The 56,310-nt window shown below is 67.4% G+C and carries 53 protein-coding genes and 3 pseudogenes (1 of these 56 running past the window's edge); 29 read left to right on the forward strand and 27 right to left on the reverse strand.

Features of this window, described 5'->3' with window-relative positions:
* Positions 1-132: 132 nt before the first annotated feature.
* Both A7G45_RS29900 and A7G45_RS29905 read right to left on the reverse strand, forming a co-directional pair.
* Positions 133-378: a hypothetical protein gene (locus A7G45_RS29900; protein ID WP_162625247.1), complete on the reverse strand. Its 246-nt coding sequence runs from the start codon at positions 376-378 to the stop codon at positions 133-135.
* Between the two features lie 190 nt (positions 379-568).
* Positions 569-814, reverse strand: a complete 246-nt coding sequence (locus A7G45_RS29905) for a hypothetical protein (protein WP_043987187.1) — start codon at positions 812-814, stop codon at positions 569-571.
* 210 nt (positions 815-1,024) lie between these two features.
* On the opposite strand from A7G45_RS29905, the gene A7G45_RS29910 reads away from it, so the two are divergent.
* The 4 genes from A7G45_RS29910 to A7G45_RS29925 are packed head-to-tail and all read left to right on the forward strand — an operon-like array spanning position 1,025 to position 6,415.
* Positions 1,025-1,999 (forward strand): oligopeptide ABC transporter permease OppB, encoded by a 975-nt coding sequence (locus tag A7G45_RS29910; protein ID WP_043987188.1) that lies wholly within the window; start codon positions 1,025-1,027, stop codon positions 1,997-1,999.
* Positions 1,996-2,898 carry an oligopeptide ABC transporter permease OppC gene (locus tag A7G45_RS29915; RefSeq protein WP_071285501.1) on the forward strand — a complete coding sequence of 301 codons (903 nt, stop codon included), beginning with the start codon at positions 1,996-1,998 and terminating at the stop codon, positions 2,896-2,898. Before A7G45_RS29910 ends, A7G45_RS29915 begins: the two co-directional genes overlap by 4 nt.
* Positions 2,895-4,730 (forward strand): oligopeptide ABC transporter ATP-binding protein OppD, encoded by a 1,836-nt coding sequence (locus A7G45_RS29920; protein ID WP_260942343.1) that lies wholly within the window; start codon positions 2,895-2,897, stop codon positions 4,728-4,730. Before A7G45_RS29915 ends, A7G45_RS29920 begins: the two co-directional genes overlap by 4 nt.
* On the forward strand, positions 4,730-6,415 hold the full coding sequence (locus tag A7G45_RS29925) for an oligopeptide ABC transporter substrate-binding protein OppA (protein ID WP_260942345.1): 1,686 nt from the start codon (positions 4,730-4,732) through the stop codon (positions 6,413-6,415). The genes A7G45_RS29920 and A7G45_RS29925 overlap by 1 nt, the downstream gene beginning before the upstream one ends.
* Here the strand turns inward: A7G45_RS29925 and A7G45_RS29930 are convergent.
* On the reverse strand, positions 6,402-7,658 hold the full coding sequence (locus A7G45_RS29930; protein WP_260942347.1) for an alpha/beta fold hydrolase: 1,257 nt from the start codon (positions 7,656-7,658) through the stop codon (positions 6,402-6,404). The genes A7G45_RS29925 and A7G45_RS29930 overlap by 14 nt on opposite strands.
* 78 nt (positions 7,659-7,736) lie before the next feature.
* Here A7G45_RS29930 and A7G45_RS29935 point away from each other — a divergent pair, with 78 nt between their 5' ends.
* Positions 7,737-8,939, forward strand: a complete 1,203-nt coding sequence (locus A7G45_RS29935) for an acyl-CoA dehydrogenase family protein (protein WP_260942349.1) — start codon at positions 7,737-7,739, stop codon at positions 8,937-8,939.
* Here A7G45_RS29935 and A7G45_RS29940 read toward each other — a convergent pair.
* The 3 genes from A7G45_RS29940 to A7G45_RS29950 are packed head-to-tail and all read right to left on the reverse strand — an operon-like array spanning position 8,930 to position 14,239.
* On the reverse strand, positions 8,930-10,441 hold the full coding sequence (locus tag A7G45_RS29940) for a GMC family oxidoreductase (RefSeq protein WP_260942351.1): 1,512 nt from the start codon (positions 10,439-10,441) through the stop codon (positions 8,930-8,932). The genes A7G45_RS29935 and A7G45_RS29940 overlap by 10 nt on opposite strands.
* 37 nt (positions 10,442-10,478) lie before the next feature.
* Entirely contained in the window at positions 10,479-13,103 is a 2,625-nt protein-coding gene (locus tag A7G45_RS29945; protein ID WP_260942353.1) for an AAA family ATPase, read from the reverse strand.
* Entirely contained in the window at positions 13,100-14,239 is a 1,140-nt protein-coding gene (locus A7G45_RS29950; protein WP_260943324.1) for a metallophosphoesterase family protein, read from the reverse strand. The genes A7G45_RS29945 and A7G45_RS29950 overlap by 4 nt, the downstream gene beginning before the upstream one ends.
* 89 nt (positions 14,240-14,328) lie before the next feature.
* Between A7G45_RS29950 and A7G45_RS29955 the strand changes: the two genes are divergently transcribed.
* Positions 14,329-14,829, forward strand: a complete 501-nt coding sequence (locus tag A7G45_RS29955) for a SixA phosphatase family protein (RefSeq protein WP_260942355.1) — start codon at positions 14,329-14,331, stop codon at positions 14,827-14,829.
* Here the strand turns inward: A7G45_RS29955 and A7G45_RS29960 are convergent.
* Together A7G45_RS29960 and A7G45_RS29965 are read right to left on the reverse strand one after the other, a co-directional pair.
* Positions 14,826-15,365: a DUF3558 domain-containing protein gene (locus A7G45_RS29960; protein WP_043396906.1), complete on the reverse strand. Its 540-nt coding sequence runs from the start codon at positions 15,363-15,365 to the stop codon at positions 14,826-14,828. The two genes, A7G45_RS29955 and A7G45_RS29960, sit on opposite strands and share 4 nt — an antisense overlap.
* Positions 15,362-15,874: a DUF3558 domain-containing protein gene (locus A7G45_RS29965; RefSeq protein ID WP_043397147.1), complete on the reverse strand. Its 513-nt coding sequence runs from the start codon at positions 15,872-15,874 to the stop codon at positions 15,362-15,364. The genes A7G45_RS29960 and A7G45_RS29965 overlap by 4 nt, the downstream gene beginning before the upstream one ends.
* 147 nt (positions 15,875-16,021) lie before the next feature.
* Between A7G45_RS29965 and A7G45_RS29970 the strand changes: the two genes are divergently transcribed.
* Together A7G45_RS29970 and A7G45_RS29975 are read left to right on the forward strand one after the other, a co-directional pair.
* Positions 16,022-17,755: an ABC transporter ATP-binding protein gene (locus tag A7G45_RS29970; protein ID WP_071285485.1), complete on the forward strand. Its 1,734-nt coding sequence runs from the start codon at positions 16,022-16,024 to the stop codon at positions 17,753-17,755.
* Between the two features lie 20 nt (positions 17,756-17,775).
* Positions 17,776-19,689, forward strand: a complete 1,914-nt coding sequence (locus tag A7G45_RS29975) for an ABC transporter ATP-binding protein (protein WP_260943326.1) — start codon at positions 17,776-17,778, stop codon at positions 19,687-19,689.
* Positions 19,690-19,847: 158 nt separating this feature from the next.
* On the opposite strand, the gene A7G45_RS29980 is transcribed toward A7G45_RS29975, so the two are convergent.
* Entirely contained in the window at positions 19,848-21,086 is a 1,239-nt protein-coding gene (locus tag A7G45_RS29980) for an HNH endonuclease (protein ID WP_260942357.1), read from the reverse strand.
* Between the two features lie 265 nt (positions 21,087-21,351).
* On the opposite strand from A7G45_RS29980, the gene A7G45_RS29985 reads away from it, so the two are divergent.
* Positions 21,352-22,005 (forward strand): VOC family protein, encoded by a 654-nt coding sequence (locus A7G45_RS29985; RefSeq protein WP_260942359.1) that lies wholly within the window; start codon positions 21,352-21,354, stop codon positions 22,003-22,005.
* Here the strand turns inward: A7G45_RS29985 and A7G45_RS29990 are convergent.
* The 4 genes from A7G45_RS29990 to A7G45_RS30005 form a co-directional block, all read right to left on the reverse strand.
* Complete coding sequence (locus A7G45_RS29990; RefSeq protein ID WP_260942361.1) at positions 21,980-22,438, reverse strand: methyltransferase family protein; 459 nt, start codon at positions 22,436-22,438, stop codon at positions 21,980-21,982. The two genes, A7G45_RS29985 and A7G45_RS29990, sit on opposite strands and share 26 nt — an antisense overlap.
* Before the next feature lie 66 nt (positions 22,439-22,504).
* Positions 22,505-22,978 carry a hypothetical protein gene (locus tag A7G45_RS29995; RefSeq protein ID WP_260942363.1) on the reverse strand — a complete coding sequence of 158 codons (474 nt, stop codon included), beginning with the start codon at positions 22,976-22,978 and terminating at the stop codon, positions 22,505-22,507.
* A 62-nt stretch (positions 22,979-23,040) separates the two neighbouring features.
* The gene (locus A7G45_RS30000) at positions 23,041-23,592 is read right to left on the reverse strand and encodes an ATP-binding transcription factor AbmR (protein WP_260942365.1); all 552 of its coding nucleotides are present in this window, start codon (positions 23,590-23,592) and stop codon (positions 23,041-23,043) included.
* 78 nt (positions 23,593-23,670) lie between these two features.
* A complete protein-coding gene (locus A7G45_RS30005) occupies positions 23,671-23,883 on the reverse strand; it encodes a hypothetical protein (RefSeq protein WP_260942367.1) in 213 nt (70 codons plus the stop codon).
* 97 nt (positions 23,884-23,980) lie between these two features.
* Here A7G45_RS30005 and A7G45_RS30010 point away from each other — a divergent pair, with 97 nt between their 5' ends.
* Together A7G45_RS30010 and A7G45_RS30015 are read left to right on the forward strand one after the other, a co-directional pair.
* Positions 23,981-24,184 (forward strand): cation transporter, encoded by a 204-nt coding sequence (locus tag A7G45_RS30010; RefSeq protein ID WP_043395390.1) that lies wholly within the window; start codon positions 23,981-23,983, stop codon positions 24,182-24,184.
* Positions 24,181-26,292 (forward strand): heavy metal translocating P-type ATPase, encoded by a 2,112-nt coding sequence (locus A7G45_RS30015; protein ID WP_260942369.1) that lies wholly within the window; start codon positions 24,181-24,183, stop codon positions 26,290-26,292. The genes A7G45_RS30010 and A7G45_RS30015 overlap by 4 nt, the downstream gene beginning before the upstream one ends.
* Here the strand turns inward: A7G45_RS30015 and A7G45_RS30020 are convergent, their stop codons facing one another.
* Positions 26,293-27,093: a glycoside hydrolase family 16 protein gene (locus tag A7G45_RS30020; RefSeq protein ID WP_260942371.1), complete on the reverse strand. Its 801-nt coding sequence runs from the start codon at positions 27,091-27,093 to the stop codon at positions 26,293-26,295.
* A gap of 57 nt (positions 27,094-27,150) precedes the next feature.
* Positions 27,151-28,230: an adenylate/guanylate cyclase domain-containing protein gene (locus A7G45_RS32605; RefSeq protein ID WP_260942373.1), complete on the reverse strand. Its 1,080-nt coding sequence runs from the start codon at positions 28,228-28,230 to the stop codon at positions 27,151-27,153.
* A 42-nt stretch (positions 28,231-28,272) separates the two neighbouring features.
* Between A7G45_RS32605 and A7G45_RS30030 the strand changes: the two genes are divergently transcribed.
* Both A7G45_RS30030 and A7G45_RS30035 read left to right on the forward strand, forming a co-directional pair.
* Positions 28,273-28,767, forward strand: coding sequence for a DNA-deoxyinosine glycosylase (locus tag A7G45_RS30030; protein ID WP_260942376.1), 495 nt, complete (start codon positions 28,273-28,275; stop codon positions 28,765-28,767).
* Between the two features lie 50 nt (positions 28,768-28,817).
* On the forward strand, positions 28,818-29,759 hold the full coding sequence (locus A7G45_RS30035; RefSeq protein ID WP_260942378.1) for an alpha/beta hydrolase: 942 nt from the start codon (positions 28,818-28,820) through the stop codon (positions 29,757-29,759).
* On the opposite strand, the gene A7G45_RS30040 is transcribed toward A7G45_RS30035, so the two are convergent.
* Entirely contained in the window at positions 29,756-31,132 is a 1,377-nt protein-coding gene (locus A7G45_RS30040) for an amidase (protein WP_260942381.1), read from the reverse strand. The two genes, A7G45_RS30035 and A7G45_RS30040, sit on opposite strands and share 4 nt — an antisense overlap.
* Positions 31,133-31,150: 18 nt before the next feature.
* Positions 31,151-31,978 carry an AraC family transcriptional regulator gene (locus tag A7G45_RS30045; protein ID WP_260942384.1) on the reverse strand — a complete coding sequence of 276 codons (828 nt, stop codon included), beginning with the start codon at positions 31,976-31,978 and terminating at the stop codon, positions 31,151-31,153.
* Positions 31,979-32,004: 26 nt separating this feature from the next.
* Between A7G45_RS30045 and A7G45_RS30050 the strand changes: the two genes are divergently transcribed.
* Genes A7G45_RS30050 through A7G45_RS30060 form a run of 3 tightly spaced genes read left to right on the forward strand, consistent with a single transcriptional unit; the run spans position 32,005 to position 33,385 of the window.
* Positions 32,005-32,472 carry a VOC family protein gene (locus A7G45_RS30050; RefSeq protein ID WP_043395402.1) on the forward strand — a complete coding sequence of 156 codons (468 nt, stop codon included), beginning with the start codon at positions 32,005-32,007 and terminating at the stop codon, positions 32,470-32,472.
* A 23-nt stretch (positions 32,473-32,495) separates the two neighbouring features.
* Positions 32,496-32,942, forward strand: a complete 447-nt coding sequence (locus A7G45_RS30055; protein WP_071285567.1) for an HIT family protein — start codon at positions 32,496-32,498, stop codon at positions 32,940-32,942.
* Entirely contained in the window at positions 32,939-33,385 is a 447-nt protein-coding gene (locus A7G45_RS30060; RefSeq protein WP_110789239.1) for a nitroreductase family deazaflavin-dependent oxidoreductase, read from the forward strand. Before A7G45_RS30055 ends, A7G45_RS30060 begins: the two co-directional genes overlap by 4 nt.
* Here A7G45_RS30060 and A7G45_RS30065 read toward each other — a convergent pair.
* Genes A7G45_RS30065 through A7G45_RS30075 form a run of 3 tightly spaced genes read right to left on the reverse strand, consistent with a single transcriptional unit; the run spans position 33,382 to position 36,254 of the window.
* Positions 33,382-34,434 (reverse strand): LLM class flavin-dependent oxidoreductase, encoded by a 1,053-nt coding sequence (locus tag A7G45_RS30065; protein ID WP_260942392.1) that lies wholly within the window; start codon positions 34,432-34,434, stop codon positions 33,382-33,384. The two genes, A7G45_RS30060 and A7G45_RS30065, sit on opposite strands and share 4 nt — an antisense overlap.
* A gap of 19 nt (positions 34,435-34,453) precedes the next feature.
* Positions 34,454-35,278, reverse strand: a complete 825-nt coding sequence (locus A7G45_RS30070; RefSeq protein ID WP_204354706.1) for a uracil-DNA glycosylase — start codon at positions 35,276-35,278, stop codon at positions 34,454-34,456.
* Between the two features lie 28 nt (positions 35,279-35,306).
* On the reverse strand, positions 35,307-36,254 hold the full coding sequence (locus A7G45_RS30075; protein ID WP_071285464.1) for an oxygenase MpaB family protein: 948 nt from the start codon (positions 36,252-36,254) through the stop codon (positions 35,307-35,309).
* A gap of 107 nt (positions 36,255-36,361) precedes the next feature.
* Here A7G45_RS30075 and A7G45_RS30080 point away from each other — a divergent pair, with 107 nt between their 5' ends.
* The gene (locus A7G45_RS30080; RefSeq protein ID WP_234711551.1) at positions 36,362-36,973 is read left to right on the forward strand and encodes a TetR/AcrR family transcriptional regulator; all 612 of its coding nucleotides are present in this window, start codon (positions 36,362-36,364) and stop codon (positions 36,971-36,973) included.
* Here the strand turns inward: A7G45_RS30080 and A7G45_RS30085 are convergent.
* Positions 36,960-37,307, reverse strand: a complete 348-nt coding sequence (locus A7G45_RS30085) for a hypothetical protein (RefSeq protein ID WP_110789240.1) — start codon at positions 37,305-37,307, stop codon at positions 36,960-36,962. The two genes, A7G45_RS30080 and A7G45_RS30085, sit on opposite strands and share 14 nt — an antisense overlap.
* Before the next feature lie 101 nt (positions 37,308-37,408).
* Here A7G45_RS30085 and A7G45_RS30090 point away from each other — a divergent pair, with 101 nt between their 5' ends.
* The 3 genes from A7G45_RS30090 to A7G45_RS30100 are packed head-to-tail and all read left to right on the forward strand — an operon-like array spanning position 37,409 to position 40,649.
* Entirely contained in the window at positions 37,409-38,773 is a 1,365-nt protein-coding gene (locus tag A7G45_RS30090; RefSeq protein ID WP_260942399.1) for an FAD-binding oxidoreductase, read from the forward strand.
* Between the two features lie 44 nt (positions 38,774-38,817).
* Positions 38,818-40,065 (forward strand): cytochrome P450, encoded by a 1,248-nt coding sequence (locus A7G45_RS30095; protein WP_260942401.1) that lies wholly within the window; start codon positions 38,818-38,820, stop codon positions 40,063-40,065.
* The gene (locus A7G45_RS30100) at positions 40,065-40,649 is read left to right on the forward strand and encodes a TetR/AcrR family transcriptional regulator (protein WP_260942404.1); all 585 of its coding nucleotides are present in this window, start codon (positions 40,065-40,067) and stop codon (positions 40,647-40,649) included. The genes A7G45_RS30095 and A7G45_RS30100 overlap by 1 nt, the downstream gene beginning before the upstream one ends.
* Here the strand turns inward: A7G45_RS30100 and A7G45_RS30105 are convergent.
* Complete coding sequence (locus tag A7G45_RS30105) at positions 40,634-41,359, reverse strand: siderophore-interacting protein (protein WP_071285456.1); 726 nt, start codon at positions 41,357-41,359, stop codon at positions 40,634-40,636. The two genes, A7G45_RS30100 and A7G45_RS30105, sit on opposite strands and share 16 nt — an antisense overlap.
* Positions 41,360-41,456: 97 nt before the next feature.
* Between A7G45_RS30105 and A7G45_RS30110 the strand changes: the two genes are divergently transcribed.
* The gene (locus tag A7G45_RS30110) at positions 41,457-42,539 is read left to right on the forward strand and encodes a DUF5685 family protein (RefSeq protein WP_071285454.1); all 1,083 of its coding nucleotides are present in this window, start codon (positions 41,457-41,459) and stop codon (positions 42,537-42,539) included.
* On the opposite strand, the gene A7G45_RS30115 is transcribed toward A7G45_RS30110, so the two are convergent.
* A complete protein-coding gene (locus A7G45_RS30115; protein ID WP_071285452.1) occupies positions 42,536-43,636 on the reverse strand; it encodes an acyltransferase family protein in 1,101 nt (366 codons plus the stop codon). The two genes, A7G45_RS30110 and A7G45_RS30115, sit on opposite strands and share 4 nt — an antisense overlap.
* The gene (locus tag A7G45_RS30120; protein WP_071285450.1) at positions 43,633-45,555 is read right to left on the reverse strand and encodes a DEAD/DEAH box helicase; all 1,923 of its coding nucleotides are present in this window, start codon (positions 45,553-45,555) and stop codon (positions 43,633-43,635) included. Before A7G45_RS30120 ends, A7G45_RS30115 begins: the two co-directional genes overlap by 4 nt.
* Positions 45,556-45,666: 111 nt before the next feature.
* Between A7G45_RS30120 and A7G45_RS30125 the strand changes: the two genes are divergently transcribed.
* Entirely contained in the window at positions 45,667-46,206 is a 540-nt protein-coding gene (locus tag A7G45_RS30125) for an LppP/LprE family lipoprotein (protein WP_043988132.1), read from the forward strand.
* Here A7G45_RS30125 and A7G45_RS30130 read toward each other — a convergent pair.
* Positions 46,203-46,544 (reverse strand): DUF2200 domain-containing protein, encoded by a 342-nt coding sequence (locus A7G45_RS30130; protein ID WP_043988325.1) that lies wholly within the window; start codon positions 46,542-46,544, stop codon positions 46,203-46,205. The two genes, A7G45_RS30125 and A7G45_RS30130, sit on opposite strands and share 4 nt — an antisense overlap.
* A 50-nt stretch (positions 46,545-46,594) precedes the next feature.
* On the opposite strand from A7G45_RS30130, the pseudogene A7G45_RS32815 reads away from it, so the two are divergent.
* From A7G45_RS32815 to A7G45_RS30170, 7 genes and pseudogenes are all read left to right on the forward strand, one after another.
* Positions 46,595-46,810, forward strand: a pseudogene (locus tag A7G45_RS32815) (hypothetical protein); the annotation flags it as partial.
* A gap of 289 nt (positions 46,811-47,099) precedes the next feature.
* Positions 47,100-47,663: pseudogene (locus A7G45_RS30145) on the forward strand (fatty-acid--CoA ligase); the annotation flags it as partial.
* A gap of 23 nt (positions 47,664-47,686) precedes the next feature.
* On the forward strand, positions 47,687-47,812 hold the full coding sequence (locus A7G45_RS30150) for a hypothetical protein (RefSeq protein ID WP_260943377.1): 126 nt from the start codon (positions 47,687-47,689) through the stop codon (positions 47,810-47,812).
* Positions 47,764-50,910, forward strand: a pseudogene (locus A7G45_RS30155) (TM0106 family RecB-like putative nuclease); the annotation flags it as partial. The gene A7G45_RS30150 and the pseudogene A7G45_RS30155, both read left to right, overlap by 49 nt.
* Positions 50,907-51,422 (forward strand): YcxB family protein, encoded by a 516-nt coding sequence (locus A7G45_RS30160; protein WP_260942420.1) that lies wholly within the window; start codon positions 50,907-50,909, stop codon positions 51,420-51,422. The pseudogene A7G45_RS30155 and the gene A7G45_RS30160, both read left to right, overlap by 4 nt.
* Positions 51,419-52,777, forward strand: coding sequence for an FAD-binding oxidoreductase (locus A7G45_RS30165; RefSeq protein WP_260942423.1), 1,359 nt, complete (start codon positions 51,419-51,421; stop codon positions 52,775-52,777). The genes A7G45_RS30160 and A7G45_RS30165 overlap by 4 nt, the downstream gene beginning before the upstream one ends.
* Positions 52,778-52,810: 33 nt before the next feature.
* Entirely contained in the window at positions 52,811-53,422 is a 612-nt protein-coding gene (locus tag A7G45_RS30170) for a hypothetical protein (RefSeq protein ID WP_260942427.1), read from the forward strand.
* Position 53,423: 1 nt separating this feature from the next.
* Here the strand turns inward: A7G45_RS30170 and A7G45_RS30175 are convergent, their stop codons facing one another.
* Positions 53,424-55,079: an MFS transporter gene (locus tag A7G45_RS30175; protein ID WP_260943330.1), complete on the reverse strand. Its 1,656-nt coding sequence runs from the start codon at positions 55,077-55,079 to the stop codon at positions 53,424-53,426.
* Positions 55,080-55,282: 203 nt separating this feature from the next.
* On the reverse strand, positions 55,283-56,310 hold the 3' portion of the coding sequence (locus A7G45_RS30180) for a Bcr/CflA family efflux MFS transporter (protein ID WP_377041967.1). It continues 259 nt past the right edge of the window; the window shows 1,028 of its 1,287 coding nt (coding positions 260-1,287); its start codon lies off the right edge, out of view; it ends in the stop codon at positions 55,283-55,285.

The raw sequence follows: 56,310 nt of genomic DNA on the forward strand, positions 1-56,310 counted from the left end.
TGGGCTTCACTGTCACGGGCGGTGCTGCTGGGACCTGTCACAGCTCCATTATTCGCGCCGGCGTGGGCCAGTACTGTGACAACTCTATGTGCGAGCTGTGAATCTCGATCCGCCGAAACGCGAGATTAGCCGCTAGCCCTGGGGGTTGGTGTCGGGCGACTGTCCGACGAACAGCGGCGCCTTACCCGTGATCGAGGGCGCCGCGAAGGTGACCGGTGCGGTCGTGGTGGTGGAAATCAACGTGGTGTTGGCGTTCATCGTCTCCGATGGGCCGGCCACCATGCCGGCACACACCGCCGCCGCACCCATCACTGCGCTACCACCGATGAGGGCGATTGCCCACTTCATGCTGATGCCGGAAGTCTCTGTTCGACTCATGGCTTGCCTCCCGTGTATTTGGGACCACTGCGCTGCGCCGCGTCGTCGGGACGCGCGGCCGGTCATATGCCTCAAGTCAAGCGCGCCAATCTGGCAACGCACTGAATCGCTTCTGGCAGTTCGCCCTTCATAACCCGGTGATTCGAGTCTGGGCCGCAGCGGAGGCATCTGCGCCACGGCCCAGACTTCATCAGCCCGGGTCCTGCCCCGGGTACAGCGGAGCGGGCCCGGTGATCGCCGGCGCGGCGCTGATGATCGGCCCAACCGTCGTGGCGCTGACAACGGAACTGACTGAGGTGCCGTTGGCCGATGTCGATTGCAGGGACTGTGCCTGCGCTCCAACAAACACAAGAGTCGTGACACCGAAGATCATGCTCCCGGCGATAACGCCGATGGCCCACTTGTTGTTTGCTTCAGAATTCTTGGTTTGACTCATCGCGGGTCTCCCACCTAGACGCGATCTGCCACGATTTCGCCACACCATTGGGGCACGCAGCCGGCCATGTATTTTCAAGTCGCCCCGACCGTCAGGTATTCCACCGAATCAGAACTGGTCGGGTCACCAGCTCAGGAACAGGGCGCCAATCCCGCGCTAGTGCGCCGGGATCTCTTAACCTGTCCAGATGCGGTTTCCAGCGAGCGGCCCATGACGCGGTTCCTGATCCGCCGATTGTTCAATTACGCGATCCTGTTGACGCTGGCGACGTTCCTGACCTTCGCGCTGACGTCGGTGACCTTCCACCCGCTGGACAACCTGCTGCAGCGCAACCCCCGCCCGCCGCAATCGGTCATCGACGCCAAGGCACACGACCTCGGCCTCGACAAGTCGCTCTTGCCGCGCTACGCCCACTGGGTATCCGGCGCGGTCCACGGGGACTTCGGAAAAACCGTTACCGGGCAACCGGTTTCCGAAGAGCTGGGACGACGGGTGTGGACCAGCCTGCGGCTGGTGGCCATCGGGTCGATCCTCGGGTCCATCATCGGCGTGATCATCGGAGCATGGGGCGCCATCCGGCAGTACCGCCTGTCCGATCGGACCGTCACCGTGCTGGCCCTGCTGATTCTCAGCGCACCAACGTTCGTCATCGCCAACCTGCTGATTCTGGGCGCACTCGGCGTCAACGAGGTATTGGGCTTCCAACTGTTCCAGTACACCGGCGAAACCTCGCCCTACGCGGCGGGCGGCTGGCACGGGTTCGTCGACCGGCTACAGCACCTGGTGCTGCCGACCACCACTCTCGCGCTCGGCGCCATCGCCGGGTACAGCCGCTACCAGCGCAACGCGATGCTCGACGTACTCGGGCAGGATTTCATCCGGACCGCCCGCGCCAAGGGCCTGACCCGGCGCCAGGCGCTCTTCAAACACGGCCTGCGCACCGCGTTGATCCCGATGGCCACGCTGTTCGCCTACGGGGTCGCGGGCCTGGTCACCGGTGCGGTGTTCGTCGAGAAGATCTTCGGTTGGCATGGCATGGGCGAATGGATGGTGCAGGGCATCAACGGCCAGGACGCCAACATCGTCGCCGCGTTCACCTTGTTCTCCGGGACGACGATCCTGATCGGCGGGCTGCTGTCCGACGTCGTCTACGCCGCCCTCGACCCCCGGGTGCGGGTCTCATGAGCGTCCAGTTCGGAATTCCCCGCGCCCGATTCGCCTCCCGGCGCACTCTGGTCGCACGGCGGTTCGTCCGCAACCGTCCCGCGGTCGTCTCGCTCGTGCTGCTGGTGGCTCTCTTCGTCGGCTGCTACGCCCTGCCGCCGCTGCTCCCCTACGCGTACACCGACATGGACTTCAACGCCCTGCTGCAACCGCCGGACGGCCGGCACCTGTTCGGCACCAACGCCCTCGGGCAGGACATCCTCGCGCAGACGCTGCGCGGCATGCAGAAGTCGATGCTGATCGGCGTCTGCGTGGCGGTGATCTCGACGGTCATCGCCGCGACGGTCGGCTCGGTCGCGGGCTACTTCGGTGGCTGGCGAGACCGGGTGCTGATGTGGATCGTCGACCTGCTGCTGGTGATCCCCGGCTTCATCCTGATCGCGGTCGTGACGCCCCGAATCCGGCACGAGAGCACGGTGCTGTGGCTGGTGATCCTGCTGGCTGCGTTCTCGTGGATGATCAGCTCGCGCATGGTGCGTGGCCTGACCATGAGCCTGCGGGAACGCGAGTTCGTCACGGCCGCACGGTATATGGGCGTCAGCAATGCCCGGATCATCGCCCGGCACATCGTGCCGAACGTGGCGTCCATTCTGATCATCGACACGACCCTCAACGTCGGTTTGGCGATCCTGGCCGAAACCGGTTTGAGTTACCTGGGTTTCGGGGTGCAGCCACCCGATGTGTCGCTTGGCACGTTGATCGCCGACGGCACCCCGTCGGTCACCACATTCCCCTGGGTGTTCCTGTTCCCGGCCGGGGTGCTGGTACTGATCGTGCTGTGCGCCAACCTGATCGGCGACGGATTGCGTGACGCGCTCGATCCCTCGGCACGGCCGCGGCGACGGGTGGTGAAGCGATGAGCGCACCATTGCTCGAGGTCCGCGACCTGACCGTCAACTTCCAGACCTCCGACGAGGACGTCTCGGCGGTGCGGGGCATGAACTTTCACATCGCCCCCGGCGAGGTGCTGGCTTTGGTCGGCGAATCCGGTGCGGGCAAATCGGCGACGGCCATGGCGGTGGTGGGGCTGCTGCCCGAACACGCCCAGGTGACGGGTTCGGTGAAACTTCAGGGCAAGCAGCTCGTCGGGCTCGATGACGACGCCATGTCCGAGGTACGTGGCCGCGTGATCGGCACGGTGTTCCAGGATCCCATGTCAGCGCTCACCCCGGTGTATACCGTCGGCGACCAGATCGCCGAAGCCCTTCGCGTGCATGACCGTTCGGTGGACCGGCGTTCCGCACGCAAGCGGGCGGTCGAGTTGCTGGAGCTGGTCGGCATCAAGCAGCCCGCGGCCCGCGCTCGGGCGTTCCCGCACGAGCTGTCGGGTGGCGAGCGGCAGCGCGTCGTCATCGCCACCGCGATCGCCAACGACCCCGACCTCATCATCTGCGACGAACCCACCACGGCCCTCGACGTCACCGTGCAGGCGCAGATTCTCGACGTGCTGCGCACCGCCCGCGACGTCACCGGTGCCGGGGTGCTGATGATCACGCACGATCTGGGTGTGGTCGCCGAATTCGCCGACCGCGCCATGGTGATGTACGCCGGCCGGGCGGTGGAGAAGGCGCCGGTGTCGAACCTGTACCGCGACCGGGTGATGCCGTACACCGTCGGCCTACTGGGATCCGTGCCTCGACTCGACGCACAGCAGGGCTCGCGGCTGGTGCCGATCCCCGGCTCCCCGCCGTCGATGGCCAGTCTGGCGCCGGGCTGCCCGTTCGCGCCGCGCTGCCCGCTCGCCGACGACGACTGCCGGGCGGCTGAGCCTGCGTTGCTCGACATCGCTCCCGGGCACGCTGCCGCGTGCATCCACACCGACCAGGTGACGGGCCGCACTGCAGCCGAAATCTACGGGGTGGCAACCGAACCCGAGGTCGTTGCCGAGGACGACGTCGACCGGCCGGTGGTACTCGCGGTCAGCGACCTGGTCAAGACCTTCAAGCTCAGTGGCGGGATGCTGCGGCGCAAGACCGGCGAGCTGCGTGCCGTCGACGGTGTCAGCCTGCAGCTGCAGCAGGGCCGCACCCTGGGCATCGTCGGCGAATCGGGCTCCGGCAAGACCACCACGCTGCATCAGATTCTGAATCTGACCGCGCCGCAATCGGGTTCGATCACGGTGCTCGGTCACGATGTGGCCGGCCTGAATCGCGACACGCGGCGGGAGCTGCGCGGCGACCTGCAGGTGGTGTTCCAGGACCCGGTTGCGGCGCTGGACCCGCGGCTGCCGGTGTTCGACGTCCTGGCTGAACCGTTGCGGGTCGGCGGGTTCGACAAGAACCGCGTCGAGGACCGCGTCACCGAACTGCTCGGCATCGTCGGCCTGCGGCACGAGGACGCCGCTCGCTATCCCGCCGAGTTCTCCGGGGGCCAGAAACAACGCATCGGCATCGCCCGGGCACTCGCGCGTCAGCCCAAGATTCTGGCGCTCGATGAACCGGTGTCGGCGCTCGACGTGTCGATCCAGGCCGGCATCATCAACCTGTTGCTCGACCTGCAGCAGCGCTTCGACCTCTCGTATCTGTTTGTCTCGCATGATCTTTCGGTGGTCCGCCATCTGGCCCACACCGTGGCCGTGATGTACAAGGGCGCCGTCGTCGAACAGGGCGACGCCGCACAGGTTTTCGGTGATCCGCAGGATCCCTACACCCAGCGGTTGCTCAATGCCGTGCCGCAACCGGGAGGAGAGTGATGGGTTCCCGTCGCAGTCGGTTGCTCGTCGTGCTGGTGTCCATCGTCGCGCTGGTCGCCGTGCTGGGCGGCTGCTCGAGTGAATACAGCGGATCCAGTGCCGGCGCACCCAAACTCGGCGCGGCGAACGACCTCAACCCGCGAGACCCCGCCACCCTGAAGGACGGCGGGAATCTGCGGTTGGCGTTGACGGCGTTTCCGGACAACTTCAACACGCTGAACATCGACGGCAACACCGTCGACACCGCCTCGATCCTCAGACCGACCCTGCCGCGGGCATTCATCGTCGGCCCCGACGGTTCGACAACCGTCAACCACAACTACTTCACCGACATCCAGCTGACCAGCACCAATCCGCAGGTGGTCACCTACACCATCAACCCCAAGGCGGTGTGGAGCGACGGCACCCCACTCACCTGGGAAGACATCGCCGCCCAGGTCACCGCGACAACGGGCAAGGACCCGAGGTTCCAGATCGCCAGCCCCAACGGCAGTGAGCGGGTGGCCTCGGTGACCCGCGGTGTGGACGACCGCCAAGCGGTCATGACGTTCGCCCGGCCCTACGCCGACTGGCGCGGCATGTTCGCGGGCAACGGCATGCTGCTGCCGAAGGTGTCCACGACCGATCCCGAGGTGTTCAACAAGGGGCAACTGACCAAGCCGGGACCGTCGGCGGGTCCGTTCGTCATCTCGAACGTCGACCGCGGTGCGCAGCGAATCACGTTGACCCGCAACCCCCGATGGTGGGGCGCCCGGCCGCTGCTGGACAGCATCACGTTCCTCGTGCTCGACGATTCGGCACGCATCCCGGCGCTGCAGAACAACGCCATCGATGCCACCGGGCTGGGGTCACTCGACGACATGGTGCGCGCCCGGCGCACCAAAGGTGTCGACATCCGCACCGCGCCGGGCCCCACCTGGTCGCACCTGACCTTCAATGGCGCGCCCGGCTCGATCCTGCACGACCCGGCGCTGCGCCACGCGATTGCGATGGGCATCGACCGCAAGACCATCGTCACCGTCCTTCAGCACGGCCTGGTCGACAACCCGGTACCGCTGAACAACCACATCTACGTCGCAGGCCAAGCCGGCTACCAGAACAACAGCGGCGGGACACCTTTCGACCCGGTGGCGGCACGGAGCGAGCTCGACTCGTTGGGCTGGAAGCTGCCGGCAGGCCGCTCGGTACGGGAGAAAGACGGCCGGCCGTTGACCGTGCGACTCGTCTTCTATGACGCCTCCGGGGGGCGGCAGATCGGGCAGATCGCCCAGAAGACGCTCGCCGACATCGGTGTCCGGCTCGATTTGGTGGTGTCCTCGGGCGCAGACCTGTTCAGCCAGTACATCATTCCCGGCAACTTCGACATCGCCGCCTTCGCCTGGCAAGGCGACGCCTTTCCCTTGAGCGGCCTGACCCAGATCTATGCCTCCGGCGGCGAGAGCAACTTCGGCAAGGTCGGCACACCCGAGATCGACACCCAGATCGAACAGACCCTCGACGAATTGGAGCCCGCCAAGGCGCAGGCGCTGGCCAATCAACTGGACCGCAAGCTGTGGGCCGAGACGTTCAGCCTGCCGCTCGCACAGTCCCCCGGAAACGCAGCGGTCCGAAGCACTTTGGCCAACTACGGCCCAGCGGGCCTGGGTGACCTGAACTACATGACGATCGGATTCACCAAGTCCTGAGCTGCCGGATGGCCCGTGGCAGCCCGGCCGGCACCAACGACTCGGCGGCCGCGGCCGTCGCGATGCCCCGAATCATCAGGCGCACTGGGAAATCCAACGGCGCGTTGTCCAATTCTGTTGCCCGGTCGGGTAATTCGGCATAGTCGCCGGCATATACCGCGGCGGCGATGGTCAGTGCCGAGCCCTCCCGCATGTCGAGCACACTGTGGCCCGCACTGGGCAGTTCCAGCAGTACGGCGCCCGGGATCAGTTCGGCGACCCGCTGCGCCACGGCCGGTGGCGTGATCAGATCCCGGCCGCCGGAGATCACCACGGTGGGCCAGTCGAATGCCGGCATCGCGGCCACCAGGTCGAACGGTTCGGCGACGAATTCCGGGTCGCCGGTGGCGGATTCGCGGTACGCCAGCGCCGGGTCGATCGGCAGACCGTCGGGCTCGGGGGCATAGTTGAGCTCCTGGTAGCCGATGTGCTCGACCAGGTCAGGTTCATGCCGGTATGGCGTCTTGCTCTCGAACAGCAGCTTGGTGCTGTGCCCGATGGCATGCCACAGCAGGCCCCGCCCGGTGAGCAGCAATTCGAGCTGCTGCTCCAGTACGTCGGGCCCGACCAGGCCGTACAACCCGGTCGCCAGTTGCACCACCCAGGGCGTCAGTTGCCCGTCCGCGGCCAGACCACGCACCCGGTTCGCCAGGCCCTCGGTCGACGGGGCGGTGCCGTCCCACAACACGGCCCGGGTCGCGTCGCGCACCGCGTCGATGTCGTCGGCACAGAGCAGTGGTGAGTCGAGCACCATCGCGTGCACGTGATCGGGGTGACGCACACCGACACCCGCCGCCAGGTAGCTGCCGTAGGACGTGCCGTAGACCACCGCGGACTCGACGCCGGCGTCGTCCAGAACCGCCGCGATGTCGTCGACCGCGGCCTCGATAGTCAGCGCCTCCGCGGGCAGGTCGGCGCCGGCGTCGTCGTGCCGGGACATCCCGATGCCACGGTGCTCGACCATGATGACGTCCAGACCGGCAGCCGTCGCCCGCCGGCGCAGGTTCCGGTAATGCCCGATCGACGCCGCACCCGGCCCGCCCGGAATGATCACCAGCGGATGTTCGGCCGGCGGCCCGGTCCGCACATAGAACAGGTCGAATTCCTCTGCACCACTTGACTGGACCGGTCGCCGCACCGACCGCACCCCGGGCAGCGCCGCGAGCTTGTCGTGCGCGCGGCGGCGTTTGGCGTTCATGGTCATCAGCACCCATTGTGCCGCCTTAGGTTCGGCGCGAGCGTAAGCAGTGCCTGTGACTGTGCTGGTACGTAGAACTGGGATATGACGACCCTCGACCACCCCCGCACCACTGCCTGGGCCGACCTGCTGGCCGATATCGGCGCAGGCGCAAAAGACCGTGACCTGGAAGACGTGAATCCCTTTGACCAGGTGGTCGCACTGAAGCGAGCCGGATTCGGCACCCTGCGGCTGCCTGCTGAACTAGGCGGATCCGGACTCACTGTGCCGCAACTATTTTCCGCCGTGATCGACGTGGCGCGCGCCGATCCGGTGGTGGCCCACATCTTCCGCACCCACTTCTGGTTCGTCGAGGAGCGGCTGCGCACCCTGGACCAGCCGGGTTCTCGGGCCTGGCTGGAAAAGGTCGCCGAAGGCAAGATATTCGGCAACGCTTTCAGCGAGAAAGGCTCCAACGCGGTCGGCAGCCTGGTGTTCAACACGCGCTTGACCCCCGCCCGCGACGGCGGATACACCTTGACCGGCGAGAAGTTCTACAGCACCGGAACCCTGTTCTCGGATTACCTGACCGTGACAGCGACCACCGATCACGACTCGGTGGCGATCGTCATCGTCCCCGCCAATCGGGCGGGTGTGGAGATCGTCGACGACTGGGACGGTTTCGGGCAGCGCCGCACCGGCACCGGCACCACCCGGTTCCAGACCGTGACGGTGCTACCCGAAGAGGTGCTCTCGGACACGCCGTATGGCGCCGAGCCCGTGCCATCGGTGCAGTACACCCTGCTGCAGCTGTACATCCACGCGGTGGTGGCCGGAATCTTGGAGAACATCGTCGACGACGGAATTGCGCTCCTGCGGTCCCGGGAGCGCAGTTTCAGCCATGCCTCCGCGGCGTCGCCGACCGATGACCCGCTGTTGCAGCGCCAGCTCGGCGAACTGTCCAGTTCCGCCTACATTGCCCGGGCCGCGGTGCTCGATGCGGCGGCGGCGATCGGGGCGGCCATTGACTCGACCGGCCCGGACGGCGTGCCCGACGCAGAACTGGTCGTCGAGGCCCAACTGCAGGCAGCCAAGGTGAAGGTGCACCTGGATGACATCGCGCCACGAGCCGCCACCAAGCTGCTGGAGCTCGGCGGTGCCAGCGCGGCCAGCCGGCAACGCAACCTCGACCGGCACTGGCGCAACATCCGCACCATCACGTTGCACAACCCCGTCGGCTACAAGGCGCGCGTTGTCGGACAGAACCTGCTGCACGGCACCGCGATTCCGGCGAACGCCTACTTCTGACCGGTGATGAGGTCGGCGGCCTTCTCACCGATCAGCACGCTCGGCGCGTGAGTGTGGCCGCGGATGATCGTCGGCATCACCGAGGCGTCGGCGACCCGCAGCCCCTCGACACCGCGTACGCGGAGCTGCGGGTCGACCACGCTGGCCTCGTCGCTGCCCATCCGGCACGTGGTGGTCGGGTGATACAGCGTGTGCGACGTGGTGGTCAGTGCCAGCTCCAGCGTCCTGTCGTCTAGGTCGCGCGCGCCCACCGGCCGGGCGATGTCGCCGAGCAGTCCCTGTAGCGCGGGCGCCTGCGCGATGTCCGCCAGCATCCGAAAGCCCGCCAGCATCGCCTTGCGGTCGGCGCCCTCGGGATCGGACAGGTAGCGCGGGTCGATGATCGGCTTGGCCAACGGATCGGACGACGCGAGGCGGATGGTGCCGGTGCTCTTGGGCTTCACCAGGATGGGTCCCATCGCCACCGCCTCGCGCGGGTACGGCTCACCGATGCCCTCGTCGTAGAAGGGCGCCGGGGCGAAGATCAGCTCGATGTCGGGCTCGGCGAGATCTGGATCGCTGCGGACAAAGCCATACGCCTCACCGACATTCGAGGTCAGCATGCCGCGGCGGCGGGTCAGGTAGTTGAGCAGCTGCAGCGGCTTTTCTGCGCCGGTCAGCGTCACGCAGTCGGCATCGAAACCGAGCAGCGCCACGAGATGGTCCAACAGGTTCGAGCCGACGCCGGGTGCGTCGTAGACGATGTCGATGTCGTGCTCGGCCAGGTGCTCACGCGGACCGATCCCGGACAGCATCAGCAGCTGCGGGCTGTTGATCGCGCCGCCGCACAGGATCACCTCGCGACGCGCCCGGACGATCTGGCGACGGCCCTCCGCCTCGTACTCGACGCCGACCGCGCGGCCGTCCTCGAACAGCACCCGGGTCGCGGTGGCACCCGTGCGCAGATGCAGGTTGGACCGCTTCAGGGCCGGACGCAGGTAGGCGTCGGCCGTGCTCCACCGGGCGCCGCGGCGCTGGCAGACCCTGGTCTCGACGAATCCCTCGTGGCCGGCCTGCTTGGCGGCCTCCAGCCACGCGGCGGTGATGCTGCGCGGGCTGCGCTGCGGGCTGAGCACCAGCGGCCCGGCCTCGATCCGGTCGAAGTACTTCTCGACGGCCGCGTAGGACCACTCTTCGCCGGCGAGCTCGCCCCACTCGTCGTAATCGGCGGGCATGCCGCGGACCCACATCATGGCGTTCATCGACGACGAACCGCCGAGGGTCTTGCCGCGCGGCCAGTAGATGCGGCGGTCGGCGAGCTCCGGTTGCGGTTCGGTCGAGTAATCCCAATCGAATTCGCTGCGGAACAGCTTCGCGAAGGCCGCCGGGATATGGATGAACTGGTTCTTGTCGGGAGCCCCGGCCTCCAGGACCACCACCTGCGAGGCGCCGTCGGCGCTCAGACGATCAGCCAGCACCGCACCGGCAGAACCGGTTCCCACGACGACGAAATCAGCGATCACCGCCGAAGTCTGTCACGAACCGACCTGGTCTAGGGGGTTAAGCGGTGAGCTCGATTCGCGTCGCGTCGCCGACGCTCGCATAACGCTCGGGGCTGCAGGTCAACACGATCACCTGGCCGTCGCCGCCGACCGCATCGAACACCTCGCCCATGCGGGCCAATCGGCCGGCATCGGTGAAACCCAGTGCGTCGTCGATGATCACCGGGACGGTGTCCTCTTTGGCCACCAACGCCGCTCCGGCCAGCCGAGCCACGATCCCCAGTTGTTCCTTGGCCCCACCGGACAGGCTTTCGTACGGCACGGTGGTGCCCGCGACGGTGCGACTGCAAATCCGCAGATCACTGTCGACCTCGACGGCGAAGCTGTCCCCGAACACGATGCGCCCCAACCGTTCCACCTCGGTGCGGAACGGTGCCACGTACCGCTGGCGGGCCTGCTCGCGGTGCCGGCCCATCACCGTGCGCAGCAGTTCAGCCGCTCGGGCGCGACGGCCCACCGCGGCATGCTCGGACTCCGCGTGCCGCAACGCCACCTCGGCGACATCCAGCTGGCTCTGCCGGCCCTGAGTCCCGTACACCTTCAATTGCGCTGCCACATCCCGCAACTGGTCATCGAGTTCGCTGCGCCGGGCACCGATGCGGGTCGAATCCGCGGTGGCAGCCGCTAGTTCCGCGTCCACGATGTCGGGTGTGGTGGCAGCCAGCGCGGCCGCGAGTTCCTGTTCGCGTGCGGTGGCGGCGGCAGCCTGCTCCCCCAGCGTGGCGACGCGCTGGGTCAACGCGGCGTCGTCTTCGAGCTCGCTCTGCCGAGTCAGTCGCGCGGTCGACTCGGTGAGCGCCGTCGTCGCGGCCGTCACCTTCTCGCGCGCGACCGTGGCCGCAGTCAGTGCGGCAGCCGCCGCGGCCGCCGCAGCAGTGGCCGTGTCGCGGCACTGCTCGTAATCGGTTGCCGCACGCCGCTGTTCGGCGTCGGCGGCCTCCAGCTCGGCCCGGGCAGCGCCGACATCGATGGGTTCGGTGTCGCCGAGCTGCTCCCGCAGCCCCGCCAGCCGAGCCGCCAGCGCCTCGACCGTATCGGCGCCGAGCAGGGTCTGCCGTGTGACCGTCAGCCGATCACGCTCGGCCTCGAGTTCGCGTCGCCGGGTGTCCAGCGCACGCGCGGCCTCCACGTCGGCTACGCCGTGCGGCCGGAGTGCAGCGGCCAGCGCATCACGCGCGGCGCCGAGAACGGCGCTGGTGTCCGCGGCCGGGGTACCGGGCAGCACCCGCACCGTCAGCAGACCGGGGAGCTCGACATCGGTCCGGCTGCCCGCGCTGGTGGCCCACTCGGCCCCGGCGGACAGCGTCACGTCCTGATCGCCGACCCGCAGCTCAACGTCGCCCTGCGCGACCAATTCGATTCGCGCCGAGGCGAGTTCCGCCGCGGCTGCGGCGCGGTCCACTGCTGCCGTGGCGGTCTCGACGGCACGCATGGCGGCGCTGGTCAGCGTGATCTTGGCCAGCTGCTCGGCGACCACCGCCAGTTCGGTCGCGGCAGACTGCACCCGCTCCAGCTGTCCGGCCAACCGGGCGGCTTCGGCACGCTGCGAGAGTTGATCCACCACCTGCCGCGCCGCGTCCAGCCGGGCGCGGCCGGCGTCCACCACAGAACGTGCCACGGCCACGGCGTTGTCTGCGGCCTGCTGGAGCTGCACCGCAACCGCCTGCTGCTGTCCGGCCTGCTCGGCCGCTGCAGTCAGCTCGCCGATGCCGGCGGTCCGCTGTGCGACGTCGGCGTGCAGCCGCTGCCGCTCGTCCAGTGCGCTGCGCGCTGCCGTCGCCGAGGCCACCGCAGCCTGCGCCTGTACCCGTGCCTGCGTCAGGTCGTCGCGGATTCGCGCCACCGCCCCAGCCGCCTCACGGGCCCCAGCCAGGCGCACCTCAGCCGCTGTCAATTGCTCAGCGGCCGTGGCCAATTCCGCGGTCAGCTCGCCGTGCCGCCGGACCGCGTCGTCGACCTCGGCCACCGCTGCGGTACACGTCGCCACCTCGGCCTGCGCGGCCTTCAGACCTTTGACGGCCTCGGCCCAGACACCGGTGGCGCGACCGGTTTGGGTGAAGTACTTCAAGAATTCGGCGTCGATCCGGTCGACCAGTAGCGGCTCGTTACCCGACAACGCCCCCTCGAGCGCACCGGCCTGACCCGCCGCGACATCGAGTGCCCGGGCCAGCGCGTCGCATCCGGCCAGATCGACCGGCACCATGGCGGCCGACTGCAGGATGCGTTGGGCCCGCCAGAGTTCGGTGTCGACGGTCTCGTCAAGCATGGCCCGCACCCGATCATGCGCCTCGTCGCCGGTGAGCTGCTCGCGGCGCGGCGCGAGGATCTTCAGCCGGGTCTCGGCCTTCTTGTGGAAGCGCTTGTAATACTCGAACCGGTAAGGGCCGGTGGAGATTTCAGCCGTCACCTCGGCTCCCACATCGGCGTGGGTCGGCTTGACCTGCTTGACCTCTTTCTTGGTCGAGCGGTCCTTGGCATCCAACAGCAGATCGAGCGCCTCGATCATGGAGGACTTGCCGATCTCGTTGGCGCCGGCGACCACCACCACGCCGCGATCTGGAAAGTCGATCTCGCGGTGGGTGATTCCGCGGTAATTGGTCAGGACCAGGCGGTGCAGCTTCATGCCGCTGTTCCCCGATCGACCAGGCGCAGCAGCAGCGCGAGCGCCGCGCGGGCGTCGTCGGCGCCGTCGCCCGACGCACTTGCGGTGCCGACCAGTTCGTCGACCGCCGCCGCGGCGAATCCGCCGATGCCCAGGTCCGAGAATTCGCCGTCCGCCGGGACCACGACGAGGTCGGTGTGCCGCTCCCATGTGGTCAGCGCGGCGAACAGCCGCGCGTAGCGATCCAGGCACGCGTCGAGCACGGCCTTGTCGGAGATCGTCAGCGAGCCCGTGAGCGCCAACCGGACCACGGTGCGTTCCTTGTCCGACAGCCCGTCGAGATTCAGGTCCAGATCGGCGATGTCGCGATCGGTGTCGACGATGCGGCGCAGCGTGACGAACCGCCACTGGCCCACACGTCGGGCGTCGACCTTCACCGTCTGATCCGCTTCATCGACGTCGACCACCAGGACGTGACCCGAATCCGCTTCGATGTCATCGTAATTCGTGACTTCCGGTGCGCCGGAGTACCAAATCCGGCCGGTGCTGCCCACTTCAGTGCGAGAGTGCTTGTCCCCCAGCGCCACATAATGCACAGCGCCGCGTTGCACCGCAGCTTCCACCGCGTCCAGCCGGATCAGCGACGGTTTGGTGGGATCAGGGTCCAGCACGTCAACCCCGCCGTGGCCCACCACAATTCGGGTGACGCCGTCGGCCGGAAGATCGGCCACCGCGTCGCCCGTCAGGTCCGTGGTGGGCGCCTTGGAGCGCCACGGCGCACCGATGATCTGCACACCGGGGCGCAGCTCGTGCACGCCGTCGAGCACTGTGACGTTCGGTGGGCATTCGGCCAGGAACAACGTGCTCGTGTACACCGACGCCGGATCCAGCGGATCGTGGTTGCCGGGCAACAGGAATACCGGGATCTTGATGGCCCGCATGGCCTCCAGCGACAGGCTGACCTCACGCGGGTCGAGCTGGTTGTGCTCGAAGACGTCCCCCGCCACGACGACGAACTCCGCACCGACCTCGGTGCACAGCGCACCGAGGCGGGCCACCGCGTCACGACGTGCCGCCGAGTAACGCGGTTGCGCCTCACCGCCCAGGAAATGCCGGGTCATGCCGAGCTGCCAGTCGGCGGTGTGCACGAAACGCATCTCGGCGTCCCCTTTCTTGCGCTGTTCGAAATCTCCTGCGGCGAGTGTAAATCCGGGCACCGACAACTCTGGGGATCTACGGTGGGCGGGTGGCCACCCGAACATTGATCCTGCTGCGGCACGCGAAATCCGACTACCCCGACGGGGTCGCCGACCATGAGCGGCCGCTGGCAAAGCGCGGCATTCGCGAAGCCGCGCTGGCCGGAGACTGGATTCGGGAACACCTGCCGTCCGTCGACGCCGTCCTGTGCTCGACGGCCACCCGAACCCGGCAGACCCTGGCCCGCACCGGCATCACCGCGCCCGTGACGTACGTCGAACGCCTCTACGACGCCACGGCAGGCATCGCCATCGACGTCATCAACGGCGCGCCGGAGGCGGCGAACACCGTGCTGGTGATCGGCCACGAACCGGTCATGTCGTCGCTCGCGCTGAGTTTGGCGTCGCCCGACACCAGCGATCGCGATGCCGCCGGCCAGATCGCGATGAAGTACCCGACGTCAGCGATCGCGGTCCTGCAGACCGACCGGCCGTGGTCGCAGCTGGAACTGCGCAGCGCCACGCTGGCGCAGTTCCACGTCCCCCGTTAGGAGTTGGTGGCGAGCGTCAGCTCCATCAGCTTGGTGGCCATGCCGCAGGTGTCCGCGCCCGGACCCTGCGGGTTGACCCACCAGCCCACGACACCGGCGGCGTCGCTGGCCACACCGCACGAACCGTTGGGGTCGTTCGGGTGCATGATGATCGACTTCACGCCGGCGATCGACTTGTTCTCGTACTTGTAGTTCAGGTGCTGGGCGACCTTGGTTTCCTCGTCGAGGCTGCCCTGCTCGTACCAGAACCGGGTGATGTCGATGAGGCCCGCCGTCTGGTTCAGCGCCTGCCACCGGCACACCGCGCCGACGAAGGTGCTCTGGATGTCCAGCGGGTCCGCGCCGACCGTCTTGGCCAGCACGTCGTTGGTCAGCACGTCGCATTCTTTGAGCAGGTTGGGGTACGAGTCCGCCGAGTGCTCGCTACCGCCGCCTGCGCCTTCCTTCAGCGCGGTGCCCTCGACCGACCGCGCACAGCCCACCAGCGCCAACGCCGACATCACGACGACCGCTCCAGCCAGTTTCCGCTGTGTCATTTCGCGTTCGCAATCGATTGCCGGGCCAGTTCCTTCGCGATGTCGCACGGGTCGGGGAACGGCTTCTGGGAGAAGCTGATGGACCATTCGATGAAGTCGTCATCGAACTGGATGCCGACCTCGCACAGGCTCTTGCCGATCATCGGGTCCTCACCGAGTGCGACGAAACCGGAGTGGCCCTGGATGTTGATGTCGTTGACGTCCGCGCGCGTCCGTTCCTCGGTCTTGCGCTCGCGGCCGATTGGGCTGCCCCGGTACCAGGTGAACGAGAAGTGCGGACCGAGGATGCCGCCGTTGACCAGCCACTGGCACCCGACGGAGTTCTTCGCGGTGTTGACGAGGCCGGCGACCTGGGTCAGCTGGCCGACGGTCTGATCACTGACGCCACCACACACCGGGAACATCGGGCCATGCTTGGCGGGACCGGATGCGGACGGGCCCGACTGGCCGCCCGCGACAGCGCCGCCGCCGTTGCCATCGTCCGAGCAGGCCGACATCGCCGGAATCATCGCCGCGGCAAGCACGGTCGCGGCGGCGGTCTTCACCTGTCTGCGGGTCACGCCATGCACTGTAGCGGCAGGTTCGGAGGTCAACCACCGACATGCCGACTGACCTGGTCTTTCTGCAAGCATTCTCGGGTGTGCCACAGTAACCGCATGCTCTGGGCACTGCTGCGGCAGTACACGAGGCCGTATCGGCGGCAGCTGACGGTGGTGGCGACGCTGCAACTGATCAGCACGCTGGCTTCGCTGTATCTGCCGACGCTGAACGCCCGGATCATCGACCACGGCGTCGCACGCGGCGATACGGCCGTCATCGGGCGGCTCGGCGCCATCATGCTCGGCGTCAGCGCGCTGCAGGTGCTGTGCGCGATCGGCGCGGTCTATTTCGGCTCCCGCGCCGGCATGGGTTTCGGCCGCGACCTGCGCTGGACGGTGTTCCGTCAGGTGCTCGGTTGGTCCAATGCCGAAGCCGTGCGGTTCGGGGCGCCCACGCTGATGACCCGCACCACCAACGACGTCCAGCAGATCCAGGTCCTGGTGCAGATGACCTGCACCATGCTGATCACCGCGCCGATCATGAGCATCGGCGGCATCGCGATGGCCGTGCACCAGAACGCCGGCCTGTCCTGGCTGCTGCTGGTCAGCGTGCCGGTGATGGCGGTGTGCAATTACCTCATCATCTCGCGGCTGCTGCCGCTGTTCCGCCGCATGCAACGGTTGATCGACAGCATCAACCGGGTGCTGCGCGAACAACTCACCGGTATCCGTGTGGTTCGGGCCTTCTTGCGGGAGGACGCCGAACGCGACCGGTTCGCCGACGCCAATCACGCCCTGACCGACACCACCATGACGGTCGGCCGGTGGCAGGCCCTGATGCTGCCCGCGACCACCCTCGTGGTGAATCTGTCGAGCGTCGCGGTGATCTGGTTCGGCGGTATCCGCATCGACCACGGCCAGATGGAAGTCGGCTCGCTGATCGCCTTCCTGTCCTACTTCATGCAGATCCTGATGGCCGTGTTGATGGTGACGATCGTGCTGGTGATCCTGCCGCGCGCGTCGGTGTGCGCCGAACGGATCACCGATGTGCTCGCCACCGAGCCGACGATCGTGTCCCCCGATACGCCTGTGGTGCCGGGGATTCGGCGCGGGGAAATCAGGGTGGAGGCAGCCACCTTCGGGTACCCCGGGGCCGACGATCCTGTGCTGCACGGGGTTTCGCTGACCGCCCGGCCGGGCGCGGTGACGGCGATCGTCGGGTCGACTGGCTCGGGGAAGTCGACGCTGATGGCACTGCTGTGCCGGATGTACGACGTCACCTCAGGTTCCGTGTCCGTCGACGGCGTCGACGTGCGGGACTACGACCCGGAACAGTTGTGGTCGATGATCGGCGTGGTACCGCAGCGCGGGCACATGTTCTCCGGCACCGTCGCCGACAACCTGCGGTTCGGCAAGGCCGACGCCACCGAAGACGAGATGTGGGCCGCGCTGGGTGTCGCGTCGGCTGATTTCGTGGCGGATCATCCCGAGGGACTCGGCATGCCCGTCGCCCAGGGCGGCACGAATTTCTCCGGCGGGCAGCGCCAGCGCCTGGCCATCGCCCGTGCGGTGATCCGGCGGCCGGCGGTGTATCTGTTCGACGACGCGTTCTCGGCGTTGGACGTCCACACCGACGCCCGGGTGCGGGCCGCGCTGTCCGCGGTGGCGGCCGAGGCCACGGTGGTCATTGTTGCCCAACGCCTTTCGACGGTCGCCGCCGCCGATCAGATCGTCGTGCTGGACAACGGCCAGGTGGTGGGTGCCGGCACGCATGCCGAGCTGAGCGGGTCGTGCCCGGTGTACCGCGAGTTCGCCGATTCACAGGCGATCGTGGCCGGAGGCGTGGCGTGACCCGGCCGCCGTCAGCCGCGATGCTGGCGTCCGGTTCGCGGTCCGAGGACTTCCGCGGCACGGCAGTGCGACTGGTGAAGCAGCTGGCGCCGGAACGTGGCCGGGTTGCCGTGGTGATGCTGTTGGGGATCGCGGGGATTGCCGTCGGCGTAATCGGACCGCGCATTCTGGGCCACGCCACCGATCTGTTGTTCAACGGCGTGCTCGGGCGTGGCTTGCCGGCCGGGATGAGTCGCGAGCAGGCGGTGGCAGCGGCCCGAGCCCGCGGCGACAACACTTTTGCCGATCTGCTCGCCGGTTCCAATGTCATTCCGGGACAAGGCGTCGACTTCAGTGCCATCGGTCATGTGCTGACTCTTGCGCTGCTGTTGTATCTGGTTTCGGCGGTGATGGTGTGGGTCGAGGCACGACTGCTCAACACCATCGTGCAGCGCACCATGTTCGCGCTGCGGGCCCGCGTCGAGGACAAGATTCACCGACTGCCGTTGTCCTACTTCGATTCCCGTCCGCGCGGTGAGATTCTCAGCCGCGTCACCAACGACATCGACAACGTCCAGACGTCGCTCACCATCACCGTCAGTCAGCTGCTGACGTCGGCGCTCACAGTGGTGGCGGTACTGGCGGCAATGATCTGGATTTCGCCGCTGCTGGCGTTGATCACCGTGCTGACGGTGCCGTTCACCTTGCTGGCGACGCGGATCATCACCAAACGGTCGCGGCAACATTTCATGGCGCAGTGGCGCAACATGGGCCGGCTGAACGCCCACATCGAAGAGACCTACAGCGGCTTCACCGTGGTCAAGACCTTCGGGCACCGGGCACTGGCCGAGGAGAAGTTCCGCGAACTGAATGACGATCTGTACCAGTCGAGTTTCGGTGCGCAGTCGCTGTCCGGGCTGGTCTCCCCGATCACGACGTTCATCGGCAACATCAGTTACGTCGGGGTCGCGGTGGTCGGTGGCATCCAGGTGGCGACCGGGCAGATCAGCCTCGGCAGCATCCAGGCTTTCATCCAGTACGTGCGGCAGTTCAATCAGCCGCTGACCCAGATCGCGTCGATGTACAACACCATGCAGTCCGGGATGGCCAGCGCGGAGCGGGTTTTCGAGTTCCTGGACGCGGAGGAAGAGACCACGGGGGCGGCGGGGGCGGCTCCAGGTCCAGGTCCAGGTCCAGGTGCGGCTGGGGGTCCGGGTGCGGGCCCGGTGTCGGACGCACCGGACCGGGTGGAGTTCGAGCGCGTCAACTTCTCCTACCGCCCTGGCACTCCCGTCATCGAGGACCTGTCACTCGTCGCCGAACCGGGCACCACGGTGGCCATCGTCGGGCCGACCGGCGCCGGCAAGACCACGCTGGTGAATCTGCTGATGCGGTTCTATGAGCCCGACTCCGGTCGAATCCTGGTGGGCGGCCGCGATATCGCGACAATGAGCCGCGCGGAGCTGCGGTCGCGCATCGGCATGGTGCTGCAGGACACCTGGCTGATCGGCGGCACCATCTACGAGAACATCGCCTACGGGCGTCCCGACGCCACCGAGGCCGAGGTCATCGACGCCGCCCGCACCGCTCGCGTCGACCATTTCGTCCACACACTGCCGAACGGATATCAGACGCGGCTCAACGAGAACGGCGTGAACATCAGCGCCGGCGAGAAGCAGCTGATCACCATCGCCCGCGCGCTGCTGCGGCAACCCCAGCTGCTGATCCTCGACGAGGCCACCAGTTCCGTCGACAGCCGCACCGAGCTGCTGATCGCCCAGGCCACCGCAGAGCTGCGCCGCAACCGGACGAGTTTCATTATCGCGCACCGGCTTTCCACGATTCGCGATGCCGACGTGATCCTCGTCGTCCAGGCCGGGCGGATCGTCGAACGCGGGTCGCACGACGAGCTGCTCCAGCATCGCGGGGCGTACTGGGAGATGACGCAGGCCTGACGTTCGCGCGCGACGCACGTCCACAACTGAACCGAACTTCACGACGTGGCAGTTTCATTGCATTCGGCCGGCCCGCAGGTCTGTTGCTTCGGCCCGCCGCCGAAGCAGCAGACCTGCGATGCGTCGTCACTATTGAGTTATCAAGGTGCACAACGTATTTAGGCAGCGGCGTCCAGTCGCATGGTGCGCCGGTTGTAGGCGGGAATCGCTCGCCGGTGTGGGTCGACGGTGGCCGGTGGGATGAGCCAGGGGTGTTTGTCCAGGCCCATGACGACGTCCCAGCCGTCGTGGTGGATGTTGGCGTGGCAGGCCGGGCACAGTAGGCAGCCGTTGCTCAGGCTCGTTTCGCCGTGGTGGGTCCAGTGCACAATGTGGTGGGCATGGGTGCGTCCCGGTGGTGCGCCGCATTTGATGCAGCACTGATCACGCAGATACAGGGCCTTGCGTAAATGCGCCGGGAACAGGCGTTTCTCCCGCCCCATATCGAGGGGCACGTGCTCGCCGTCCACCAGCACCGTGGTGACCGTGGTGTCGCAGGTCAGCCGATCCAGGGTCAAGGCGCTGATCGGCCCCATGAACTCCAACTCGGCCAAGTCCGGGGTGTCTGCGGGCACCGTCAGCAACAACTGCGTGCGCGGCGCGCTGGCGACGTCACCACCGCGGGCCGCGATATCCAGCACCGCCTCCAACGCATCAGCACGCCGCCGCCCCGCCGACCGCACATCCGGGCTGCCGTCGGGTTCGGGTCGCGGCGCGGACAACTCCTCCATCGCCGCGACATATTTGGCGCCGACCTCGGCATCCAGGTCCGCGCGGATTTGTAGCCGGCCGTCACTGGTCACCCGATGGTCGACGGTGTTGATCGAGCGGTCCTCCGCCGCGGGCACGCCACCCTCGGCGGCGGCCACCCGGTTCCCCAGCCTGCGGGCCCGGTCACCGATCGCCGCCGGAGTCGCCCCCGAGAAGAACTGCCCCAACAAATCGGTGACCTGGTCAAACCGGGCCGCCTCATCAACAGGACCAGGCGACCGTGCCCGAATGTGATTGATGCCCTTGACGATCGCATCGACGTGCTCGGCGGATATCGCCCCGTCGCCGGCATGCGCAGCCAGGGTGGGCAGTGCGGGTAGCGCCGCGGCAACACGCACCAGCCGCTCTGCCACACTCGGTGCGCACCCCAGACTGATCAGCAGCTCACGCGTCGTCCGCCCCTGCCCCGCTGCCACACCCAATCGGTCCAGCGCACCGGTCATCGTCGCCGCCAGATGATCGACCACACCCCGCAGGGCCAGCAGCACACGCAATGCATCGTGCGCGTCGGTCTCGGTGATGTCGTTTTGGATGAGCAGCTCACGCGCCCGGTCCAGAAGGGCGGCGAAACCGGATGAGGCGTCCATACTTCATTTTATCGAACATTTGTTCGAAGCGCAAGAATTCTGAGGCCCCTGAACCGCAACACACGAGGTTCGTGTTACCTACTGTGACCAGCGCAAACAAAGTGACCAAAGTTTTTTGGACGGCGGCAAGAACGAGTGCAGTGGTGCGGCAAAGGATAGACATGTCGCTGCCGCCGTTTTACGCTGGCGCCGATGCGGTAGGAAGCATCGGCCGAACGCCGAAGGGCAATGCCCACCTACGTTCCGTTCCGAAAACCGATGCACCATGCCAAACATCGAGAACCTCCGCAAGCAAGCAAAACTGTATGTGCGCTGGCATCGCTCCGGCTACTACCCGGTGGCCGCGCAGATCAGAGCCATGCTGCCGCGTTACGGCCACCTCACCGATGACCAGGTGTTGCAGGCGCCGTTCAAGCTGAGCGACGCCTTGGAAGTCGTTGCACGCCAAAGCGGATTCGATAGCTGGCAGGCGCTCAAGACAGGAGTGCAGAAATTGACCGGCACCGCCAAAGACCCCGCATCGTCAGTCACCCTTCAGATGAGCGAACCTCAGCTGTTCGTCACGGATGTCGCCGCGTCGTGCGCGTTCTTCACGTCGAAACTGGGATTCACCGTGGAGTTCAGCTACGGCGAGCCCCCGTTCTACGGCCAAGTCAAACGCGACAACGCCATCCTCAACCTTCGCCACGTAGACGAGCCGGTGTTCGTCGGCGATATCCGCGAACGGGAACAGCTGCTGTCGGCATCAATCACTCTCAACAGCGCCCAAGAACTACGTGAGCTTTTCCTCGAGTATCAAAACGCCGGCGTGAGTTTCCACCAGACACTCAAATTAGAACCGTGGGGCGCACGAACATTCATCGTCCGAGATCCGGACGGAAACCTCCTGCTGTTCAGCGCACCGGCCGATACGGCGTGACCCGTGGCAGCCACGCAGGTACCGATTCGCAGTAGCGCCGGTACTCGTCGCCGAATTGTTTCAGCAGGGTGGGCTGCTCGTAGACGTACACGAACGCGGCGGTAGCCAGCACGAAAATGCCTACGTACCAAAGCAGTACGGGTTGCCCGAGCACCAACGCCTGGCCGACGATCGTGGTCGCCACGGCGAGGTACATCGGATTGCGGACGTACCGGTGCGGCCCCGTCACCACCAGGCTCTGGGTCGGCGCCGCAGGCAACGGCGTACCCAAACCGTCACTCGCGAATTTGTAGATGGCCGCGAGCAGCACCGGGAGCCCGAGAGCGATCAGGATGACGCCGGCGATCCACCCGCCAGGCAAGCCGAACAAGTCACCGATCCGCCGCCATCCGGTGAGCAGGTACGGAATCAGCCCGGCCATCGTGCCGGGCACGACGATAGTGAAAACCGCACTGCGCACGAGGCTTTGGCGCCGGAGGGACGCCAAAGAGCCCATGCCTCAGGCCGCGAACGCCGGCGTCAGCTGGACGCGAATGACCGGATCGGACTCGAGTTGATGCCGGAGCGCACTCTCGAACTGCCAGATGGACGCGAGGTCATGGTCGAGGCGGCAGTCGATCGCAATCGGCGTACCGGCCGGCGGCGGACTGTCTGCGATGTGGTCAGCAATGGGTTCCAGCAGGGACCGCGGGACTGCCAGGTAGAAACCGGGGTTCGGGCCGCCAACTTCGGCCGCATACAGCAGGCCGTGCTCGGTAACGATGATGTGGGTGTCCGTCACCGGCACCGACCGATGGCGTTCCTCGGTACCCCATTCCGCTGCGGCCAGGTGCCCACTGACGACGTGCAACCGCACATCGTCGGTCAGGAACTTCGCGAAATCGCCCGCGCCGATCACGCGGGCGGAAGCGAGGTCGACATCCAGGCAACCGCGCAGCATCTCGCCGACGTAGTTGAACAACCGATCGCTCATCGCGCGCTCCCATCGGGCCGGTCCCTTGAGACTGCACCCGCGCGGTGGCGTAGGTCAATGGCTCAAAGCTGTGGACCCTCGGCGCGCAGATCGTCGACCGCGGTCATGGCGTCACGCAGCTTCGCGAGCCACTCCTCGGCATGCTCGCCGACGAGCCGGACCGACCAGGCGAGCGCATCAGAACGGGATCGCGCCACCCCGGCGTCGACCAGGGTGTCGAGCACCTGACGCTCCGGCTGCTTGAGTCGGGTCATCACTGGAACGGCCAAGTGGGTGAACAGGATTCGCTCCGACTCTCCCACCGCCACACCCCAGGCCACCTTGCGGCCGTAGCGGGCTTCCGCCTCGTCGGCGATGTGCATGCGCTCGGACCGGGTTTCCTCCCGGAACCGCGCAACCCGCCCCGAAGCCCGAGCGGCGGTTTCCGGGTTCTCCGGCTCGGGCAGTCGCCCGATGACGACGATCTCCTCGCGGTCCACGGTGACGCTCGGGTCGCCGGCGAACCACCCTTCTGGGAGCCGACCGGCGAACCAGTCGGCGGCGTCGCCCGCATCGGGCTGCTGCGCTTGTTGCCAGCCGCCGCGGCGGTCCTGGCCTGAATGATGTTGCCTCATGTTTACATGATTACACCGTTACAGCTGCAACGGAACGGCCTTTCGCCCGAGGCGAACGAGGTAGGGAAAAGGGCTCTCTCAGCGCTTGCGCAACAGCGCGGAACCGCCGAACACGACCAGCCCAAGCACCGCCAGCGCCAGGAACACCGCCCAGCCCGTGCCCACGAAAACACCGACCAGCACGATGGCGGCGATCACCGGCGACGCCACGAACAGCAGCATGCCCGGGTGTTCCTTCGCTACCGCGAGGGCACTCTTCGCCCGGATCGGGTCAATTTCTTTGCGCGCCATGGAACCAGGATGCCACCCGAGCCGACTAAAGGAAGAGATTCGACCGAGACCCACATCACAGCACTACCTATACCCCCTATGGGTATATACTTCGGTCATGAGTCAGGTACTTGAAGTTCAGGGAATGTCGTGCGGACACTGCGTCGCGTCCATCACCTCAGCTGTCGAGCCGCTGCCCGGCGTGACCGGTGTCGAGGTGGACCTGGCGGCCGGAACCGTACGAGTGGACGGCGAGCCTGACCGGGCCGCCGTTGCCGCCGCGATCGAAGACGCCGGATACGACGTCGTCCAACCAGCATGACCACGTCGGTCACGCTGTCCGTGGGCGGTATGACGTGTTCGTCGTGCGCCGCCCGAATCGAGAAGCGGCTCAACCGGATTGACGGTGTTCATGCCAGCGTGAACTTCGCGACCGAGCAGGCGGCCATCACCTACCCGGACAGTGTGACCACCGACGACCTCGTTTCGGCCGTAGAGGCCACCGGTTACACCGCGAGCATCGACAAGGCCGATGCCCCAACCGAAACGACATACCTGCCACGGCTGTTGGTGTCACTGACCCTCACGATCCCCGTCCTCGCCCTGTCGATGATTCCGGTCCTGCAGTTCCCGCACTGGCCGCTGTGGGCATTGGCGCTCACCACCCCGGTGGTGCTCTGGGGCGCCTGGCCGCTGCACCACGCCGCGTGGACCAACCTGCGGCACGGCGCGGCCACCATGGACACCTTGGTCTCGCTCGGTGTTCTCACCTCTTACCTGTGGTCGGCATGGATGCTGGCCATGGGCAGCGATCACCTGTACCTGGAAGTCGCGGCCACCGTCACGACGCTGATCCTGGCAGGCAAGTTCTTTGAGACCCGCGCCAAGCGGCAGTCCGGCGCGGCACTGCGCGCGCTGCTCGATCTCGGCGCCAAGGACGTTGCGGTGCTGCGCGACGGCCGCGAAATCCGGGTGCCCATCGACGAATTGGCGGTCGATGACACCTTCGTGGTCCGCCCCGGCGAGAAGATCGCCACCGACGGTGTGGTGATCACCGGGACATCCGCGGTCGACGCGTCGATGTTGACCGGCGAATCAGTACCTGTCGAGGTCGGCCCAGGCGACCACCTCGCCGGCGCGACAGTCAACGCCGGTGGGCGCCTCGAGGTTCGGGCCACGCGCGTCGGCGCCGACACCCAGCTGGCTCAGATGGCGCGCCTGGTGGCCGATGCCCAGAGCGGCAAGGCCGAGGTACAGCGCCTCGCTGATCGGGTGTCCGCGGTGTTCGTGCCGGTGGTCATCGGGCTGGCGCTGCTGACGCTGATCGGCTGGCTGGTTGCCGGCGGTTCGGTCAGCGCCGCGCTGACCGCTGCCGTGTCGGTGCTGATCATCGCCTGCCCCTGCGCCTTGGGACTGGCCACGCCGACGGCGCTGCTGGTCGGCACCGGCCGCGGCGCACAGCTGGGCATCCTGATCAAGGGCCCGCAGGTGCTCGAATCGACTCGCAAGGTCGATACCGTCGTGCTGGACAAGACCGGCACGGTGACCACCGGAAAAATGACGGTCGTCGCGGTACATGCCGAGTCCGACAACGTATTACGGCTCGCGGGTGCACTGGAGCACGCGTCCGAACACCCCATCGCCCAGGCCGTGGCGGCCCGTGCCGCCGAGGATGGCCCGCTGCCGCCCGTCACCGACTTCGTCAACCACGACGGTCGCGGCGTCACCGGCGTGGTCGACGGTCACGAGGTCGCCGTCGGACGGTACGGCTGGCTGGCCACGGAGGCCACCCCCGAATTGCAGACCATCGCGCACACCGCTGAATCCGAAGGCCGTACCCCGGTGTGGGTGGCGATCGGCGGCGTCATCGCAGGCGTCATCGTGGTCTCCGACAAGGTGAAAGACACTGCCGCCGAAGCCATTGCCGATCTCAAGAAACTGGGGCTGACGCCCGTCCTGCTGTCCGGGGACAACGCCCGCGCAGCCGGCGCGGTGGCTGCCGAAGTCGGCATCGAGACGGTGATCGCCGAGGTGCTGCCCGCCGACAAGGTCGACGAGATCAAGCGGCTGCAGGATCAGGGCCGCGTCGTGGCAATGGTCGGCGACGGCGTGAATGATGCTGCCGCCCTTGCCCAAGCCGACCTGGGACTGGCGATGGGCACCGGTACCGATGTCGCGATCGAGGCCTCGGACCTGACCCTGGTCAGTGGCGACCTGCGGGCCGCAGGAGACGCGATCCGGTTGTCCCGAGCGACGCTCAAGACCATCAAGGGCAACCTGTTCTGGGCGTTCGCCTACAACGTCGCGGCCATTCCGCTGGCGGCAGCGGGCATGCTGAATCCGATGATCGCCAGCGCGGCAATGGCTTTCAGCTCACTGTTCGTGGTGAGCAACAGCCTGCGGCTGCGTAGTTTCAAGCCCAGCAGGTAATCACCAGATCTTCACCCAGTCGACGAGCATCTCGGCCGGGTAGGTTCCCCCTGCGGGGTCGCCACCGCCGGAACCGGCGACAGCGAGGCCGAGAATCGGGAACAGGGTGTAGCCGGGATCATTGAAGTGCCAGTTGGGCAACGACTTTGCCGGGACGTTGAAGTACGGCTGCGCGCCGTCGGTGTAGTCCAGCCAGAACCGGATCCCGGCGTCGTCCCACTGGCAGCGCCAGGTGTGCCAGGCACTGTCCGGCGTGATGTTGTGCGAAACATGTTCGCCGCCATTGAGATTGACGTGCACCGTGGTACCGGGGGCCCAACTGCCGTTGCCGTACCACTCCATGATGTCGACCTCGCCACCGATCCCCGGGGTGTTGTTGGCCAGATACCAGGCCGGCCAGCAGCCCGGGGTCAGGCAATTGAGCTTGATCCGGGCCTCGAAGGTGTGGCCGATACCGGCGCGGAACGTCCCGAAAATCTTGCCGCTGTAATAGGTGTTCCCGTCCTTGGCGGCACGGATCACCAGGTTGGACTTGCCGTCCAGGAACAGGTTCTTGCGGTCGTTGCGGTACTGGCCGACGTGTTCGGGCAGCTCCCAATACGTAGGGTTCTCCATCGACTCGCGGGCCGTTGCGATCTCCCATTTGGAGGTGTCGGGCGACGAACCGGCCGGCCCGTCGAAGTTGTCCACGAAGATGGGCTTACCAGGCGTATCTGCACTGGCCTCGGCGATCGGAAGCGCGGCGGCCAACAGGCCCAGCCCCGCCATGGACATCATGCTGCGACGATCAATGTCTGGCATGTCTACCCATGTAAGCCGCGTCCCGGCCAAGGTGCAAGTCGGGGTGCCGCGCCGCAGCTAGTCCTCGTCGCGGCGGGCCCGGAACAGTTTCACCTCGTCACGGATGCCTTTCAGCCGTCGCGAACCGGCGAAAGACCAGTCGAAACCAGGTGCGTCACCGACCGCGTCGCGCGCTGAATCAGCGAGCAGGACGGCCCCGGGCCGGGCCACGCCCGTCACCCGGCTGGCTTTGTTGACGGCACCGCCGAACCAGTCCCCGGCCCGACTCACGGCCATCCCCGTCGCCATGCCGGCCTTGAGCCGCGGCAGGGCCTCATCGGCTTCAGCCGCGTCGACAAGGTCCAGGATCATGTTCAGCAGGGGTACCGGTTCCGGGCTGACGAGCATGACCTCGTCTCCGATGGTCTTGATGAACCGGACGGGCGGCTGGGCCAGGGTGCGCGCCAGATCGGCCAACCGCTGCGAGAGCCGCTCCAATCCTTCCGGCGGCAGTTCCTCGCCGAGGCTGGTGAAACCGACCAGATCGGCGAAGGCTATCGACACGAGCCCGGCGCCCGGCAGCGCCGGACCCGTCACCCGCTCGGTGGCAGCGACTTCCTGCTGCAGCAGCGCATGGAGCATCTGCGTACGGAGCATGTCCTGGGCCATCGGACCCAGAAGTGGCGCAACGTATCCGGTCAGCGCAGCGACAGCCTTGGCGTTCTCCAACTCGGTCGCGTCGGCCTGGAGGATCGCCGACAGCGCCGCAAACTGCATGACCTCGACCGTTTTCGCGAGACCGTCCGTCATCACCTGAACCACCGCGACGACCTGCTCGATCGGCAGTCCCATGCCCAGACATTGCTGCGCGTAGCCGACCAGCTGACTGTCCACCGTCAAGTACAGCGCGGCCGTCGGGTCATCGGACCGGGGGCGACCCGCCGCGTGCAGAATTCGTTGCAGCAGATCAATATCGATGTCCCACCTGGCCGCGATGTCCCCGGCCGACAGCCGAACACCGTCGTCGCCGAGAGCTCGCCGGGCCGGCAACAACGTCGGCGCAAAGGACTCGTCGATCTCCTGTGCGCTGAAGCCTTCGGACAGCAACCAGTCGGTCAGCTCTTCGCGGTCGGCCGGCTCGGCAGCTTGTTCGCTCACCCGGCCAACCTATCGTGCCTGACAGCCCCGCAGAATGGGCACATGACCGAGCCACAGATGCCGCTACGTACCGGACTGCCAGCGGTTGTCGGCGCCAACCCGCGGGTGTTGATCCTGGGCTCGTTTCCCAGCGAGAAGTCGTTGGACACCGGCGAGTACTACGCGAACACCCGAAACCAGTTCTGGCGGCTGCTGGGCTCGCTCGCCGGATTCGACGCCGAGCTGCCTTACCCCGAACGCATCGATGCCGTCACCGGTGCCGGTGTGGCGCTGTGGGACGTCGTGCACAGCTGCCGGCGGGTCGGCAGCCTGGACGCGAACATCGACCGGAAGACGTTGGTGCTCAATGATTTCAACGCATTCCTCGCCGAGCACCCGACGATCGAGCGGGGATTCGTCAACGGACTGACCGCGTTCACCCTGTTCCAGCAAGCCGATATCGCGCTGCCCGCCGCCCGGCTGCCGTCGAGCAGCGGAGCGTTGACCATGTCATTCGCCGACAAGCTCGCGGCGTGGCAGGCGATCGCCTTGGGCTAGACCTGCCGCCCCAACAGGCGTAGATCTGAATCTGGACCCAGGGGGCAGACATGCCACGGACCTGTAGAACACTGGGTGCGGCGCTGGCGTCGCTCATAGTCGTCGGCCTCACCAACGTCCCGACCGCCGCCGCGTACTCCCGGCCGGGCCTACCGGTCGAGTACCTGAGCGTGCCGTCGGCAGCCATGGGCCGCAACATCAGAGTCGAGTCCCAGGGCGGCGGTCCGCACGCCCTGTTCCTGCTGGACGGCTTACGCGCACAGGACGACGCCAACGGCTGGGACATCAACACCGAAGCCTTCGAATGGTTCTACCAGTCGGGCCTCTCGGTGGTCATGCCCGTCGGCGGGATGTCGAGCTTCTACGCCGATTGGTACCAGCCCGCCGTCGGGAACGGCACCACCCAGACGTACAAGTGGGAAACCTTCCTGACGAGCGAGCTGCCGGCTTGGCTCGCCGCGAACAAGCAACTCTCGCAAGGCGGTAACGCTGTCGTCGGGCTGTCCATGAGCGGCTCCACCGCCCTGATCTACGCCGCCAACTACCCGCACCGATTCCGCTACGCCGGCTCGCTGTCCGGGTTCCTGAATCTGTCCGACCCATTCTGGCCGCCGATGGTGAAGCTCGCGATGAACGATTCCGGCGGCTTCAATCCGGACGACATGTGGGGTCCACCGGGTGACCCGGCATGGGCTCGCAACGATCCGACGGTCAACGTCGGTCAGCTGGTCGGCACCGGCGCGCGCATCTGGATCTATTGCGGCACCGGCACACCCGACGATCTGGCCGGTGCGACGGCCGGCCTGCCGCAACAGTTCCTGGAGAACTTCACCCTCGCGTCGAACCTCAAATTCCAGGCCGCGTACCTCGCCGCCGGTGGCCACAACGCGACGTTCAGCTTCCCGCCGACCGGCACCCACAGCTGGGCCTACTGGGGCCAGGCGCTGCGTCAGATGAAGCCGGACATCCAGAACGCGCTCGGCTCGCACTAACCGACCGGAGGCCGCCGGCCGGCCCAGGGGCGCGCGCCCTCGATCTGCGCACCCAGCGACAGCAACGTCGCCTCGTCAAATGGCCTGCCCACCAACTGAATCGAGGTCGGAATTCCGGCGTCGTCCAACCCCCAGGGCACTACCGCTGCCGGTTGACCGGTGACGTTGAACATCGCCTGGAACGGCACCCGCGCGGCGACCGCCGCCAGGGTCGAGACGGCGCCGCGACGCTGATACTGCCCGACCCGAGACGGTCCGGACGCCGCCCCCGGGGTGATCACCACGTCGACGCTGTCGAACACGGACTGCACCCGCGCCGTCAACGCAGGCTCCGTGGCGCGGATCGCATCGATCCGCCGCTGGGAGATCAACCCACCGATCCTGGCGAACGCCCGGGTCCGACGGTCCAGCCGCTCCGGGTGCGGCAGCGCCGACACGTCGTCATAGACCCCGCGGAAGTAGCGCGGCAGGGCGTGGCCGTACACCGCCGACCGCGGGTAGTCAGGGTCTCGATGGACGACGTCGTGGCCCAGTTCGCGCAGCAACTCCCCCGCCTGCTCCACCGCGGCGCGTTGCTTCGCTCCCACCCGCGCGGTCACCAGCGGTGGCACCTTGGTACTCAATGCGATCCGCAGCCGGCCGGGCGCGCGCCGAGCGGCGTCCACGAAGCCGCCGTCGGTGGTGGCGTCCAGGAACAGCGCCGCGTCTTCGACGGTGCGGGCCAGTGGCCCGTAGTGCACCAGTCCGCACCACGAGTCATCGTGTGGGCTCACCGGCACCCGGTCCCGCTGCGGCTTGATGCCGAACAATCCGCACCAGGTGGACGGCACCCGGATCGACCCCATGCCATCCGAACCGAGCGCCAATGCGGCCAGGCCGGCCGCGACCGCGGCGCCACTGCCGCCGCTGCTGCCACCCGGCGCATAGCCCGTATTCCAGGGGTTTCGCGTCGCACCGTAGGTCAATGTCTCGGTGAAAGGCCAGATCATCATCTCGGGCACCGTGGTCTTGCCGAGGATCACCGCACCCGCGGCGCGCAGTCGACGTACCACCTCGGCATCGGCAGTGGCCGCCGCTCCATGGGCACTGCTGCCGTAGGTGGTCAGTTCGCCCGCCACATCGGTGTCGTCCTTGATGGCGATCGGCACGCCGAGCAGAGGCAGCCGCTCCCCCGCGTCCAGCCGGGCCTGCGCGGCCCGCGCCTGCGCTCTGGCGCTCTCGGCCAGAACGATGCGGTAACAACGCAATTCGGGATCGATGCGCCCGATGCGGTCCAGATACAGCTCCACGAGTTCAGGCGCGCTCACCGCACCGGCAGCGAGCAGCCGAGCCTGTTCGGCGGCGCCGGCGAACGCCAGCTCACTAGGGTCCATGCGGCGACAGATTACCCATCATCGACGGTGTTTGGTGGCGTACTCCCCCGGCGTGCAGCCGAGCATGGCCCGGAAGTCGTTGATGAAATGCGCCTGGTCGTACCAGCCCAAACGCACTGCCAGGTCAGCAAAGTCGAGATCGGGAACCGTCTCGATCTGCAGCGCCGCGTGCTGCAGGCGGTAACGGCACAGCACCCATTTCACCGGCACCCCGACGTAGCGGCGGAACACTCGCTGGGTGGTGCGCTCACTCCAAGGCGACAGCGCCATCACCTGTTCGACTCGGTGCAGCTGCGAATCGGCGCTGACCCGGTCCAGCAGCGTCGACAGGTCGCGAAACGTGGTGTCCGGATCGGTGTGACTGCCGATCGCGTCGTCGAGCGCGGCTGCCGTCTGTTCGATGTCGTCAGCGAAAGACACGGGCGTGCTGAACAATTCGTCGTCAATAAGTAACACCCGGCCCGTCAGCGCACCGGCATCCCGGCCGAACCGGGCCGCGAACCCACCTGGCCGGAACCGGGCTCCCACCACGGAACCCGACGCCGACAGCCTCGTGGTGAACACCCGCTCGACCACGCCGTGCACCAGCGTCGCGGGCAACGGCTGACCGTGCCGAACGTCGTCGGTACCCCATTCGTGCGTCAGGTGCACCGCGGGAAACGTGATGACGGTGCTGTCGAACGGCTCTGCGTCCCGCAAATCCCAGCTGACCGACCAGAAATTCTCGATCCAGACCGCCGCTGCGGCCGACGGCGGCCACTGCTGCAGGTCGAAGACCGAGCCCGTGTTGGCGCGGCCGACCACACCCAGCCGCGGGGTCGCTGTCGGGTTTTTCCAAGCCGCCACGCTCAGACCCTACGAAACTGGATGCCATGAGCGTGCAACCAATTCCCCAGGGCTACACCAGCCTCACCCCGTTCCTGGTGATCGACGGGGCTGCCGCCGCCATCGACTTCTACGTCGAGGTCTTCGGCGCTCAGGTGATCGAGAAGATGGACGCGAGCGACGGCACCGTGGCACATGCCGAACTGGACTTCGGTACCGGCCGGCTGCAGTTGTCTGATCCCAACGCCGACTACGAATTGGTGGCGCCGCCACGCAGCGGTCCGGTCACGCACTCTGTGGTGTTGTACTGCCCCGACGTCGACGCGGTGGTCGACCGGGCCGAGCGCGCCGGCGCGACAATCCGGGAAGCGACACAGACTTTCGTCACCGGCGACCGCTTCGCGTCGATCATCGATCCGTTCGGTCAGCGCTGGGCGGTGATGACGCGGGTCGAAGACGTCGACGCCGCCGAACGCGACCGCCGGTTGTCGGAGTGGGCGGCCGCCAACGTCTGACCCAGCTGGCCTACGGTGAACCGATGTCCTGTGTGTTCTGCGACATCATCGCCGGGAAGGCGCCCGCGATCCGGGTCTACGAGGACGCCGATTACGTGGCGTTCCTCGATATCCGGCCGTTCTCCCGCGGCCACACCCTGGTGGTGCCCAAACAGCACTACGAGAACCTGGTCGACACCCCGCCGGAGGTAGTGGCGGGCATGGCCAAACTCGGTCAGCGCATCGCCCAGGCGTCGCGCGAGTCCGGCCTGCACGCCGACGGCAACAACATCGCGATCAATGATGGCAAAGCCGCATTTCAGACGGTGTTTCACATCCATCTGCACGTCGTCCCGCGCAAGTCCGGCGACAAACTGGCGTTCGCCAAGGGCATGCTGCTGCGCCGCGACCCAGACCGGGAAGCCAGTGGAAAGATCCTACTGGAGGCGGTGGCGAGGCTCTCCGATCCGCAGGCAGACTTGAAGCCATGAGTATGCCCCTGTGGGAGAAGTATCTCGGCCTCCCGTTGCTGAAGATGCACGACCGGATCTACCAGAAGACGGAAGGCCGGATCGGCCACCAGTTCCCCGGTGTCCCGCCCAGCCTGTTGCTGCACACCGTCGGCGCCAAGACCGGGCTGGCGCGCACCACGTCACTGACCTACGCAAAGGATGGCGACGCCTACCTGGTGGTCGCATCCAAGGGTGGCGAGCCGACAGCGCCCGGCTGGTACTTCAACCTGAAAGCCAAGCCCGAGATCGAAATCAACGTCGGGCCAAAGCGATTGCCGGTCACGGCCCGCGTCGTCGGCAAGGACGACCCGGACTACGCGCGGCTGTGGCAGGTCGTGAACAAGAACAACGCCAACCGGTACGCGGGCTATCAGAAGCGCACCACCCGGCCGATCCCGGTCGTGGCGCTGACGCCGCGTTAGAGCAGCTGCTCGGCGAGCAGCCGTAGCGTCGTCTCGCGAGCCGGGGCGGTGGCTGGATCGCAGCCCCGGCGTGCGGCGGCGACGGGGCTGACCATCACCTCGTCGACGTCGAAGTGCGATGCCAGATACCGGATTTGCTGGGCGGCCTCGCCTGGTGAGCCGACGATGGCCCGCTCCATTCCGGCGGCCACGATGGCCTGCTGCGTAGCGGTGAGCTGGTTGTGCTCCGAGTCCTCTACCAGATCGAGCGCACGCAGGGGCTCGCCGGTACGCAGCCACGCCATCATCTGCAGGTTGGGGCGGATCAGCTGCTCGGCCTCGTCGCGGGTGTCCGCCACGCAGGCATTGACGGTCATGAATGTCGTTGGAGCGTCGGCGAATTCACTGGGCCGGAATTCCTCACGATAGGTGGCCAGCGCCTCTTCGGTGCCCTGCCCGGAAAAGTGGTGGGCGAAGACATACGGCAGCCCTTTGGCTGCGGCTAGGTGTGCCGAATACATCGACGAGCCGAGCAGCCACAGTTTCGGCGGGCTCACGGCGGCCGGGGTGGCCTTCAGGATGTAGTTCTTGTCCAACAGATTTCGCCCCTCGAGCGACACCTTGACCCCACCGGGGCTCATCAGCGCGACGACGTCGTCGAGGTACTCGGGAAAGCGATGGATGTCCTCGTCGGTACGCCCAGCTGGCCCACGCAACGCGATCGAGGTGACAGGGTCCGTTCCCGGCGCCCGCCCGATACCCAGGTCGATCCGGCCCGGCGCGGCCGCCTCCAGCAGCGCGAACTGTTCGGCGACCGCCAGCGGGGCGTGGTTGGGCAGCATCACGCCGCCGGAGCCGAGGCGGATGCGGTGGGTCGTTGCAGCCAGATAGCTCAACAAGACAGGTGGGCTGGTGGCGGCGACCGCCGGCATGTTGTGGTGCTCGGCCACCCAGTAGCGGGTGTAGCCCAGCTCGTCGGCAGCCTTGGCGAGGTGCACGGTGGCGGCGAAGGCATCGGCGGTGGACTGGTCGCTACGGACCGGGACGAGATTAAGGACAGACAACTGCACGATCTAATCCAACTCTTTCTCACCCGTTGGGATTCCCAGCCAACGATACGGCCACGGTGAACACGGCATCGAGCATGTCCGGGGTGAGCCGGCCGGTGAACGTGTTCTGCTGGCTCGGGTGGTAGCAGCCGAGGAGCTGCCTCCCGTCGGGAAGTGCGGCAAGCGCGCCGTGGCCGAACTTCGGATACGGCCGCCGGGCCCCGGTCAGGTCCAGCGCGGCCTTCCAGGCGAAGCCGCCGAGCGCGACGACGACCCGGACGTCCTGGCCCGTCAGCCGCCATTCCGCACTCAGCCACGGTTCGCACGTGTCACGTTCCGCCGGCGTCGGTGCGTTGTCCGGCGGGGCACATCGGACGGCGGCGACCACGCGAATGTCGTTGAGAGTCAGTCCATCTGCTGCATCGACGCTCTCGGCGCTGCTGGCCAGGCCGACGCGGTGTAGGGCCGCGAAGAGAAAGTCGCCAGACCGGTCGCCCGTGAACACCCGGCCGGTGCGGTTGGCACCATGGGCGGCGGGCGCCAAGCCCAGCACCCAGATGCGCGGCCGGGCCGGGCCGAGACCCGGCACCGGCCGGCCCCAGTACGGCTCGGCCGCATAGGCCTTGCGCTTGGCCACCAGCCGGGTGGCGACGTCCTCACGCCAGGTGACCAGGCGGCGGCAGCCACGGCACACCGATACCTGGGCATCGAGGTCGGCCACGTCGGAGCAGCGACGGGCCCTGGACCGGACCTGCGCCGCGGTGCGGGCGACGGCAGTATCGGCATCGGCGGGGTCCCCGGGCCAACCCGAGCCGGGCGGCACCGGGGACGAGAACAACACTCCGGTTCGGGGATGCGGCAGCACCCCCAGATTCTGCGCCCCGTCTGCGCCGCTACGCGGCGAAGCTGTCCAATTGGACGCTGTGGTACACCGACCGCAGCCGTTCGTAGCAGTAGCGGTTGTAGGCCAACGGCTCCAGGACGACCACTCGTGGCAGATACCGCCAGGCCAACCGCGCTGCACTGAGATAGAGGGCATACTCCAGCCGGCTCAAGGCTGTCGATCGAACATCGAGCAATTCACGCATCTTCGGGTGGGCGTGGCGCTCCCCCACTACCTTCGGGACACGCAACACGATGGGGGTCACTGCATTCCACAACGGAGCGATAAGGCGACGCAGCCGCTCAGGAACCAGCGCGGGCACGGGGAGAGTGCCGAAGCTGTCCTTGGCGTACTGCAGAAATAGATTGTCCGCCAGGTGTTCTGCGGCAACGGCGTCGTAGTACGTCAACATGTCGGCCAAGGTCTCGGGCAGCTTGGCCCGGGCACTGGGCAACTCCAGATAGCTAAGCATCCACCGCGCGGTCTGGTAGACGACTTCCCGCTCGCCCTCATCGAGATCGCGACTGCAAACCGCCACGTAACTCCGATAGTGGATATTCAACGCGCTCACCGCGATCCATTTCCACAGGTCCGGATCGAGCGCGCTGAACCTGGTGTCTGCGAACTCACCGTTGCCGGTCCCCTTCACCGCGGAATGCAGCCGCTTGAGTTCTTCTGTGTCGAAGCGCCGGTCTGATTCTTCGCCGAACAGCATCAGCATGGCATACGCGCCCGACCGGATGCCGCGATCGGTGAAGTTCTCCCGGAAGCGGCCGGAGTGGTCCACCGCCGCTGCGACAGGGCGGTACGCCACCTGGTCGAGCGCCAGGCGCCCGAACATCCCAAGGCCGAGCGGCGAGCCCGCCCACCATCGGACGTCGGCAGCCAGCTCCGCATGCGGCTGACCGGGACGCCATGGCTCGACTGCGGCCTCGACAGGTGCTGCCGTGCTCGTCATGCGCGAATCCAATCTGTCATCAAGCGTTGATAGATGAGATCAGGCAACCATCTGTCCACGCGTGTGTCAAGATTGTTTTCGTGAGTGGGTCAAGGCAGTACGGCGGCTTGAGCAGCGCCGACCGCATCGCTGAGCGGCGACGCCGTTTCGTCGCGGCGGGCCTGGACCTGATGGGCACCAAGGGCATCCCCGCAACGACGCTGCGCGGCGTCGCAGAACGGTCCGGGCTCGCGGCGCGCTACTTCGCCGAATCGTTTCCGACGATCGAGGACCTGCACATCGCGGTGTTCGACGAGATCGTGGCCGAGCTGGAAGAGCGGGGACTTGCCGCGATCGCCGAAGCCGATGGCAGCCCGAGGATTCGCGCGCGGGCGGCGCTGGGGGCGCTGGTCGACCTCTTACTGGCGGATCAGCGCAAGGGCCGCGTCATCTTGATCGAGTCCGCCGCCTCGCCTGCGCTCGGCTCGCGCCGGCTCGCCGAGGCTCAGCGGTTCGCCGGCATCGTCGCCGGACTGAACGGATCGGCCGCCGACGTGCAGCCACTCGACCTGCGCCTCGCCGCGCAGTTCGTCATCGGCGGGGTTGGCGAGACGCTCACCGCGGTCCTCGTCGGGGCGATCACCGTCGACCGAGAGCACCTCATCGACATGCTGAACGACCTGTTGTTTGCTTCGCTGCGCGCCGTCCGCGCGACAGCCGGTGCAGTCAGAACGGGATGACCGACTCGCTGTTGAGATTCAGCCACACCCTGCGCACCCACCGCCGAACCGGACCGGCGGACAGGTGGGCGATCAGGTCGCGGTCGTCGATCAGATAGCCCCCGGGCACCCGCTGCCAGAGGCTGGCAGTCCAAAGCTCCAGTGCCGCAACGGTTGTCACAGAACCCGGCGCGATGGCATCGAGGGCCGCATCGGCCACGAAAGCCGGGCGGCGCGTGCGCACAGTGCGACTCACGACGCGCACGTGGAGCTCGATCGCGGTCGCAGACACGTGCGCCCCGCGACGGCTGTCGCGCAGCGCGCCCATCTCGGCCAACATGGCCTTGCTGTACACATTGCCGAGAATACCGGTAACACGGACGTTACACAGGATTAATGCGCACGGCACATGACGCGAGTCTTAGCTGGTCGGCACGCGGCTCCTAGACTTGCCCCGTGCACACCGCGCTGCCGAGCCTCATCGCCGACCTGCCCACCGACGCCGTCGTCACCGATCCGGATATCGTCGCGTCCTACAGACAGGACCGCGCGCTCGATCCGGACGCCGGCACCCCCATCGCGGTGGTGCGGCCACGCACCACCGAAGAGGTGCAGACGATCCTGCGGTGGGCCAGTGCGCACAAGATCCCGGTGGTGCCGCGCGGCGCCGGCACCAGCCTGTCCGGCGGGGCGACCGCCGTCGACGGCGGCATCGTGCTGACCACCGAACGGATGCGCGACATCGTCGTCGACACGGCAACCCGCACCGCCGTGGTGCAGCCCGGCCTACTCAATGCCGAGGTGAAGAAAGCCGTTGCGGCCCACGGGCTCTGGTACCCACCCGACCCGTCGTCGTTCGAAATCTGCAGCATCGGCGGCAATGTCGCCACCAACGCCGGCGGCCTGTGCTGCGTGAAATACGGCGTCACCACCGACTACATCCTCGGCCTGCAGGTGGTCCTGGCCGACGGCACCGCGGTACGGCTGGGCGGGCCGCGACTGAAAGACGTTGCGGGACTGAGCCTCACCAAGCTGTTCGTGGGCAGCGAGGGCACGCTCGGTGTCGTCACCGAGGCGACGCTGCGGCTACTGCCGCCGCAGCACCGCGGGTGCACCGTGGTCGCGAGCTTCGACTCGGTGCGCGCGGCAGCCGGTGCCGTTGTGACCATCACCGGCCGGATTCGCCCGTCGATGCTGGAGTTCATGGACGACGTTGCGATCAACGCCGTCGAGGACAAGCTCAAGATGGGCCTGGACCGAAAGGCCAAGGCCATGATGGTGGCGGCCTCCGATGACCGCGGTGCCGCAGGCGTCGAGGACGCCGAGCTCATGGCCCGCGTGTTCACCGAAGCCGGTGCCACAGAAGTATTTTCGACCGATGACCCCGACGAGGGCGAGGCCTTCGTGGCCGCCCGCCGGTTCGCCATCCCGGCCGTGGAAGCCAAAGGACCGCTGCTCCTGGAAGACGTCGGTGTGCCGTTGCCCGCACTGGCCGACCTGGTCGACGGGGTGGCTGAGATCGCCCGCAGACACGACCTGCTGATCTCGGTGATCGCACATGCCGGGGACGGCAACACCCACCCGCTGATCGTCCACGACCCGAACGACGCCGAGAACACGCGACGGGCCAACATCGCGTTCGGCGAGATCATGGACCTGGCCGTGGCGCTGGGCGGCACCATCACCGGCGAGCACGGCGTCGGCCGGCTCAAGCGGCCCTGGCTGGCCGGCCAACTCGGGCCCGAGGTCATGGAACTGAACCGCCGGATCAAGACGGCCCTGGACCCCGACAACATCCTGAATCCGGGCGCGGGGATCTAATTCGGGCATTGACACATCCGGGGCAATCGCCGTACACATAAGACATGACGGCGATTTTGTCTCACGAGACATCCGACTCCCCCGTGGCGTTCCAGCTTGCCGATTCGGCCGGGTGGGTCGATCCCTTTTCGATGTACCGGTCACTGCGCGACCACGATCCGGTGCACCACGTGGTGCCCGCCGACAACCCCGCGGCCGACTACTACGTGCTGTCCCGGCACGCCGACATCTGGACCGCCGCCCGCGATCACCAGACGTTCTCCTCGGCGGAGGGCCTGACCGTCAACTACGGCGAGCTGGAACTCATCGGCCTGCAGGACAACCCGCCGATGGTGATGACCGATCCGCCCGTGCACACCGAATTCCGCAAGCTGGTGTCGCGCGGCTTCACGCCACGCCAGGTCGAGGCCGTCGAGCCCAAGGTTCGTGAGTTCGTCGTGCAGCGACTGGAGAAGCTGAAGGCCGCCGGCGGCGGTGACATCGTGGCCGAGCTGTTCAAGCCGCTGCCGTCGATGGTCGTCGCGCACTACCTCGGCGTTCCCGAGGCCGACCGCGACCAGTTCGACGGCTGGACCGAGGCCATCGTCGCGGCCAACACCGCCGAGGGCGGACTGGGCAGCGCGCTCGAGACACTGGGCAGCGCGCTCGGCGACATGATGGGGTACTTCACCGCGCTGATCGAGCGCCGCCGCAAAGAGCCCGAGGACGACACGGTTTCGCACCTGGTCGCCGCGGGCATCGGCGCCGACGGTGACATCAGCGGCGTGCTGTCGATCCTCGCGTTCACCTTCACCATGGTCACGGGTGGCAACGACACCACCACCGGGATGCTGGGCGGCAGCGTGCAGCTCCTGCACCGGCACCCCGACCAGCGCCGGCTCCTCGTCGAAAACCCCGACCTGATCACGGAATCCGTTGACGAACTCCTTCGACTCACCTCGCCGGTCCAGGGCCTGGCCCGCACCACCACGCGCGACGTGACCATCGGCGACACCACCATTCCCGCCGGCCGCAAGACCTTACTGCTCTACGGTTCGGGCAACCGCGACGAACGCCAATACGGTCCGAACGCAGGCGAATTGGACGTGACGCGCGCGCCGCGCAACATCCTGACCTTCAGCCACGGTGCGCATCACTGCCTGGGCGCGGCGGCCGCGCGGATGCAGTCCCGCGTCGCCCTGACCGAACTGCTCTCGCGGATACCGGAATTCACCGTCGATGAGGCCAACATCGAGTGGGCCGGCGGCAGCTATGTGCGACGTCCACTATCGGTGCCGTTTACCATTTGCTGATGGCAACCGACTGGCTGGCCGGCCGACGCACCGAGGTCGCGGCCGAGGCCATCCTGGACGCCGCCGACCGCTTGTTCGCCGAGCAGGACGCCGCGACCGTCGGAATGCTCGAAATCGCCAGGGCGGCAGGCTGTTCCCGCGCCACGCTGTACCGGTACTACGAGAACCGTGACGTGCTGCACCTGGCCTACGTGCACCGCGAGGCGTTTCGGGTGTTCGCTCACGTCGGCGAGCAGATCGCGGATATCAGTGACCCGCGCACCCGACTGCTCGACGGTGTGGCGATCGCGCTGCGCAACGTGCGGGAAAGTCCCGCACTGTCATCGTGGTTTGTCGCCACCCAGCGACCCATCGGTGGCGAGGTCGCCGCGCAGTCCGACGTCATCACCGGGCTGGTGGCGGCGTTCCTGTCCGCGTCGTGGCCAGAGCTGGAGACCGAGGCCGCGCATCGCCGGGCCAACTGGCTGGTCCGGATGTTGGTGTCGCTGTTGATGTTCCCCGGCGCCGACGAAGACGACGAACGCCAGATGCTCGACGAATTCGTTGTGGCCCAGTTGGTTCCGAAGGATCAGGCTTCCCAGTAGGCCCGGGCCTTGATGGCCTTCTTCGGAATCTGGTAGTCCTCGCGCAGCACCTTGACCACCGAACGGGTGGTCCGGTTGTCGCACGCCACCCAGCCGAAGTGATCGGACGCGTCGAACGCCGAGGCCCGCACGGTCTCGACCAGCGCCTCGCCGTTGTTCTTGCGGTCGACCCAGGTGACGGTCAATCCGGGGGCGCCGACGCCCACCTGAAGATCGCGGTCGTCGTCGTGACCGGCCTCGAGGTACACCTGGATGGGCGCCGCACCGATGGCCTGCAGCAGCGTATTGATCGCCGGCAGCGATGCGGCGTCACCGACCAGGACGTATCCGGCCGGCGCGGGCTCGGGCAGCTCGAAGCTGCTGCCGAGCAACGTCACCTCGAGGGTGTCGCCGGGCTTGGCGTCCTGGGCCCAGCGGGTGGCCAGGCCGTCGTGGAGCGCGAAGTCGATGTCGGTGGTCCCCGCGGCCGGATCGGGGTTGACCAGCGTGTAGCCGCGCTGGTGCGCCTTGTCCCCGTCCGGGAACCAGCCCCGGACCCACATGGTCGGATGCACGGGCCGCTCGGCCAGCAGGTTTCCGGTGGTGAAATGCAGCCGCAGGTAGTTCGGGGTGATCTGGGTGCGGCCGGTGACCGTCAGCTCGTAGTCGCCACCCCGCCACAGCTTGACCAACGCGCCCTGGATTCCACGCGACGGCTTCGGCTCGGTCATGTTGCACCCTCCAATTGGACTATTAGGGCAGCATAACCTAATTGAGTTCCTGGGTTGATTGCCTGCGATCTGCGCTGGCCGGCGCTATCTTCAAGCCGTGTTCGGCATCCTCCGGCCCTGCCGGCATCGACTCGGTAAGGAACTCGCCGCCGTCTGGACGGCCCAGTTGTGCGGGCTGTGCCTCGCGCTTCGCGATGACTACGGACAGGGCGGACGCGTCGCCACCAACTACGACGGGCTGGTGGTGTCGGCGTTGGTGGAAGCGCAATCCACCGCGGCACCCGGACGGCGCGAAGCCGGCCGGTGCCCACTGCGGGGCATGCGCAAGGCCGACGTCGCCATAGGTGAATCCGTCCGGCTCGCGGCCGTGGTCTCCCTGGTGCTCGCCGCCGCCCGGGTGCGCGATCACGTCGACGACGGCGACGGCGTGCTCGCCGCGGCAGGCGTGCGGCCCGCTGCCCGACGGATCGCCGACCGGTGGGAGCGCCAAGGTACGGGCGTCGGCACAGCCCTGGGCTTCGACACCGCCGTGCTGATGGACGCGATCAGTCGGCAGGCGGCGCTGGAAGCCGCTGCAACGCCGGGTAGCTCGTTGCTCGCGGTCACCGAACCCACCGAAACCTCGGTCGCCGCGGCATTCGCGCACACCGCGGTGCTGGCCGGGCGGCCGGGGAACGTGGCGCCGCTGCGGGAGGTCGGCCAGTTGTTCGGGCGGGTCGCGCACCTGCTCGACGCGATCGAGGATCTGCACGACGATCGGGTGCACGGGAAGTGGAATCCGGTGGCCGCCACTGCAGCTCCGATCGGCGACGTCCGCACGGCGTGCGACGACGCGGTACTCGGCATCGAGCTCGCCCTGGCCGACGTGGAATTCACCGACGGGCGGCTGGTGCACCGTCTGCTGACCCGCGAGTTGCGACGGGCCGTGACCCGGACCTTCAGCGGTGCGGGGTTCGAGGCGACGGATGTGCCGCCCGACGCCGGCCCACCAATCGCGTCATCGGGCGAGCTGCCGTTGGACATAGTCGGGATCGAAACTGGCGAAGAAGACCCCGAGAAGAAGGCCGAGCGCAAGGCCGGCTGGTTCGACGGCTGCTTCGCCTGCGACTGCGACGGCTGCTGTTGCGATTGCGATGGCTGCTGTGACTGCGACGGCTGCTGTTGTGACTGCGACTGCTAGTTCCGGACCCGGGTGAACCGGTGCAATAGCCACGACACCGGAATGGTGAACAGCATCGTCAGGGTGAACAACGCGAAGGTCGAACCCGTCCAGATGTGCTGATGCATCACCTCGACCATGACCAGTTCCATGATGACCAGATGCACCAGGAAGATCTCGTAGGAGATCTCGCCGAGGAAGACCATCGGCCGGCTCCCCAGCAGTCGCGCGTACCAGCCCCGGTTCCCCAAACCCAGCGGCGCGACGACCAGAGTGGCGATCCCCGCGTAGAGCACCGACTTCCACAGGCTCTCCCCCAGTGTGGCGGGTGAGGTGGTCGGGGCGCCGGCGAGGGGCGTCGACGCGATGAGGTAGCAGACCAATGCCAGTGGGATGCACAGGAATCCGTAGGCCCGCACACCCATCGCCGCCAGCACCGAAAGCAGCATGCCGCCGACGAACCAGATCAGATAAGTCGGCAACCACAGCCGGGCACCGTCGGGCAGGAAATGCGTGGTGTGCACCAACGTCAGCCACGCCAGGCTCAGTGCGGCCAACATCGCCAGCGCGCCGAGCAGCAGGGCCGGCCGCCACCGCCGCCGGCACAGCACCACCATCAGCAGGTAGGCCAGCGCCGGAAGGGCAACGTAGAAGGCAACTTCCACCGCCAGGCTCCACATCTGGGTGAGGCCCTGATGCAGCCAGGAGAACAGGTAGTTGTCGGTGTAGATCTGGGTCAGCGTCAGGTTCCGGAGCAGCCCCAGCCAGCTGTGACCGGGGTTCGGGCCGGCCGTTCGGAAGTGATACAGCGCGTAGGCCGCCAGCACCGTCACCACGTAGGCGGGCATGATCCGTCGCACGCGGTGCCAGGCGTAGCGCTGCACCGACGGTGCCTCGTAAGGCTTTTCGGCGTCGGCCCGGGCCAGCGCCTTGACCCACGGGCTGAACAACAGGAAACCCGACAGCACGAAGAAGATCGGCACACCGATCTCGGCGCGCGCATACATCAGCCCGACGTAGGTCTGGGTGTACTTACCTGTCGTGAACGCTGCGTGGGTCAGTACAACGAGCAGTGCGGCGACCGCACGGACCCCGGTGAGTGAATCAACCCGGGTCACTTGTACTTGCGCTTGCCCTCGCCTCGACCTTCGCTGTGGCCACCACGACGATCGTCGTCACGGCCGGGTCGAGACCCGCGGTCCGGGCGTGGCCCACGGTCCTGACGGCCACCGCGGTCGGAGTACGAGCCCCGGTCCGGGCGTCCGCCACGATCCTGATAGCCGCCGGAATTCCCACCCTTGTCCAGCTCCAGGTGGATCAACTGGCCCGAAATACGGGTGCTCTCAAGCTTTTTGAGCGTGTCCTTGCTCAGCTTGGCGGGCAGCTCGACCAGCGAGTGGTCCACGCGGATGCTGATGTGCCCGAAGTCGCTGCGGTTCAGGCCGCCCTCGTTGGCGATGGCGCCGACGATGGCACCCGGAATCACCTTGTGCCGCTTGCCCACGGCGATGCGGTAGGTCGCCAGATCTTCGCGCGTCGACCGAGGCTTGCGCTCGCGGTCGCCACGGTCGCCGCGGTCGTCACGATCCGGACGCTCGCGCCGCTTCTCCGGCGGGGGCTCCTTCATCAGGAACTCTTCGCCACCCTGGGTCTGCACCGCCAGCGCCGCCGCGATGTCCGCCAGCGGCACGTTGTTGTCGCGCTCGTAGTCCTCGATCAGCCGGCGGAACAGCTCGATGCCCGGGGCGTTGAGCGAACCGGTGATCGAATCGCCGAACTTGGCCACCCGCTGCGCGTTGACGTCATCGACCGACGGCAGCTGCGACTCGATGAGTTTCTTTCGCGTGACGCGCTCGATCGAGTTGAGCAGGTGCCGTTCGCGCGGCGTGACGAACAGCAGCGCGGTACCCGAGCGGCCGGCCCGGCCGGTGCGCCCGATGCGGTGCACGTAGGACTCGGGGTCGTGCGGGATGTCGTAGTTCAGCACATGCGAGATGCGTTCGACGTCCAGACCACGGGCCGCCACGTCGGTCGCGATCAGGATGTCGATCGAGCCGTCCTTGAGCCCGTTGATCGTGCGCTCGCGGACCGCCTGGGCGATGTCACCGTTGATCGCGGCCGCGGAAAACCCACGGGCCCTGAGCTTTTCGGCGACTTCCTCGGTGGCCTGCTTGGTCCGGACGAAGACGATCATCGCCTCGAACGGCTCGACCTCGAGCAGCCGGGTGATGGCATCCATCTTGCGCGCGCCGGCCACCTGGATGTAGCGCTGGGTGATGTTCTCGGCGGTCTGCGCCTTGGCCTTGATGGTCACCTCGACCGGGTCGTGCAGGTACTTCGAGGTGATCTTCTTGATGGCCGGCGGCATGGTCGCCGAGAACAGCGCGACCTGCTTGTATTCGGGGGTGTCCGCCAGGATGCGCTCGACATCCTCGGCGAAGCCCATCTGCAGCATCTCGTCGGCCTCGTCGAGCACCAGGTAGTCCAGGTGCGAGAGGTTCAGGCTGCCCTTCGACAGGTGATCGATGACCCGGCCCGGGGTGCCCACCACGACCTGGGCGCCACGCTTGAGCCCGGCCAGCTGCGGCGTGTAGGACGACCCTCCGTAGATCGCCAGCACGTTGACGTTCAGGTGCGCGCCGTACTTGCCGAATGCCTCGGCCACCTGCAAGGCGAGCTCGCGGGTCGGCGCCAGCACCAGACACTGGGTGTTACGGCTGGTGGGGTCGATCTTGGACAGCACCGGAACCGCGAATGCGGCGGTCTTGCCGGTGCCGGTCTGGGCGAGACCGACGACGTCGGATCCGCTCAGCATCGCGGGGATGGTCGCGGCCTGGATGGGCGAAGGTGACTCGTATCCGACGTCGGTCAGCGCGCGCAGCACCTCCGGGCGGATGTTCAGGTCGGCGAAGGTGACCTCGTCGCTGGACTCAGCGGAGGTTTCAGCAGTGACCTCGGCGCTGGACTCAACGGAGGTTTCAGAAGTGGTGTTGCTGCCGCCCGAATCCGGGTCGGTCTCGGGCGAAGACGTCGTCATTATGCGAGAAGTCTAGAGGGTCATCGGGCCAGGTACGCCCCGCATGGCTGACCAGACTCCCCCTGGTCCGCCTTATAGGGTGGCCGGGTGCGCTGCGCCGAACCGAAACTGATGACGATCGCGGTGGCCGCACTCGCGGCGGCAGGCCTGTCCGCTTGCGGGTCGGGCGACTCCACCGCCTCCAAGACGCCCGATCCGACCGCGCCGGCCGCCGCCAAGAAAACCGCCGCGCCGACCGTCGTCGCAGGTCCGAAGACCAGCGCGGCTCCGGCCGACCCCTGCGCCGTCAGTCTCACGGCCCCCGATATCGCCAAGGCGGTGTCCACACTGCCCGCCGACCCCCGCAGCAAGCAGGGCTGGAGCCCGGAGCCACTGGCCGGCAACTACAACCAGTGCGCACCACTGTCGGTGGTCATTGTGAAAGCGAACACCAACGGCGAGCAGCCGAACACCCGCGCGGTGATGTTCCACCTGGGCCAACTGATCCCGACGGGGGTGCCCGACACGTACGGGTTCAACGGCATCGACCTGGCCGCGACCACCGGCGACACCGTCGCGCTGAGTTACACCAACCCGGCCAGTGGGCTCAAGAGCGTCGTGCGGTTCCACTGGAACGGCAATGGCGTCGAGCTGATCGGCAACACGCACTAGGCGCGCAGCACCTTGTCCATGGCCTTGCCCTTGGCCAGCTCGTCGACCAGCTTGTCCAGATAGCGGATCTTCTGCATCAGCGGGTCCTCGACGTTCTCGACGCGGACGCCGCACACCAGCCCGGTGATCAGTGCCGCGTTCGGGTTCAGCGTCGCCGCGGCGAAGAAGTCCTCGAAGGTCGTCTCGGTTTTGAGATGCGCAGCCAGCGCGGCCTGATCGAAACCCGTCAGCCAGCAGATGACCTGATCCAGCTCAGCAGTCGTGCGCCCCTTCTTCTCCACCTTGTTGACGTAGTGGGGATAGACCGACGCGACGCTGGTGGTGAAAATCCTGCTCACTCCAGCCAAGGTAGCCCCGGTCTGTCGGCGGGCTGCCATATGGTGGCGACGTGTTCCTCAGTCCCGGCAAGCACTCCGATGGTGAGGACGCCGCTGTGATTTACAGCGCGTCCGACCTCGCCGCCGCGGCGCGCTGCGAGTACGCGCTGCTGCGCCGGTTCGACGGGCTGCTGGGCCGGGGACCGAAAGCCGTCGTGGACGACGATCTGCTGGCCCGTACCGCCGAACTCGGTGACACCCACGAGCAGCGGCACCTGGAACAGCTGGCCGCATCCCCCGTACAACGTCGGGAAAACTGGCCCGCACTGCCTCGCGCGCGGAGTTTCTGTCCGGTCAATTCGACTGACAGCTGGCGGGTCTGCAGCTTGTTGCCGAACACCCGCTCGGACTCGTCGGGCCGGCCGAAGTAGCCCCGGCCGATGTTGTTGCCGTGCAACCAGATTTCGCCGACCGTGCCGTCCGCGGCCTCGTCGCCGTCGGGGGTCACGATCGTCACCCACTGGTCGGGGATGGCCCGTCCGCACGACACGTGGGGGACCGCGCCGTCGGCATGCCGACGGCGCGGTCCCCCACGTGTCGTGCGGACGGGCCATCCCCGACCAGTGGGTGACGATCGTGACCCCCGACGGCGACGAGGCCGCGGACGGCACGGTCGGCGAAATCTGGTTGCACGGCAACAACATCGGCCGGGGCTACTTCGGCCGGCCCGACGAGTCCGAGCGGGTGTTCGGCAACAAGCTGCAGACCCGCCAGACCGTCAGCCACGCCGATGGCGCCGAGGACAACGCATTGTGGTTGGCCACAGGCGATCTGGGCGTTTACGTGGGCGACGAGCTGTTCGTCACCGGCCGGATCAAGGATCTCGTGATCGTCGACGGGCGCAACCACTACCCGCAGGACATCGAGGCAACGGTCAGCCGCGCCTCGTCGGCGGTGCGCTCCGGCTACGCGACAGCCTTTGCTGTGCCTGGTGATTCGGGCGAGCAACTGGTCGTGGTCGCCGAGCGTGCGGTGGGTGCGGGCCGCGCCGAATTGGAGCCTGTTGCCGAGGCGGTGGGGGCCGCGGTGTCGCGTCATCACCAGGTGCGCGTCGCCGAGGTGCGACTGGTGGCGGCCGGCTGGGGGCACACGCCAGCGAGCCCGTGACGCTGCCGTCCATCGAGCAGTTCATGGAAGCCTTCAAGCCGTACGGGCTGCCCGAGACGGTGGTGAAGCCGTCGCGGCGGCCGAGGCCACCCGGGCGGCGGTCGACCGCCGGGAGCCGGTGATCTATCAGGCCGCGATGTTCGACGGCCGCTTCCTGGGTTTCGCCGACTTCCTGATCCTGGACGACGGCCGCTATCGCCTGCGGGACACGAAGCTGGCGCGCTCGGTGAAAGTCGAGGCACTCCTGCAGCTGGCGGCCTACGCCGACGCGCTGGAGCAGGCCGGAGTGCCGGTGGCGCCGGAGGTCGACCTGGTGCTCGGTGACGGCACCATCGCCAGTTACCCAGTGGCCGAACTGCTTCCGGTATACCTGCCGCGACGGGTTGCGCTGCAGCGGCTGCTCGACGAGCACCGGGCCGGCGGGGCGCCGGTGTCGTGGGAGTCCCCGGAACTGCGGGCCTGCCATCAATGCGAGGACTGCGAAGTCGAAGTCCGCGAGCGGGATGACCTGCTGCTGGTAGCCGGCATGCGGGTGAGCCAGCGGGCCCGACTGCTCGATGCCGGGATCACCACCGTGCACGAACTGGCCGAACACAGCGGCGCAGTGCCGGGACTCTCGTCCCGCATCGTGGCGAATCTCGTCGGGCAGGCGCGGCTGCAGGTCGCTCCCCCGGTCGACAACAAGCCCCAGTTCGAGGTGATCGACGCACAGCCGCTCACCGGGCTGCCCGAACCCGACCGCGGCGACCTGTTCTTCGATTACGAAGGCGACCCGCTGTGGACCGAGAACGGCCGGGACTGGGGCCTGGAGTACCTCTGGGGCACCTTGACCGCGACCGGCGATTTCCACCCGCTGTGGGCGCATGACCGGGCCAGTGAACGGCAGGCACTCGTCGACTTCCTGGCGTTCGTGCGCAAGCAACGCAAGCGGTACCCGAACATGCACATCTACCACTACGCCGCCTATGAGAAGAGCACTCTGCTGCGGCTGTCGGGGCGCTACGGCGTCGGCGAGGCCGAGGTGGACGAGCTGCTGCGCAGCGGCGTACTGGTGGACCTTTTGCCGTTGGTACGCAAAAGCATTCGGGTCGGCACCGAGAGCTACAGCATCAAGTATCTGGAACCGCTGTACATGGGCGGCGAGTTGCGCGTCGGCGAGGTCACCAAGGCCACCGACTCCATCACGCAGTACGCGCGCTACACCGAACTCGAGGCGGCCGGGGAACACGAGGAAGCCGCGACGGTCCTCAAGCAGATCGAGGACTACAACCACTACGACTGCCGCTCCACACTGCGGTTGCGCGAGTGGCTGCTCGGGGTGGCGTGGGCCGAGGGCATCGCGCCCCGCGGGCCGGTCGGTGGCGGCCTCGCGCAACCCGAGACGGCGGTGCCGACCGACGACGCGACACAGCGCGCCCTGGCGAAGTACGCGGGTGACGGCACCACGGCACGCTCGGACAAGCAGCAGGCCGTGGCCATGATCGCGGCCGCCCGCGGGTACCACCAGCGCGAGGAGAAGCCCTTCTGGTGGGAGCATTTCGACCGGATCAACAACCCGATCGACGAATGGGCCGACAGCACAGACGTTTTCGTGGCCACGACAACCCCGCACATCGCCGTCGACTGGAACACCCCGCCCAAGGCCCGCAAGCCCCAGCGCCAGGTGCTGCTGCGCGGCGAGATCGCCGCCGGCTCGATCCGGCCGGACGCCGAGGTGTTCGCCCTTTACGAACCACCTTCTCCGACAGGGCTTTCCGACGATCCGGACGTCCGCGCCGCCGGCACCGCGAAGGTTCTGGACTGCAACGAAGATGGCACCGAGGTGCTGATCATGCACCGGACCGGCAAGGACGGCGAGGAGTTCGGCCAGCTGCCCTTCGCGCTGACGCCCGGTCCGCCGCCGAACACCAAACCGCTGCGAACGTCGATCGAGACGACAGCCGGTGCGCTGGCTACCGGACTGCCGTCGTTGCCGCCCAGTGCGGCGCTGGACATCCTGTTGCGGTCCACCCCGCGCACCCTGTCCAAGGGACCACTCCCCCGCACCGGTGACACGGCGCGGGACATCGTTGCCGCCCTGCGGGATTTGGACTCGTCGTACCTTGCGGTGCACGGCCCACCGGGAACCGGAAAGACCTTCACCGCCTCGAAGGTCATGGCCGACCTGGTCAACCGCGACCACTGGCGCATCGGGGTGGTGGCGCAGTCGCACGCTGTCGTCGAGAACGTGCTCGCCAGCGTGGTCAAGGCGGGCGTGGACGGCCGGGTGGTCGGCAAGAAGCGCGCGCCCGAGGACGCGCCGTTCAGCGACGTCCCGGACAACCAGTACGCGCGCTTCATCGAGGACAGCAATGGTTGCGTGATCGGCGGTACCGCTTGGGATTTCGCCAACGACGGGCGTGTTCCGCGGGGTTGCCTGGATCTACTGGTCATCGAGGAGGCCGGCCAGTTCAGCCTGGCCAACACCATCGCCGTCGCACCCGCGGCGAGCAATCTGCTGCTGCTCGGCGATCCGCAGCAGCTGCCGCAGGTCAGCCAGGGCACCCACCCGGAGCCGGTCGACGAATCGGCCCTGAGCTGGCTGGTCGAGGGACGGCACACCCTGCCCGCCGAACGCGGCTACTTCCTGGACGTGTCCTACCGGATGCACCCGGCCGTGTGCGCTCCGGTGTCGGCATTGTCGTACGACAACCGGCTGCTGGCTGCCGAAAGTGTCAGCGGTGCACGGCGATTGGCCGGGATCGAACCTGGCGTGCACCTGCTGACCGTCGACCACGAGGGCAATGCGACCGACAGTCCCGAGGAGGCCGAGGCGATCATCGCGGCCATCGGCGGCCTGGTCGGCCGGCAGTGGTCCGACGAGGACGGCACGAAAAACCTTGAGCCCGAAGATATTCTGATCGTGGCGCCGTACAACGCGCAGGTGGTGCTGTTGCGCGAGCGGATGGACGCGGCCGGGTACGGCGATGTCCAGGTGGGCACCGTCGACAAGTTCCAGGGGCGGCAGGCCCCCGTGGTGTTCGTCTCGATGACGGCGTCGTCCATCGCCGAGGTGCCCCGCGGCATGGGCTTTCTGCTGAATCGCAACCGCCTCAACGTGGCAATCAGCCGCGCGAAGTACGCCGCCTATGTGGTGCGCTCGACGTATCTGACCGACTATCTCCCGTCGACCCCGGACGGCATGATCGAACTGGGCGCGTTCCTGTCGGTGACCGCATGACGATGCGGCCACCGGGTGCGCCGGTGCCGCCCGTCCAGCACGTGTGGATCGCCGGCCCGTCGGATCGTCGGCACTTCACGTGGCTGTCCACCCGGCGAGCCCTGACGCAGTGGCGACTGTGGTTGATCGTCGTGATCGTCGTCGGGTTCGCTGCAGCCGGCGCCGGATCCGTACCGGCGGCTGTCGGTATCGCGGTCGTCTCGCTGACGTTCTTCCTCGCCATGATTGCGGCGATGGGGTGGTTCCGCAGCTATCGAACGCTGGGGCACACCATGTTTCCCGGTGCGCATTGGGCCTCGGGATTCGATGACTTCGGATTCATGGTGGCCAACCCGGGTGGCACCGTGACGATCGGCTGGGCTTCGGTCATCGCGGTCAGACCCACCGCCGACATGGTGATGTTCCGAACCAAGACCAGCCGCTTCGGCATCCCCAGTCCTCTCGTCCCACTGCCGGCGGTCGAATACGCCAAAGGCCAGATCGCTCGGCACCGGCCGCCACCACGCCCATGACCGACACCACCATCGAGCGCCTCACCGCGATCGTCGGCGCGGGGTATGTCACGACCGATCCGGACGTGCTCGCCGGTCGCGTCGTCGACCACACCGGCCGCTACCACGGCCGCGCCCAGGCGCTGGTGCGTCCGGGCAGCGATACCGAAGTCGCGGCAGTACTGCGGGCGTGCCGGGACGCGGGCGCCTGCGTCACGGTGCAGGGCGGACGGACGTCACTGGTGGCCGGCACCGTCCCCGAACACGACGACATCCTGCTGTCCACCGAACGGTTGTCGGCGGTCGGCACGGTCGACACCGAGGAACGCCGGATCCGGGTCGGGGCCGGCGCGACCTGCGCCGCGGTGCAGCACGCCGCCGCGGCCGCGGGTCTGGTGTTCGGTGTCGACCTCGCGTCCCGTGATTCGGCCACCGTCGGGGGCATGGCGTCGACGAACGCCGGCGGCCTGCGCACCGTGCGATACGGCAATATGCGCGAACAGATTCTGGGTCTCGAGGTCGCGTTGCCCGACGGCTCGCTGGTGCGCCGGCACAGCCAGGTGCGCAGCGACAACACCGGCTACGACCTGACCTCGTTGTTCGTCGGCGCCGAGGGCACGCTCGGGGTCATCACCGGCCTGGACCTGCGACTGCACCCGAAACCGCCACACCGGGTGACCGCGGTGGCCGGGTTCGACGACCTCGACGCACTGATCGACACCGGGCGCCGGCTCCGGGACACCGACGGCATCGCGGCGCTCGAGCTGATCGACGCGCGTGCCAGCGACCTGACCGCAGAGCACCTCGGCGTGCACGCGGCCGTCGGTGGCGCCTGGCAGCTGCTGGTCGAAATGGCCGGTGACACAGACCAATCCGATACGCTCGCCTCGGCCCTGGGCGACGCCGAGCTGACGGGCGAACCGGCGGTGGGCATCGACGGCAGCGCGGCGCAGCGGCTGTGGCAGGTCCGCGAATCCATCGGCGAAGTGCTGGGCTGGTACGGCCCGCCACTGAAATTCGATGTGTCGCTGCCGCTTTCATCCGTGGCCCGGTTCGCCGACGCGGCGGCCGCAGTAACAGCGGAGCATGCCCCCGAGGCCATCCCCGTCCTGTTCGGCCACATCGGCGAGGGCAACCTGCATCTGAACCTGGTGCGCTGCAACGTCTCCGACGAGACCGAACAAGCCCTCTATACCGCAATGATGACGCTGATCGCCGACTGCGGCGGCAACGTCAGCTCCGAACACGGCGTCGGCACCCGCAAGCGCGACTACCTGGGGATGTCACGCACCGACGCCGACATCGCCGCCATGCGTACCGTGAAGGCGGCGTTCGACCCGACGGGCTACCTGAATCCCGCGGTGTTGTTCCGCTGATCCGGCTCACTTTGGGCGGTAGCGTCAAATATCGTGCGCAGATTCGCCCCGGTCGTTGCCCTGACGTTGCCACTGCTCGCGATCAATTGGGCGCCCGACAGCCACGCGGCACCGGCCTGCGGCACCACCGATCCGAACCGCCGCGCTCCCGCGGTGATCACCGGGTTCGACGGCTACGCCCCGGTGAACCTCTGCGACTACGCCGGACCCAAGCACTACGGCTGGTCGTCGTACCGGTTCAAGACCGCCGGGGACGTGCACTGCGAGCTGTACGACGGACCGAACTCGTGGCAGTACTACTCCAGCATCACGTGCTGGGGGAAGCTGCCGGGCGTGCCCGCGGGCGTGACCCAGGTGGAGGTCGCGGCCGGCAGCGTGGCGAGTTACGGCCAGGCGGATGTGAAGCAGAAGGAAACCCAGGACGGCGGCGTGCCCGTCGACCCCGCCAGTTACCGGGAGTTGGCGCCCGGCCAGAAGATCGTCGTACCCGGCGCCAAGGGGTCCGTCGACGAGAACGACGAAGTGTGCGCGACGGCGGGTGACGGATCACTCACCTGCGAGATCCAGAATCCTGGCGAAGCCTGGGGCCAAGACAAGAAGGCCCACGGTTTCGTGCTCTCGGCGCAGGGCAGCCGCGTCTACTGAGCTACATCGAGTGCAGGCCGTACACACCCGGATCGGTGGCATCGTCGTCTTCGCGGTAGTGCCGGCCCGGCCGTGACGGCACCGGGTCGACGTGCACCGGAATCGGTGAGGTGAGCGGCTCGTCGGGTTCGGCATACCAGGAGTCCCGCGGTTCGGAGTCGTACACGGCATCGAACGCGGCGCGGTCGACGGTGTACTCGACGTAGTCATCGTCATCGGGAAAGTAGTTGGGCTCGGCCGGTTCCACATACCGAGCCGGCGCCGTAGCCGGGGTCACCTGGCCGCGCAGGAACATCGCTGCCACGACACCGAACAACGCGACGAACGCCGGCAGCAGCAGCGACTGCGACATCGCGGTCGCGAACGGCTCATGCAGGAACGGCGGCAGCGTCACCTGTGCGCCCTCGCTGGCGGCCGGCCGGCCGCCGGTCGGCAGCTCGGCGCTGATCCGGGACGTCATGTAGGCGGCCATGCCCGCACTGCCCAGCACCGAACCGACCTGCCGTGTCGCGTTGTAGACACCGGACCCAGCGCCGGCCAGCCGCGGCGGCAGGTTGCGGGTGGCGGTCGCCGCCAGCGGCGACCAGATGAACGCCATTCCGATGCCCATCGCGATGAACGGCAGCACCAGCTGCCAGATCGGCGTCGTCGGGGTCAGCCCGAACGACAACCACGTCAGCCCGATCGCCAGCGCCGAGAACCCGGACCCGACGATCGGCTGCGGCGGATAGCGGTCGATCAACTTGCCCACCAGCGGCGCCAGCATCCCGGACACCACAGCCATGGGCGCGGTCAGCAGGGCCGACCGCGTCGCGCTCAGACCCAGCACCGCCTGGGTGTGGAACATCACCGGCAGGATCATCGCGGTAACGCAGAACCCGATGGTGGCCACGGCCACGTTGGACAGGCAGAAGTCGTTGTCGCGGAACACCGTCAACGGAATCAGCGGCTCGTCCGGATTGACCGACTGCCAGTAGACGAAGGCCGCCATGAAGCCCAGGCCGCCGAGGATCACCAGCCAGATCCACCAGGCCCAGTCATGTGTCTGCCCCTCCTGCAGGCCGAACACGATGCCGAACATGCCGACGCCGGACAGCACCACGCCGAGCACGTCGAACCGGTGCCGCTCGGTGGGCAGCTGAGGGACCAGCACCCAGGCCAGAGCCAGGCCGACGATGCCGATCGGCACGTTCACGAAGAAGATCCACTGCCAGCCGAGGTGGTCCACCAGCACGCCACCGGCCAGCGGGCCGACCAGCGTCGCCACTCCGGCGGTGGCGCCCCAGACGCTCATGGCGGCACCGCGGTGATCGGGCGGGAAGATGCGGGTGATCGTGGACAGCGTCTGCGGCGTCAACAACGCCGCACCCAGACCCTGCACCACGCGCGCGGCGACGAGCATCCCGATGCTGCCGGACAGGCCGCACCACAGCGACGCCAGCGTGAAGACGGCGAGCCCGGCCAGGTACAGGTTGCGCGGCCCGAAGCGGTCACCGAGCCGGCCGGCGACCAGCAGCGGCACCGCATAGGCCAGCAGGTAAGCGCTGGTCACCCAGATGACACCGTCGTAGTCGGTGCCGAGCTTCTGCATGATGACGACGTTGGCGACGGAGACGATCGTGGAGTCCACCAGGATCATGAAGAAGCCGAACATCATGGCCCAGAGGGCAATCCAGGGTCGACTGACCTGCGCAGCACTCACCGACAAACTCCGGCGGAAATCAACGTTTGCATGCAGTGGGTATCAAGTCCGGTGGCCGGCGGACGTGCCGGCCTCGACTTCGACGCTACGGACAGTCGCGGATCCGAACAAGTCAGCAGCTCGGCCATGTCGGCAAGGACCCCGATGGGCCCGAGGGGCTAAGCCCGGTGGCGTTCGTGTCCCGACTCGCCCATGTCCCCGACGGACAGCAGCGCCAACAGCGCAACCACGACGCCCGTCGTCATCACCGCCGCGAGAGCCAACTCACCGTTGCCCAGTGCGCCGACGAGGGGTGCCACCGCCGCGCCGAGACCGAACTGGGCAGCACCCAGTGCGGCCGCCGCGGTGCCGGCGGCATCAGGGTGACGGGCCAGTGCGACGGCAGGTGTGTTGGGAATCACCAGGCCCATCGCGGCCAGCATGGCCCAGACCGGAATCAGGAAAGCGGCCAGACCGCCCACGTGCAATAACGCCAGCGCGACGAACCCGAGGCCGAACACCGATGCGGCGACCAGCGCGACAAGAGCAATCTTCTGCGGCTCGAACCGGCGCAGCAGCACGACGTTGAACTGGGTGGCACCGATCAGCGCGATCGCGCCGGCGGCGAACACCAGGGCGAAGGCCTGCTGGTCCAGGCCGTAACGCCCCTGCAGCACGAACGCGGCACCCGCGATGTACGCGAACAGACCCGACATCCCGAGTGCGCCGACGATGACCAGCACGACGAACCGGATATCGCTCAGCACCTCGACGTAGGTGCGCAGAATTGCCCGCAGTTGTAACGGGCGCCGGTCTTTGGCCGCGAGAGTCTCGGGCAGGGCCAGCACCGCCACCGCGAGGATCGCACCACCGAGCACCGCGAGTGCGGCGAACACCCAGTGCCACGAACCGCGCAGCAGTACTGCCGCGCCCAACGACGGCGCCAACACCGGCGCCACGCCCAGGACCAGGATCAACCGGGACATCACGACGGCGGCGACCGACTCTTCGAACAGGTCACTGACGACAGCGATGGCCACGACGGAGGCTGCGGCGGCGCCCACGCCCTGCAGCGTGCGAGCCACGCCCAGCACCTCGATGTTCGGCGCGAACAGGCACAGCACCGAGGCCGCCATGTGCAGCAGGATGCCGGCGACCAGGGGCCGCCGACGGCCCAGCGCGTCCGACAGCGGGCCGACGATCAGCT

It is taken from the genome of Mycolicibacterium llatzerense, from assembly GCF_025331195.1.
Classification (GTDB): Bacteria; Actinomycetota; Actinomycetes; order Mycobacteriales; family Mycobacteriaceae; genus Mycobacterium; species Mycobacterium llatzerense.

What these genes read in the sequence shown, in the direction of transcription:
- A7G45_RS30125 (WP_043988132.1), top strand. Translation starts at nt 45,667, where the DNA reads ATGACGATCGCGGTGGCCGCACTCGCGGCGGCAGGCCTGTCCGCTTGC.
- A7G45_RS29905 (WP_043987187.1), bottom strand. Translation starts at nt 814, where the DNA reads ATGAGTCAAACCAAGAATTCTGAAGCAAACAACAAGTGGGCCATCGGC.
- A7G45_RS29965 (WP_043397147.1), bottom strand. Translation starts at nt 15,874, where the DNA reads ATGATTCCGGCGATGTCGGCCTGCTCGGACGATGGCAACGGCGGCGGC.
- A7G45_RS30075 (WP_071285464.1), bottom strand. Translation starts at nt 36,254, where the DNA reads ATGACGAGCACGGCAGCACCTGTCGAGGCCGCAGTCGAGCCATGGCGT.
- A7G45_RS29945 (WP_260942353.1), bottom strand. Translation starts at nt 13,103, where the DNA reads ATGAAGCTGCACCGCCTGGTCCTGACCAATTACCGCGGAATCACCCAC.
- A7G45_RS30055 (WP_071285567.1), top strand. Translation starts at nt 32,496, where the DNA reads ATGTCCTGTGTGTTCTGCGACATCATCGCCGGGAAGGCGCCCGCGATC.
- A7G45_RS30060 (WP_110789239.1), top strand. Translation starts at nt 32,939, where the DNA reads ATGAGTATGCCCCTGTGGGAGAAGTATCTCGGCCTCCCGTTGCTGAAG.
- A7G45_RS29980 (WP_260942357.1), bottom strand. Translation starts at nt 21,086, where the DNA reads ATGGACGCCTCATCCGGTTTCGCCGCCCTTCTGGACCGGGCGCGTGAG.
- A7G45_RS30030 (WP_260942376.1), top strand. Translation starts at nt 28,273, where the DNA reads ATGACCGAGCCACAGATGCCGCTACGTACCGGACTGCCAGCGGTTGTC.
- A7G45_RS29925 (WP_260942345.1), top strand. Translation starts at nt 4,730, where the DNA reads ATGGGTTCCCGTCGCAGTCGGTTGCTCGTCGTGCTGGTGTCCATCGTC.
- A7G45_RS30000 (WP_260942365.1), bottom strand. Translation starts at nt 23,592, where the DNA reads ATGAGGCAACATCATTCAGGCCAGGACCGCCGCGGCGGCTGGCAACAA.
- A7G45_RS30050 (WP_043395402.1), top strand. Translation starts at nt 32,005, where the DNA reads ATGAGCGTGCAACCAATTCCCCAGGGCTACACCAGCCTCACCCCGTTC.
- A7G45_RS30120 (WP_071285450.1), bottom strand. Translation starts at nt 45,555, where the DNA reads ATGACGACGTCTTCGCCCGAGACCGACCCGGATTCGGGCGGCAGCAAC.
- A7G45_RS30005 (WP_260942367.1), bottom strand. Translation starts at nt 23,883, where the DNA reads ATGGCGCGCAAAGAAATTGACCCGATCCGGGCGAAGAGTGCCCTCGCG.
- A7G45_RS30160 (WP_260942420.1), top strand. Translation starts at nt 50,907, where the DNA reads ATGACGATGCGGCCACCGGGTGCGCCGGTGCCGCCCGTCCAGCACGTG.
- A7G45_RS30015 (WP_260942369.1), top strand. Translation starts at nt 24,181, where the DNA reads ATGACCACGTCGGTCACGCTGTCCGTGGGCGGTATGACGTGTTCGTCG.
- A7G45_RS30095 (WP_260942401.1), top strand. Translation starts at nt 38,818, where the DNA reads ATGACGGCGATTTTGTCTCACGAGACATCCGACTCCCCCGTGGCGTTC.
- A7G45_RS29910 (WP_043987188.1), top strand. Translation starts at nt 1,025, where the DNA reads ATGACGCGGTTCCTGATCCGCCGATTGTTCAATTACGCGATCCTGTTG.
- A7G45_RS29960 (WP_043396906.1), bottom strand. Translation starts at nt 15,365, where the DNA reads ATGACACAGCGGAAACTGGCTGGAGCGGTCGTCGTGATGTCGGCGTTG.
- A7G45_RS29950 (WP_260943324.1), bottom strand. Translation starts at nt 14,239, where the DNA reads ATGCGTTTCGTGCACACCGCCGACTGGCAGCTCGGCATGACCCGGCAT.
- A7G45_RS29970 (WP_071285485.1), top strand. Translation starts at nt 16,022, where the DNA reads ATGCTCTGGGCACTGCTGCGGCAGTACACGAGGCCGTATCGGCGGCAG.
- A7G45_RS29920 (WP_260942343.1), top strand. Translation starts at nt 2,895, where the DNA reads ATGAGCGCACCATTGCTCGAGGTCCGCGACCTGACCGTCAACTTCCAG.
- A7G45_RS30020 (WP_260942371.1), bottom strand. Translation starts at nt 27,093, where the DNA reads ATGCCAGACATTGATCGTCGCAGCATGATGTCCATGGCGGGGCTGGGC.
- A7G45_RS29975 (WP_260943326.1), top strand. Translation starts at nt 17,776, where the DNA reads ATGCTGGCGTCCGGTTCGCGGTCCGAGGACTTCCGCGGCACGGCAGTG.
- A7G45_RS29900 (WP_162625247.1), bottom strand. Translation starts at nt 378, where the DNA reads ATGAGTCGAACAGAGACTTCCGGCATCAGCATGAAGTGGGCAATCGCC.
- A7G45_RS30165 (WP_260942423.1), top strand. Translation starts at nt 51,419, where the DNA reads ATGACCGACACCACCATCGAGCGCCTCACCGCGATCGTCGGCGCGGGG.
- A7G45_RS29935 (WP_260942349.1), top strand. Translation starts at nt 7,737, where the DNA reads ATGACGACCCTCGACCACCCCCGCACCACTGCCTGGGCCGACCTGCTG.
- A7G45_RS30100 (WP_260942404.1), top strand. Translation starts at nt 40,065, where the DNA reads ATGGCAACCGACTGGCTGGCCGGCCGACGCACCGAGGTCGCGGCCGAG.
- A7G45_RS29995 (WP_260942363.1), bottom strand. Translation starts at nt 22,978, where the DNA reads ATGAGCGATCGGTTGTTCAACTACGTCGGCGAGATGCTGCGCGGTTGC.
- A7G45_RS29930 (WP_260942347.1), bottom strand. Translation starts at nt 7,658, where the DNA reads ATGACCATGAACGCCAAACGCCGCCGCGCGCACGACAAGCTCGCGGCG.
- A7G45_RS30105 (WP_071285456.1), bottom strand. Translation starts at nt 41,359, where the DNA reads ATGACCGAGCCGAAGCCGTCGCGTGGAATCCAGGGCGCGTTGGTCAAG.
- A7G45_RS30035 (WP_260942378.1), top strand. Translation starts at nt 28,818, where the DNA reads ATGCCACGGACCTGTAGAACACTGGGTGCGGCGCTGGCGTCGCTCATA.
- A7G45_RS30040 (WP_260942381.1), bottom strand. Translation starts at nt 31,132, where the DNA reads ATGGACCCTAGTGAGCTGGCGTTCGCCGGCGCCGCCGAACAGGCTCGG.
- A7G45_RS29985 (WP_260942359.1), top strand. Translation starts at nt 21,352, where the DNA reads ATGCCAAACATCGAGAACCTCCGCAAGCAAGCAAAACTGTATGTGCGC.
- A7G45_RS30010 (WP_043395390.1), top strand. Translation starts at nt 23,981, where the DNA reads ATGAGTCAGGTACTTGAAGTTCAGGGAATGTCGTGCGGACACTGCGTC.
- A7G45_RS29915 (WP_071285501.1), top strand. Translation starts at nt 1,996, where the DNA reads ATGAGCGTCCAGTTCGGAATTCCCCGCGCCCGATTCGCCTCCCGGCGC.
- A7G45_RS30175 (WP_260943330.1), bottom strand. Translation starts at nt 55,079, where the DNA reads ATGATGTTCGGCTTCTTCATGATCCTGGTGGACTCCACGATCGTCTCC.